The 55,897-nt window shown below is 71.5% G+C and carries 49 protein-coding genes and 1 pseudogene (2 of these 50 running past the window's edge); 19 read left to right on the top strand and 31 right to left on the bottom strand.

Annotation, left to right across the window (positions count from 1 at the left end):
- Window positions 1-1,237: the 5' portion of a radical SAM protein gene (locus tag ABZ906_RS05035; RefSeq protein WP_361185714.1), read on the bottom strand. It extends 131 nt beyond the left edge of the window; the window shows 1,237 of its 1,368 coding nt (coding positions 1-1,237); the start codon lies at window positions 1,235-1,237; its stop codon lies off the left edge, out of view.
- Between the two features lie 192 nt (window positions 1,238-1,429).
- Between ABZ906_RS05035 and ABZ906_RS05030 the strand changes: the two genes are divergently transcribed.
- Window positions 1,430-2,980 (top strand): CAP domain-containing protein, encoded by a 1,551-nt coding sequence (locus ABZ906_RS05030; protein WP_361377450.1) that lies wholly within the window; start codon window positions 1,430-1,432, stop codon window positions 2,978-2,980.
- Between the two features lie 86 nt (window positions 2,981-3,066).
- Here ABZ906_RS05030 and ABZ906_RS05025 read toward each other — a convergent pair whose 3' ends face one another.
- Genes ABZ906_RS05025 through ABZ906_RS05000 form a run of 6 tightly spaced genes read right to left on the bottom strand, consistent with a single transcriptional unit; the run spans window position 3,067 to window position 9,372 of the window.
- Entirely contained in the window at window positions 3,067-4,077 is a 1,011-nt protein-coding gene (locus tag ABZ906_RS05025) for a Gfo/Idh/MocA family oxidoreductase (protein ID WP_361377447.1), read from the bottom strand.
- Window positions 4,074-5,129 (bottom strand): Gfo/Idh/MocA family oxidoreductase, encoded by a 1,056-nt coding sequence (locus ABZ906_RS05020; protein ID WP_361377444.1) that lies wholly within the window; start codon window positions 5,127-5,129, stop codon window positions 4,074-4,076. The genes ABZ906_RS05025 and ABZ906_RS05020 overlap by 4 nt, the downstream gene beginning before the upstream one ends.
- 35 nt (window positions 5,130-5,164) lie before the next feature.
- Window positions 5,165-6,019, bottom strand: a complete 855-nt coding sequence (locus tag ABZ906_RS05015) for a carbohydrate ABC transporter permease (RefSeq protein WP_361185704.1) — start codon at window positions 6,017-6,019, stop codon at window positions 5,165-5,167.
- Window positions 6,012-6,968 (bottom strand): sugar ABC transporter permease, encoded by a 957-nt coding sequence (locus tag ABZ906_RS05010; RefSeq protein ID WP_361185702.1) that lies wholly within the window; start codon window positions 6,966-6,968, stop codon window positions 6,012-6,014. The genes ABZ906_RS05015 and ABZ906_RS05010 overlap by 8 nt, the downstream gene beginning before the upstream one ends.
- A complete protein-coding gene (locus ABZ906_RS05005) occupies window positions 6,965-8,221 on the bottom strand; it encodes a sugar ABC transporter substrate-binding protein (RefSeq protein ID WP_361377441.1) in 1,257 nt (418 codons plus the stop codon). Before ABZ906_RS05005 ends, ABZ906_RS05010 begins: the two co-directional genes overlap by 4 nt.
- A 14-nt stretch (window positions 8,222-8,235) precedes the next feature.
- On the bottom strand, window positions 8,236-9,372 hold the full coding sequence (locus tag ABZ906_RS05000) for an ROK family protein (RefSeq protein ID WP_361377438.1): 1,137 nt from the start codon (window positions 9,370-9,372) through the stop codon (window positions 8,236-8,238).
- A 237-nt stretch (window positions 9,373-9,609) separates the two neighbouring features.
- On the opposite strand from ABZ906_RS05000, the gene ABZ906_RS04995 reads away from it, so the two are divergent.
- Window positions 9,610-10,422: an SAM-dependent methyltransferase gene (locus tag ABZ906_RS04995; protein ID WP_361377435.1), complete on the top strand. Its 813-nt coding sequence runs from the start codon at window positions 9,610-9,612 to the stop codon at window positions 10,420-10,422.
- A gap of 161 nt (window positions 10,423-10,583) precedes the next feature.
- A complete protein-coding gene (locus ABZ906_RS04990) occupies window positions 10,584-11,678 on the top strand; it encodes a mechanosensitive ion channel family protein (protein ID WP_361377432.1) in 1,095 nt (364 codons plus the stop codon).
- Between the two features lie 30 nt (window positions 11,679-11,708).
- Here the strand turns inward: ABZ906_RS04990 and ABZ906_RS04985 are convergent, their stop codons facing one another.
- From ABZ906_RS04985 to ABZ906_RS04960, 6 genes are read right to left on the bottom strand one after another with little or no spacing between them, the layout of a single operon-like run.
- Entirely contained in the window at window positions 11,709-12,584 is an 876-nt protein-coding gene (locus ABZ906_RS04985) for a phosphogluconate dehydrogenase C-terminal domain-containing protein (protein WP_361377429.1), read from the bottom strand.
- Window positions 12,584-13,396 carry a TIM barrel protein gene (locus ABZ906_RS04980; protein ID WP_361377426.1) on the bottom strand — a complete coding sequence of 271 codons (813 nt, stop codon included), beginning with the start codon at window positions 13,394-13,396 and terminating at the stop codon, window positions 12,584-12,586. The genes ABZ906_RS04985 and ABZ906_RS04980 overlap by 1 nt, the downstream gene beginning before the upstream one ends.
- A complete protein-coding gene (locus ABZ906_RS04975) occupies window positions 13,396-14,166 on the bottom strand; it encodes a triose-phosphate isomerase family protein (protein ID WP_361185682.1) in 771 nt (256 codons plus the stop codon). Before ABZ906_RS04975 ends, ABZ906_RS04980 begins: the two co-directional genes overlap by 1 nt.
- Window positions 14,166-14,627 carry a ribose-5-phosphate isomerase gene (locus ABZ906_RS04970; RefSeq protein ID WP_361377423.1) on the bottom strand — a complete coding sequence of 154 codons (462 nt, stop codon included), beginning with the start codon at window positions 14,625-14,627 and terminating at the stop codon, window positions 14,166-14,168. Before ABZ906_RS04970 ends, ABZ906_RS04975 begins: the two co-directional genes overlap by 1 nt.
- A gap of 33 nt (window positions 14,628-14,660) precedes the next feature.
- Window positions 14,661-16,412, bottom strand: a complete 1,752-nt coding sequence (locus tag ABZ906_RS04965) for a dihydroxyacetone kinase family protein (RefSeq protein WP_361377420.1) — start codon at window positions 16,410-16,412, stop codon at window positions 14,661-14,663.
- Window positions 16,409-17,818 (bottom strand): MFS transporter, encoded by a 1,410-nt coding sequence (locus tag ABZ906_RS04960; protein WP_361377417.1) that lies wholly within the window; start codon window positions 17,816-17,818, stop codon window positions 16,409-16,411. The genes ABZ906_RS04965 and ABZ906_RS04960 overlap by 4 nt, the downstream gene beginning before the upstream one ends.
- Before the next feature lie 262 nt (window positions 17,819-18,080).
- On the opposite strand from ABZ906_RS04960, the gene ABZ906_RS04955 reads away from it, so the two are divergent.
- The 5 genes from ABZ906_RS04955 to ABZ906_RS04935 all read left to right on the top strand — a co-directional run bounded on the left by ABZ906_RS04955 (window position 18,081) and on the right by ABZ906_RS04935 (window position 23,283).
- Entirely contained in the window at window positions 18,081-18,848 is a 768-nt protein-coding gene (locus ABZ906_RS04955) for a FadR/GntR family transcriptional regulator (RefSeq protein ID WP_361377414.1), read from the top strand.
- A 139-nt stretch (window positions 18,849-18,987) separates the two neighbouring features.
- Window positions 18,988-19,938 carry an ABC transporter ATP-binding protein gene (locus ABZ906_RS04950; RefSeq protein ID WP_361378096.1) on the top strand — a complete coding sequence of 317 codons (951 nt, stop codon included), beginning with the start codon at window positions 18,988-18,990 and terminating at the stop codon, window positions 19,936-19,938.
- On the top strand, window positions 19,935-20,915 hold the full coding sequence (locus tag ABZ906_RS04945; protein WP_361377411.1) for an ABC transporter permease: 981 nt from the start codon (window positions 19,935-19,937) through the stop codon (window positions 20,913-20,915). Before ABZ906_RS04950 ends, ABZ906_RS04945 begins: the two co-directional genes overlap by 4 nt.
- Window positions 20,916-20,962: 47 nt before the next feature.
- Window positions 20,963-21,367, top strand: a complete 405-nt coding sequence (locus tag ABZ906_RS04940; RefSeq protein WP_361185669.1) for a GntR family transcriptional regulator — start codon at window positions 20,963-20,965, stop codon at window positions 21,365-21,367.
- 119 nt (window positions 21,368-21,486) lie between these two features.
- The gene (locus ABZ906_RS04935; RefSeq protein ID WP_361377408.1) at window positions 21,487-23,283 is read left to right on the top strand and encodes an acyl-CoA dehydrogenase; all 1,797 of its coding nucleotides are present in this window, start codon (window positions 21,487-21,489) and stop codon (window positions 23,281-23,283) included.
- Here the strand turns inward: ABZ906_RS04935 and ABZ906_RS04930 are convergent.
- From ABZ906_RS04930 to ABZ906_RS04920, 3 genes are all read right to left on the bottom strand, one after another.
- Window positions 23,225-23,884, bottom strand: a complete 660-nt coding sequence (locus ABZ906_RS04930; protein WP_361377405.1) for a DUF6629 family protein — start codon at window positions 23,882-23,884, stop codon at window positions 23,225-23,227. The two genes, ABZ906_RS04935 and ABZ906_RS04930, sit on opposite strands and share 59 nt — an antisense overlap.
- Window positions 23,885-23,939: 55 nt before the next feature.
- Window positions 23,940-25,343 carry an FAD-binding oxidoreductase gene (locus tag ABZ906_RS04925; protein WP_361377402.1) on the bottom strand — a complete coding sequence of 468 codons (1,404 nt, stop codon included), beginning with the start codon at window positions 25,341-25,343 and terminating at the stop codon, window positions 23,940-23,942.
- A 100-nt stretch (window positions 25,344-25,443) separates the two neighbouring features.
- On the bottom strand, window positions 25,444-28,047 hold the full coding sequence (locus tag ABZ906_RS04920; protein ID WP_361377399.1) for an AAA family ATPase: 2,604 nt from the start codon (window positions 28,045-28,047) through the stop codon (window positions 25,444-25,446).
- Between the two features lie 248 nt (window positions 28,048-28,295).
- Between ABZ906_RS04920 and ABZ906_RS04915 the strand changes: the two genes are divergently transcribed.
- The 3 genes from ABZ906_RS04915 (at window position 28,296) to ABZ906_RS04905 (ending at window position 31,003) form a co-directional block, all read left to right on the top strand.
- Window positions 28,296-29,420, top strand: a complete 1,125-nt coding sequence (locus ABZ906_RS04915; protein WP_361185658.1) for an NADH:flavin oxidoreductase — start codon at window positions 28,296-28,298, stop codon at window positions 29,418-29,420.
- Window positions 29,421-29,570: 150 nt separating this feature from the next.
- Window positions 29,571-30,209 carry a CGNR zinc finger domain-containing protein gene (locus ABZ906_RS04910; RefSeq protein ID WP_361377396.1) on the top strand — a complete coding sequence of 213 codons (639 nt, stop codon included), beginning with the start codon at window positions 29,571-29,573 and terminating at the stop codon, window positions 30,207-30,209.
- Window positions 30,206-31,003 carry a transglutaminase domain-containing protein gene (locus ABZ906_RS04905; protein WP_361377393.1) on the top strand — a complete coding sequence of 266 codons (798 nt, stop codon included), beginning with the start codon at window positions 30,206-30,208 and terminating at the stop codon, window positions 31,001-31,003. The genes ABZ906_RS04910 and ABZ906_RS04905 overlap by 4 nt, the downstream gene beginning before the upstream one ends.
- An 18-nt stretch (window positions 31,004-31,021) precedes the next feature.
- On the opposite strand, the gene ABZ906_RS04900 is transcribed toward ABZ906_RS04905, so the two are convergent.
- The 9 genes from ABZ906_RS04900 to ABZ906_RS04860 all read right to left on the bottom strand — a co-directional run bounded on the left by ABZ906_RS04900 (window position 31,022) and on the right by ABZ906_RS04860 (window position 43,188).
- The gene (locus ABZ906_RS04900) at window positions 31,022-32,056 is read right to left on the bottom strand and encodes a LacI family DNA-binding transcriptional regulator (RefSeq protein ID WP_361378093.1); all 1,035 of its coding nucleotides are present in this window, start codon (window positions 32,054-32,056) and stop codon (window positions 31,022-31,024) included.
- 76 nt (window positions 32,057-32,132) lie between these two features.
- Window positions 32,133-33,038, bottom strand: coding sequence for an ROK family protein (locus tag ABZ906_RS04895; protein ID WP_361377390.1), 906 nt, complete (start codon window positions 33,036-33,038; stop codon window positions 32,133-32,135).
- On the bottom strand, window positions 33,035-34,753 hold the full coding sequence (locus ABZ906_RS04890) for a hypothetical protein (protein WP_361377387.1): 1,719 nt from the start codon (window positions 34,751-34,753) through the stop codon (window positions 33,035-33,037). Before ABZ906_RS04890 ends, ABZ906_RS04895 begins: the two co-directional genes overlap by 4 nt.
- Window positions 34,754-34,788: 35 nt before the next feature.
- On the bottom strand, window positions 34,789-37,965 hold the full coding sequence (locus ABZ906_RS04885) for a glycoside hydrolase family 38 C-terminal domain-containing protein (protein WP_361377384.1): 3,177 nt from the start codon (window positions 37,963-37,965) through the stop codon (window positions 34,789-34,791).
- A 20-nt stretch (window positions 37,966-37,985) separates the two neighbouring features.
- Window positions 37,986-38,798 (bottom strand): carbohydrate ABC transporter permease, encoded by an 813-nt coding sequence (locus ABZ906_RS04880; protein WP_361377381.1) that lies wholly within the window; start codon window positions 38,796-38,798, stop codon window positions 37,986-37,988.
- A gap of 10 nt (window positions 38,799-38,808) precedes the next feature.
- Window positions 38,809-39,792: a sugar ABC transporter permease gene (locus ABZ906_RS04875; protein WP_361377378.1), complete on the bottom strand. Its 984-nt coding sequence runs from the start codon at window positions 39,790-39,792 to the stop codon at window positions 38,809-38,811.
- Window positions 39,789-41,093, bottom strand: coding sequence for an extracellular solute-binding protein (locus ABZ906_RS04870; protein ID WP_361377375.1), 1,305 nt, complete (start codon window positions 41,091-41,093; stop codon window positions 39,789-39,791). The genes ABZ906_RS04875 and ABZ906_RS04870 overlap by 4 nt, the downstream gene beginning before the upstream one ends.
- A gap of 128 nt (window positions 41,094-41,221) precedes the next feature.
- A complete protein-coding gene (locus ABZ906_RS04865; RefSeq protein ID WP_361377372.1) occupies window positions 41,222-42,484 on the bottom strand; it encodes an MFS transporter in 1,263 nt (420 codons plus the stop codon).
- Window positions 42,481-43,188: a helix-turn-helix domain-containing protein gene (locus tag ABZ906_RS04860; protein ID WP_361377369.1), complete on the bottom strand. Its 708-nt coding sequence runs from the start codon at window positions 43,186-43,188 to the stop codon at window positions 42,481-42,483. Before ABZ906_RS04860 ends, ABZ906_RS04865 begins: the two co-directional genes overlap by 4 nt.
- A 171-nt stretch (window positions 43,189-43,359) precedes the next feature.
- Between ABZ906_RS04860 and ABZ906_RS04855 the strand changes: the two genes are divergently transcribed.
- Window positions 43,360-45,009 carry a GMC oxidoreductase gene (locus tag ABZ906_RS04855; RefSeq protein ID WP_361377366.1) on the top strand — a complete coding sequence of 550 codons (1,650 nt, stop codon included), beginning with the start codon at window positions 43,360-43,362 and terminating at the stop codon, window positions 45,007-45,009.
- A gap of 28 nt (window positions 45,010-45,037) precedes the next feature.
- On the opposite strand, the gene ABZ906_RS04850 is transcribed toward ABZ906_RS04855, so the two are convergent.
- From ABZ906_RS04850 to ABZ906_RS04835, 4 genes are all read right to left on the bottom strand, one after another.
- Window positions 45,038-45,517 carry a carboxymuconolactone decarboxylase family protein gene (locus ABZ906_RS04850; protein ID WP_361378090.1) on the bottom strand — a complete coding sequence of 160 codons (480 nt, stop codon included), beginning with the start codon at window positions 45,515-45,517 and terminating at the stop codon, window positions 45,038-45,040.
- Between the two features lie 5 nt (window positions 45,518-45,522).
- The gene (locus ABZ906_RS04845; protein ID WP_361377363.1) at window positions 45,523-46,602 is read right to left on the bottom strand and encodes a dihydrodipicolinate reductase; all 1,080 of its coding nucleotides are present in this window, start codon (window positions 46,600-46,602) and stop codon (window positions 45,523-45,525) included.
- Between the two features lie 90 nt (window positions 46,603-46,692).
- Entirely contained in the window at window positions 46,693-47,208 is a 516-nt protein-coding gene (locus ABZ906_RS04840; RefSeq protein ID WP_361377360.1) for a lytic polysaccharide monooxygenase auxiliary activity family 9 protein, read from the bottom strand.
- Between the two features lie 158 nt (window positions 47,209-47,366).
- Window positions 47,367-47,909: an FABP family protein gene (locus tag ABZ906_RS04835; protein WP_361185621.1), complete on the bottom strand. Its 543-nt coding sequence runs from the start codon at window positions 47,907-47,909 to the stop codon at window positions 47,367-47,369.
- A gap of 158 nt (window positions 47,910-48,067) precedes the next feature.
- Here ABZ906_RS04835 and ABZ906_RS04830 point away from each other — a divergent pair.
- The 6 genes and pseudogenes from ABZ906_RS04830 to ABZ906_RS04805 all read left to right on the top strand — a co-directional run.
- Window positions 48,068-48,166: pseudogene (locus ABZ906_RS04830) on the top strand (iron chelate uptake ABC transporter family permease subunit); the annotation flags it as partial.
- A gap of 230 nt (window positions 48,167-48,396) precedes the next feature.
- Window positions 48,397-50,091, top strand: a complete 1,695-nt coding sequence (locus tag ABZ906_RS04825) for an ABC transporter ATP-binding protein (protein ID WP_361377357.1) — start codon at window positions 48,397-48,399, stop codon at window positions 50,089-50,091.
- The gene (locus ABZ906_RS04820) at window positions 50,088-51,944 is read left to right on the top strand and encodes an ABC transporter ATP-binding protein (RefSeq protein ID WP_361377354.1); all 1,857 of its coding nucleotides are present in this window, start codon (window positions 50,088-50,090) and stop codon (window positions 51,942-51,944) included. The genes ABZ906_RS04825 and ABZ906_RS04820 overlap by 4 nt, the downstream gene beginning before the upstream one ends.
- On the top strand, window positions 51,944-52,084 hold the full coding sequence (locus tag ABZ906_RS04815) for a hypothetical protein (protein WP_361377351.1): 141 nt from the start codon (window positions 51,944-51,946) through the stop codon (window positions 52,082-52,084). The genes ABZ906_RS04820 and ABZ906_RS04815 overlap by 1 nt, the downstream gene beginning before the upstream one ends.
- 15 nt (window positions 52,085-52,099) lie before the next feature.
- A complete protein-coding gene (locus ABZ906_RS04810; protein ID WP_361185611.1) occupies window positions 52,100-52,636 on the top strand; it encodes an NUDIX hydrolase family protein in 537 nt (178 codons plus the stop codon).
- A gap of 144 nt (window positions 52,637-52,780) precedes the next feature.
- Window positions 52,781-53,839 carry a YncE family protein gene (locus tag ABZ906_RS04805; RefSeq protein ID WP_361377348.1) on the top strand — a complete coding sequence of 353 codons (1,059 nt, stop codon included), beginning with the start codon at window positions 52,781-52,783 and terminating at the stop codon, window positions 53,837-53,839.
- A gap of 22 nt (window positions 53,840-53,861) precedes the next feature.
- Here ABZ906_RS04805 and ABZ906_RS04800 read toward each other — a convergent pair whose 3' ends face one another.
- Window positions 53,862-54,554, bottom strand: coding sequence for a triacylglycerol lipase (locus tag ABZ906_RS04800; RefSeq protein WP_361377345.1), 693 nt, complete (start codon window positions 54,552-54,554; stop codon window positions 53,862-53,864).
- A gap of 93 nt (window positions 54,555-54,647) precedes the next feature.
- Window positions 54,648-55,379 (bottom strand): FadR/GntR family transcriptional regulator, encoded by a 732-nt coding sequence (locus tag ABZ906_RS04795; protein WP_361377342.1) that lies wholly within the window; start codon window positions 55,377-55,379, stop codon window positions 54,648-54,650.
- Window positions 55,380-55,603: 224 nt separating this feature from the next.
- Between ABZ906_RS04795 and ABZ906_RS04790 the strand changes: the two genes are divergently transcribed.
- A protein-coding gene (locus tag ABZ906_RS04790) for an SLC13 family permease (RefSeq protein WP_361377339.1) crosses the window boundary here: on the top strand, window positions 55,604-55,897 show its beginning. The gene runs 960 nt beyond the window's last position; 294 of the gene's 1,254 nt are visible here — the first part of the coding sequence; the start codon lies at window positions 55,604-55,606; the stop codon falls past the right edge of the window.

The following is a 55,897-nucleotide window of genomic DNA, read 5'->3' as shown; positions in this document are numbered from 1 at the left end:
GCGACGACAGGCCGTTGTCCTCCATCGTGGCGCGGTACGCCTCCAGGAGACGTACGTGGTACTCCAGCGGGGCGCCCAGCGGGTTCGCCTTGCCCAGCGGTGTCGTGGGCTCCGGGCACCAGGTGGTGAAGCGGGGCGTGATGCCGCGCGACATGAAGTACTGCAGGCCCTCGACGGTGGAGTCGATCGCCTCGCCGACCGTCTTGAAGCCGAACGGCTCCGCCATCTCCACGCCCGCCACGAAGTTCGGGATGACGTTGCGCGGTCCGAAGACCTCGGCGGAGTCCAGGATGCGGCGGTGCCACTCGTCGCGGCCCACGTAGCGCTCCTTGCCGGGGCAGTAGCGCTCGAAGAGGTACGGGTCCCACACCTCGTAGTTGGGGTGGTAGATCCGCACGCCGTAGTCGTGGAAGCGCTGGACGTCCGCCTTGGGCAGGGCCTGCGCGACGACCTTGCCGATCCAGCGGCCGGGGAAGCGCTCCTCGATGGCCTTCGCGTACTGCCCGTAGAAGTCGGCCTCGTCCTTGCCCTGGAGCTGCGAGGTGATGGCGCCGCCGGTGAGCGTGTACGCGGTGGAGGACTTCGCGGTGTCGTACTTGTCGATGATGGCGAGGGCTTCGAGGACCTCGTCCATCGGCTTCACGCCCGTGTAGGGGCGGCCCGCCGCCTTCTGCTGGCGCCAGTTGTGGTTGATGTCGCAGTACCCGCACTCCTCCTTGGCGCCGAAGTACTGGCAGACCCGGAAGACCGTCAGGTAGATGAGGTAGCCCCACTGGATGGTGGGCGCCACCTCCATGACGGACTTGCCGTTCTCCAGCGTGTGCCGGTAGTAGTCCGGCATCGGCGGCAGGCCCACGTCGGAGATCCGGACGCCGTCCAGGTAGAGGCCCAGGACGCCGTCGTCGTCCGCGGCGACGCGGTAGGGCGACGAGGGGTTCACGCGGACCGAGACGACCGTGCGGCGCAGGTCGTAGGGGCCGCCGGTGAGGACGATCTCCTCGGGCGGGCGGCGCAGGGCGGCGGCGCCGAGCTCGGGCAGGGTGCTGTGGTCGAAGGAGAAGATGAAGTACGACTTCGGCTTGACGTCGCCTCCCTCGTTGTCGCTGAGGGCGGACTCGTCGAAGGCCATTCCGCCCCTGAGCAGGTCCTCCTTGATCACCGCCTCTCGCGGCACCTGCGGGAACCGCTCCATGAGTCCTTCGACGAGCTGGGTACGGCTCTCGCTGCGGCTTGCCATCTGCCGGGCACCTCGGATCCTGTCGGTGAATTGTGCTTTCCCGTGGACCCCACGCTAATACCCGCCGATTTCGGCGCGGATCCGGCTCCGGTCTCAGCGGTCCTCCGCGCTGCGGTGCCGCTCTGTCCGGCGCCCTGTCCGGCGCCGTGTTCTGCCGGGAACCCCGTGGCGGCGCTCTCGCGTTGTCCTTGCATGAACGAGCTGGTTGCCGGGGGGAACGTGCCGCTGCCGGACGGTGCCGTCACGCTGCGGGTGCCCGGCCCCTTCGACCTGTCCGTGATCGTCACGGATGACAGCGGGAAGGTCGCCGGCGACGGCGACTTCGTCTTCTACAACCAGCCCGCCGCGCCCGGCGCCCGGCTCCGGGGCGACTCGGTCACGGTCGACGTGCGGCACCTGCGCGCCGGTGCCAGCCGCGTCACCGTGGCCGTCAGCCCCGCCGAGCCGGGCACTCCCCTGGGCCGCCTGCCCGCCGTCGCGCTCCAGGTGCACGGGCCCGGCGGTCAGCCCGTGGCCCGTTTCACACCGCCGCGCCCCGACCGCGAGACGGTGCTGCTGCTCGCGGAGATCTACCGCCGGGGGACGGGGTGGAAGCTGCGGGCGATCGGCCAGGGGTACGCGGACGGGCTCGCGGGGGTGGCGAGGGACTTCGGGGTGGATGTGGCGCAGGAGGAGGCGCCGCAGCCGCCGGTGGGTTCCGGTGCAGGGCCGGGCGCCTCTTCCGGTGCGCGGCCGGGCTCTCCGTCCGGTGCAGGGCCGGGCGCCTTTGCCGGTGCGGGGCCCGGCGCCCCCTCCGGTGGACGGCCCGGCACCCCGTCCGGTGCACGGCCTGGCACCTCCTCCGGTCCTCCTCGGTCGCCCGCGCCCTCCGGACCGCCGCCTTTCCGGCCCGCGTCTTCCGGACGGCCGCTCATCCCTTCCGACCGGTCCGCGCACGCCGGGCCGGCCGCCTCCCCGGGGCCGGCCGACCCCGACGGGTTCCTCCCGCTGGTGAACGCCTCGCGGGCGTCGGTGGGCGCGCCGCCGGTCACCCTCGATGCCCGGCTGACCGCCGCCGCGGGCGCGCATGCCGCCGGGATGGCGGCGCGGTCCGTGCTCAGCTCGGAGCACGCGGACGGCACGTCCCTCTACCAGCGCGTCGTCGCGGGCGGGTATGCGTATCTGGCCATCGGCGAGCATCTGGTCTCCGGGCCGCGGACGCCCGCCGACTTCGTGGAGTACTGCCTCTCGGGCGAGCAGTCACGGCGTACGGTGCACAGCCGCATCTACACGCAGGTCGGGGTGGCCCACACCGCCGACGCGCGCTCCGGCGACCTCTACTGGACGGCGCTATGGGCCGCCCCGTTCACCCCGCAGGGGCTCGCGGAGTGGGGGAACTCCGTGCTGCGGCTCACCAACGCCGAACGGACCGCGGCCGGACTCGGCCCCCTCTCCCCCGACCCGCTCCTGACCGTGGCGGCGCAGAACCACAGCGCGGACATGATCGCCCGCGCCTTCTACGCCCACACGTCGCCGGACGGCGGGCAACCCTGGGACCGCGCGTCAGCGGCGGGCAGTACGCACCGCTCGATCGGCGAGAACATCGCCTGCGGGCAGCGCACGCCCGCCGAGGTGGTGGACGGCTGGATGAACAGCCCCGGCCACCGGGCCAACATCCTCAAACCGTCCTTCACCCACCTCGGCGTCGGCTTCGCGGGCGGCGGCTCGGCGGGCACGTACTGGACCCAGCTCTTCGGCGGCTGAGGGCGACGGACCCCGGGCCTGGCGGTGCCCACGCTGGGAAGCGCAACGTCACCCGCCGGATGCCCCCGGCCGCCGCAGCGCCCCCCTCAGTTCACCGCCACCGGAACCCCGCTCCGGGCCGACTCATAGCCTGCCGTCACTATTTTCAGTGTTCGTAGGCCGCCCTCGCCGTCGGCCACGTTCATACCGCCCTCGTCGGGGCCGTACAGGAACGCCCGGAGCATCAGTTCGTCCAGGTCGGCGCCGAAGGGGAGTTCGAGGCCCTGGCCGCGGCGTTCGCTGAAGCCGTGGACCGTCTGGTCGAAGGCGTCCATCTCCAGGGTCGCCCGCTCACCGACCACGGTGAGTTCGAGCCCGCCCCAGGAGTGGTGCGAGCGGGGGTGCGACCAGCTGCAGTCGATGGTGGCCACCGAGCCGTTGTCGTAGGTCACGGTGACCAGCCCGCTGGTCTCGGCGTCGACCTCGCCCTCGTACATGCGGTTGTTCGTCTGGGCGTACACGTCGACCGGGCGGGCCTCCCCGAAGAGGTCGTCCAGGAGGTCGGCGATGTGGACGGTGTGGTCCATCAAGGCGCCCCCGCCCGCGAGTTCGGGGTCGGCGAACCAGCGCCGGACGCTCGGCATGGACCCGTTGTTCGCGCCGGACACCGTCAGGACCCGGCCCGCCTCACCCGAAGCGACGGCCGCCTTGACGGCCGCGTACGCGGGGCTGAAGCGGACGGGAAAGGCGACCGCGAGCCGTACACCTGCCGCGCGGCAGGCCGCCAGCATCGCCTCGCCGTCCTCGACGGTCGTGGCCAGCGGCTTCTCGCACAGGACGTCCACGCCGTGCGACGCGGCGAGCTCCACCAAAGGCCGGTGGCGGGCGTTCTCGGAGCAGACGATCACCGCGTCCGGGCCCCAGGCGAACACCTCCTCGTACGTCTGCGCATACGCCGCCCCCATCTCCTCGGCGAACGCGCGCCCCCGCACCTCGCCGGGCGCGGCCGACGCGGTGTCCGGGTCGCTGCCGATGACCTCGATGCCCGGCATACGGGACAGGAGCCGCAGATATCCGGCCGCGTGGACATGGGCGAACGACAGCACGGCGACCTTCATCGCGTGACCCCCTTCGTGTTCGTGATGCCGGTGCTCGTGATGGCCGTGCTCGTGATACCCGCGCGGATCTCGACCGCCCGGCCCGTACGGCTCGACTCCACCGCCGCCTCGGCGATCCGCACCGCTTCGATCCCGTCCCCGGCGCTCACCCGCGGTTCGCCGCCGCCCTCCTGCCACGAGGCCGCGAACTCCCGCAGCTCGGACAGGTAGGGGCTCTCCGTCATCGGGCTGGAGGGAATGCCCTCGTTGGCCGCGCGCACCCCCTGCGCGGTGATGCGGTAGCCGGGCACGGACGTGGAGTCGTGCCGCAGGAGTCCGTCGCTGCCCGCGACCCGGAACGTCGTACGGAACTGCTGGTCCGCGAGGCCCCACAGTCCGGTGATGTGGCTGATCACGCCGGAGGCGTGGGTGAGCACGGCGGTCGCCGACACGACCTCGGCCTGTTCGGCGCCGGTGGCGTGCTCGACGCCTCGCGTCTGCGCGTGCACGCGGATCACGTCGCCCGCGATCCAGCGGGCGATGTCGATGTCGTGCACCATCAGATCCATGATCACGCCACCGGACTGGGCGGGGTCGGCGAACCAGGGAGCCCACTGCGGGCGCGCCCCGCCCCGCGTGAACCGCAGCACGGCGAGATCGCCCAACTCGCCACTCGCCACTGCCTTTTGCATGGCCGCGTACGCCGGGAAGTACCGCACGACATGAGCCGGGTGGAGCCGCACGCCCGCCGCCTCGGCGGCTGCCGCGATCTCCTCGGCGTCGGCGGCATTGAGGGCGAGCGGCTTCTCGCAGATGACGTGCCGGCCCGCGGCGACGGCCGCGAGGGCGAGTTCCTTGTGGGTGGGCGTGGGCGTGCAGATGTCGACGGCCGTGCAGTCGGCGAGCAGTTCGCCGAGGCTGCCCGCCGCGACGACGTCACGCCCCGCGTACTCGGCGGCGAGCTTCTCCGCCGAGCCGTCGACGGTGTACACGCCGACGCGCGCACCCAGTTCCAGCCAGCCGGGGAGATGGGCGCGGGCGATGCCGCCCGCGCCGATCAGGCCTATTCGCATGAGCGGAGCAACCTTTCGTGGTCCTGAGGTGGGGGTCAGCTCTTGGAGCCGGAGAGCGCGACACTCTGCACGAAGTGCCGCTGGAGGAGGACGTAGACGAGGAGCATCGGCAGGCTCGCGATCAGCGAACCGGCCATCATCACGGGATAGTTGGTCTCGAACTGCCCCTCCAGGGAGGTCAGTCCGGCACTGATGGGCATCTTCTGCGGATCGGTGTTCACGATCAGCGGCCACAGGAGGTCGTTCCAGGACCACATCGCGGTGATGACGGCGAGCGCGGCGAGCGCGGGCCGCACCAGTGGCAGCATGATCGACCAGAAGATGCGGAACGCCCCCGCTCCGTCGATCCGCGCGGCCTCCTCGAGCTCCTTGGGCAGCGTGAGGAAGAACTGCCGCAGCATGAAGGTGCCGAACGCGCTGAACATGCCGGGCAGGAACAGCGCGGGCGCCGAGTTGAGCAGGCCGAGCCGCTGGATGATGTCGTACTGCGGCAGGACGAGCAGCGAGCTCGGCACCATGAGCACGGACAGGAAGAGCCCGAACAGGACGTTGCGGCCCCGGAACTGCATGCGCGCGAAGGCGTAGGCGGCCAGGGAGCAGAACACCAGCTGCCCGACCGTGCGCCCCACGGTGTTGAAGACGCTGTTGAAGAGCATCTCCCGGAACGGCAGCGCGGTGAAGACCTCTTCGAAGCTCGACCAGTTCCAGGTGTCGGGCAGGAAGGTCGGCGGCACCTTGGCCGTCTCGGCGAGGGACTTGGCCGCGGTGAGCAGCTGCCACAGGAAGGGGAAGACCATCACCAGGGCGCCCAGCGAGAGCACCGCGTGCGTGGCGACGGACCCGGCGTCGAAGCGCCGGCGGCCGGCCTGCCGTACGGAGGACTCAGGCATAGTGGACCCACCTCTTCTGCAGCCTGAACTGCACCAGCGTCAGCGCCGCGATGATCAGCATGAGCAGGAAGGCGAGCGCGGCGGCGGCGCCCTGGGCGTTCTCGACGAAGGCCCATTTGTAGAAGAGGCTCACCACGGACTGGGTGTCGCCGATCGCCGGGTTCTTCTCGGCCATCATGATGTAGATCAGGTCGAAGGTCTGCAGTGAGTTGATCATGCAGATGATGGACGCGAAGAAGATCGTCGGGCTGAGCAGCGGCAGGGTGATGGTGAAGAAGCGGCGCAGCGGCCCGGCGCCGTCCAGCTCGGCGGCTTCGTAGTAGTCCTGCGGGATGCCCTTGATGCCCGCCATGAAGATGATCAAGTAGTAGCCGGTGGTCGACCAGACCATGACGGTGCCGATCGCGTACACGGCGGTCGAGGGGTCGGAGACCCAGTAGCGGCGGTCCGCGCCGAAGAACTCGAAGACTTCGTTGATCAGGCCGTAGTCGCCGTTGTAGAGCCAGTTCCAGACGAGTCCGACGGCGACGGGCAGCGTCACGAACGGGATGAAGTAGAGCGCGCGGTAGACCGGGACGCCGCGCAGTCCGCGCCGGTTGAGCAGCGCCGCGACGCCGATCGCGAGCGGCAGGGCGAGCAGCCCGATGACGCAGTAGATCAGTGTGTTGCCGAGCGCCTGCCAGACGGTGACGTCCTTGAGGACGCGCACGTAGTTGTCCGTGCCGACCCAGGTGTTGCCGCCGAACGCCCCGAACTCGGTGAAGCTGTAGAAGAAGGTCTGGAGCAGCGGCCAGAAGTAGAAGACGGCGAAGCCGATGCCGAGCGGCGCGACGAAGAGGTAGGCGGCGCGCTGGCGGCGTGGCTTGGGCACGCCGGGTCTGGCTCCGGACGCCGGTTTGCCGCGCTCCGCCGCCTTCGCCGCCGCCGTGGAGGGAAAGACACTCATCATGCGCGCTCCTCCTTCAGGGCCCGGTCCATCTGTTCGCCCAGCGTGCGCGCGGCGCTCTCGATGCCGCCCTTGCCGCTGAACGCGGCGCCCAGGAGCGGGTACTGGAGGTTCTCCCAGACCGCGGTGTTCTTCGAGCTGGGGTAGGGCACGGCGTAGTCCAGCATGTCGACGAAGTGCTTCAGGTCGAACTCGGGCATCGACTTGATCCAGGCGTCCTGCGTCCCCTCGTACGAGGAGATGGTGACGCCCGTCGACGCCTGGATCTCGGCGGCCTTGCGGCCCGCCATGAAGTGGACGAACTTCCAGGCGGCCGCCTTCTTGCGGCTCTTGGCGGAGATGACGTTGGCGAGGCCGTGGATGATCGTGGCGCGCTCGCGGCCCTTGGGCAGCACGGCGACGCCTCCGTGGTCCTTGATCGCGGGGGTGGCGTGCATCTGGCCGGAGTACGCGGATATCTCGTAGACCATGGCGGCCTTCTCCGACCAGAAGCGGTTGCGTGCCTTGGACTCGACCATCGCGCTCTGCGGCGGTGACCAGCCGCGGTCGATCATGTCGGTCCAGTAGCGCAGGCCCTCGATGGACCGCTCGTCGCCGAAGCCGGACTTCCCGTCCTTGAGGACGTAGCCGCCCGCGCCGTGGATGGCGGGGTAGATCTGGGCCTGGCGGTCCATCTCGGCGGCCATGCCGTGCACACGCTCGCGCGGGTTGGTCAGTTCGGCGGCGGCGTCGCGTACGTCGTCCCAGGTCCAGGTCGCGTCCGGGTACTTGATGCCCGCCTTGTCGAAGAGCGCCTTGTTGTACCAGAGGCCGATGGTGTCGAAGTCCTTGGGAATGCCGTACTGCGTGCCCTGGTAGGCGTAGATCTTCACGAGCGCTTCGGGGTGGCGGTCCACGGGGGTCGCGTCACTCTTGATGTGTCCGCTGAGGGGTTCCAGGACGCCGCTGGACGCGTAGAGCTGGAGATTGACCGCGTTCATCCAGAAGACGTCGGGGGCCGTGCCGCCGCGCATGGAGGTCTTGAGGGTGGTCCAGTAGCTCGACCAGGGCGTGAGTTCTATGCGCACGGATATGTCGGGGTTCTCCTTCTCGAAGGCGTCGATCACCTTCTGCAGCCCCGGCACATGGGCCACGTCCCAGACCCCGTAGGAGAGGGTGGTCCGGCCGCCGCTCTCCTTGCCGTCGTCACTCTGTCGGGAGCAGGCGGCGAGCAGGGGCGCCGCCATCGCTCCGTACAGCAGTGTTCTCCTGCGCATGGGTGCCTCCTGTCCTAGAGCGCCGAATCCGTCAGGAGGTCGGATTCGACCTGGTCAAGTGCCTTGCGTACGGCGCCGATCGCGACGCCCCGTTCGCCGAGCGTGCTCAGTGCGATGCGGGGGACGTGCAGGGTCAGCGGGCGCAGCCTGTCCTCGATGAGCGGCACGAGATGGCCGCCGAGCGGGGTCGCGCCGCCGGTGAGCACCACGAGCTCGGGGTCGACGGCGAGGGCGAGGGCGGCGATGCCGGGCGTGATGCGGTCGGCGAAATCGGCGACGGCGGCGAGGGCGCGCGGGTCCGCGTCGTCCGCCGCGCGGGCGAGGGCGGCCACCTCGGACTCGCCGGGGTGCCGTGCGCCCTTCCAGCTGAGCGCCTCCTGCGCGGTGTTCATGCCGAGCAGCGGGAGCAGGCCCAGTTCGCCCGCGCCGCCGCGCCGCCCCCGGTGCAGCCGTCCGCCGATGGTGAGGCTGCAGGCCACGCGGTGGCCGGTCAGGACGCAGACGACGTCACCGGCGAGGGTGGCGGCGCCCTGCCAGCGCTCGGCGAGCACGGCGAGGTTCACGTCGTTCTCGACGAGGGTGTGGCCCGGTTCCTCGTCGGCGAGCAGCCGCCCGAGGTCGACGCCGGACCATTCGGGGATGACGTGCGAGGTGATGGTGCCGCCCGCGTCGACGACGCCCGGTACGCCCACGCAGCGGGCGAGGAGGTCGTCGCGCCGCACGGCGTGCGCGGCCAGGAAGGCTTCGAGTCCCCTGCACAGGAGGTCGAGCCGGCCGGCGCCGCCCAGCTCCGGGTCGATGTCCTCGCGGTGCACGGCGAGGACCGTGCCGCCGAGGTCGGCGAGGAGCAGCACCATCTTGTGCAGGCCGATGTCGGCGCCCAGGACCCTGCCCGCCTCCACGCGGAACCGGAAGCGCCGGGCGGGGCGGCCGGGCGCGCGCTCGCCTTCGTCGCGCTCGGCCTCCCCCGCCCAGCCGTGCGCGGTCAGCTCCTCCAGGGCGGCTTCCACGGTGGGCCGGGAGAGTCCGGTGCCGGCGGCGAGCTCCGCGAGTGTCTGCGGGCTGCGGCGGTGCAGGGCGCGCAGCACGACGGTGGTGTTCAGGCGGCGCAACGAGGCGAGGTCATGCCCCCGCGTTCCGTTCCGCAACACTTCTTCACCCCTGTCGAGGCCGGGACAGCACTGTTGACCTGTGGGTCAACCGCTTCTCCCGGAGATTAAGGAGGAGACTTGCATAATCATCACCGTCAGGGAACCCCCTGCGCGGGAGCAGAATTACGTGTGCTGTGCGATCCGGGTGGTTCTTGAGCGCGGTGGGCCGAGCGGGCACGATGGCCGGATGCACGCGAAGTCCGTCTGAACGCCCGCCGATCCCCTGGGAGTTGACGCATGACCGCGATCCCGCCGCCCGCCACGCATCCGATCGACACCAGCAAGGCGCACCCCGCCCGGGTCTACGACTGGTACCTGGGCGGCAAGGACAACTACCCGGTGGACGTGGAGCTCGGGCAGCAGATCGTGTCGCTCGAACCGCAGGCCAAGTACTACGCCCAGCACAACCGGTGGTTCATGCAGCGCGCCACGCGCCATCTGGCGGGTCAGGCCGGGATACGCCAGTTTCTGGACATCGGCGCCGGTATCCCCACCGAGCCGAACCTGCACCGCATCGCCCAGTTCGCCGCCGCCGAGGCCCGCGTGGTGTACGTGGACAACGATCCGACCGTGCTCGCGCACGCGGAGGCGCTGCTGCGGGGGACGCCCGAGGGGGCGACGGAGTTCCTCCAGGCGGACGCGCGCGAGCCGGACAAGATCCTCGAACAGGCCGAGGGCGTACTGGACTTCAGCGAGCCGGTGGCCGTTTCGCTCAACGCGCTGCTGCACTTCATCAGCGACGACGACGGTGCGTACGACGTCGTGGAGACGCTCGTGGCGGCGCTCGCGCCGGGCAGCCATCTGGTCCTTTCCCAGATTTCGAGCGACTTCGATCCGGTGCGGACACGGCAGGCGGTGGAGATGTACAGGGCGGGCGGCGTCACGCTCGTACCGCGTGCGCGGGGCGAGGTGGAGCGGTTCTTCGAGGGCCTGGAACTGCTCGACCCCGGCATCGGCTGGCTGCCGGACTGGCATCCGGAGCTCGGTGTCGACGAGGTCAGGAACGGGACGCCGGTGTCGATGTACGCGGGGGTGGCGCGCAAGCCGTAGGCCGGGCGCACGGGATGTCTGAAATCGCCCTGCGCCGGGCCGGTTGACGGCAGGCTTGGCGCGGGCCCCCGGCAACGGTGCCGCACCCATGGGGCAGGATGACGCTCGCGCCGGACCGCGAACATGTGTCCGGTGCGCCCGCACACCTGGAGAATGAACTGATGGAGCGAGCCCTCACATGGCACGACCTGATCACCGCCGGTATAGCGGTGGCCGTTGGCATCGCGGCGGGTCTGCTGCTGCGCATGGTCCTGCGGTGGCTCGGTGAACGGGCCAGCCGGACCCGGTGGAGCGGCGACGACGTCATCGTCGACGCCGTGCGCACGCTGGTCCCCTGCGCGGCGATAACCGCCGGCGCGGCCGTCGCGGCGGCGGCGCTTCCGCTCACGCCGAGGACCGGCCGCAACGTCTCGATGACGCTGACCGCCCTGCTCGTCCTCGCCGCGACCCTGACGGCGGCCCGCGTGGTCACCACCCTGGTCAAGTCGGTCGCGCAGTCCCGGTCGGGCGTCGCGGGCTCGGCGACGATCTTCGTCAACATCACCCGGGTCGTCGTGCTCGCGATGGGTTTCCTCGTCGTCCTGCAGACGCTCGGCGTCTCCATCGCCCCGCTGCTCACGGCCCTGGGCGTCGGCGGCCTCGCGGTGGCCCTGGCCCTTCAGGACACCCTGGCCAACCTCTTCGCGGGCGTGCACATCCTCGCCGCGAAGACGGTGCAGCCGGGCGACTACATCAAGCTCAGCAGCGGCGAGGAGGGCTACGTCGTCGACATCAACTGGCGCAACACGGTGGTGCGTCAGCTGTCGAACAACCTCGTCATCATCCCCAACGCCCAGCTCGCGGGCACGAACATGACCAACTTCAGCCGCCCCGAGCAGGACCTGTCCATCATGGTCCAGGTCGGTGTCAGCTACGACAGTGATCTGGAGCAGGTCGAGCGGATCACGACGGAGGTCGTGGAGAGCGTCATGAAGGACGTCGACGGCGCCCTTCCCGAGCACGAACCCGCCGTGCGTTTCCACACGTTCGGCGACTCAAGGATCAGCTTCACGGTGATCCTGGGCGTCGGCGAGTTCAGCGACCAGTACCGCATCAAGCACGAGTTCATCAAGCAGCTCCACCAGCGCTACCGCGCCGAGGGCATCCGGGTGCCCGCCCCGGTCAGGACGGTCAACGTCCAGCAGGGCGAGCTGCCGCCGGGTCTGATCCCGCATCAGCGTGAGGCCGCGGCACCGGTGGCCAAGCCGGTGCCGTAACCCGGTAACCCGCCGCGACCCGCGCACGGATCAGCGCTTGATCTCCTTGATCTTCAGCATGCGCGTGATGACCTTGTCGAGCTCCTCGTCGTCGAAGACCTTCTTCCAGTCCTCGCGCACGATCGACTCACGGCCGTAGTCCATCGCGATCAGGCACGCGTCGGAGAACGGGTTGGAGCCCTTGAGGGTGTTGGCGAGCGCCACCTGGGTGTGGCCGAGGAGCATCGCGCGGGCGGCCTTCTCGGGGACGCCGACGGTGTGCACGGTCTCGTGCAGCGCCTCGGTGAGCAGCGCGCCGACCATGCAGGCGATGGTCTCGACGAGGGTCGGCTCCAGGACGGCGAGCTGCTTGACACTCACCCAGTGCACGTCGACGACCGGCGCGTACATCACGCGGATCACGGAGTCGGCGAGTTCGCGCTTGTCCTCGTCGCCGCCTTCGTAGGCGGCGACGACCTCCTGGGGTGCGGCGATCCCGCCGAAGGTGTCCTGCCACTCCTCCTTGGTGGTGCGCTCCAGGAAGACGGACGGGTGGCAGGGGTGGGCGCACGCGTAGTGGATGTCGTCGCGCTCGAAGAGCAGGCCCGCGTAGGCGGCGGCCGGGTCGAGGGTCAGGACGACGGCGCCGGACCGCATCAGCGGGACGAGTTCGGCGGAGACCGTGCCGAGCACGACGTCGGGGACGGCGAGGATCACGACGTCCGCCTCCGCGACGGCGTCGGCGGATTCGGTCAGCTCGCGGCCGAGGCCGCGGATGAGCTCCTGGCCCTTGGCGGACGCCTCGGAGAAGAGGACCCGGAAGTCGCTCTTCACGAGGTTGTCGGAGACACGCTGGCCCATCTTGCCGGCGGCCCCGATGACGGCGACGGTCTTCACGTCGACCTCGGTGTTGATCTCGGTGGCCATTACTCGCTCCTCAGAAGTGTGCTGATGCTGTGTTGCGTCCACTGGTGTTCGAGGCGGGCCGTGGCGTCGAAGCCGCCGTCCTGCCACGGGAGCCAGTGCTCCACGATCTGGTTCACGCCGGGTGCGCCGGGTGTGCGGGCCGCGCCGACTGCGGCGATCATGCCGTCGTAGTCGAGGAGGCCGGTGCCGAGCGGGCAGCCCGCGTAGGTGAAGCCGACCCAGCCGTCACGGCGGGTGAAGGCGAAGTCCTTGACGTGGATGTTCACCACGTACGGCGCGGTCGCCGCTACCACGTCGGCGGGACGCTCCAGGCGGGCCACGCTGTTGCCGGGGTCGAGGACGACGCCGAGATGGCGGCTGTCGACGCCGCGGACGACGGTGACGAGGTCGTCCGTGGAGACCTGCTCGTACGTCTCCAGGCCGAGCGTCACTCCGGCGTCCGCGTACGCGGGCACGGACGCGCCGAGCAGCGCGATCGCCTCGGCGGGGGTCGGCCGGTGGGTGGCGGTGTTCATCATGGAGCGGACGAGCGTGACGCCCAACTGCCGTGCCATGTCCAGGTACTTGAGCAGGTGGTCGGGTCGCACGCCGCGGGTGCCGAGCTCCAGCGTCAGGCCGAGGTCGTCGGCGAGGGCACGGACATCGGCGAGCTGCGCCGCGTCGTACGTCTCGATCTCGGGGTAGTCGCAGATCTGGAAGACCTCGCCGCCCAGGGCGCGGGTGTCGCGCAGCATGCCGGGCAGCGTCATGGGCCGCGGGGCGCGCGCGGAGATGCGCCAGAAGTAGGCGTAGGTGCTGATGCCGTACGCCATCACGCCACCTCCGCGTGGGAGCTGTTGAGCACCTCGTCGAGGATGGACTCGACGGCGGCCGGGTCGTGGGCGAAGCGGCCCAGGAAGAGGCCGCCGACGTCCGGACCGAGCCGGGTGAGTAGGCCGGGGCCCGCGCTGCCGCCGTAGATGACGGTCGAGCCGGTGTGCGCGGGGTGCGCGTCGAGCCAGCGGGTCAGGGCGGCGCACACCGTGGTGATGTGGGCGGCGGACGCGGGTTCGGCGGCGCCGATCGCCCACTGCGGCTCGTAGGCGAGGACGACCTCGCCGGTGGTGCCGTGCAGCAGCCGTTCGGCTTCGGCGACGGTGCGGCGGGCCGCCTCGTCCGGGGTGACCGGGTCGAGTTCGCCGACGCAGAGGACGGGGGTGAGGCCGTTGCGCAGGGCGGCGGCCGTCTTGGCGGCGACGACGGTGTCTCCCTCGCCGTAGAGGCGGCGGCGCTCGGCGTGACCGACCTCGGCGTAACGGCAGCCGATCTCCTTGAGGGAGGGCCCCGAGACCTCGCCGGTGTAGGGGCCCGCGTCCTCGGTGGCGATGTCCTGGGCGCCGACCGCGACGCCGGAACCGGCCAGGATCCCGGCGACCGGGACGATCGCGGGGAACGCGGGCAGGACGAAGAGGCGGGCCGCGCCGCCGGTGACGGCCGGGTGCAGGTCGGCCGTACGGGCCAGGCGGCGGGCCCAGTTGAGGGTCTGGGTGTGCCCGAAGTACATCTTCAGGCTCACCCCGATGGTGACCGGGCGGGACGGCATCAGGCGGCCTCGTAGTCGCTCATCAGCTGCACCTTGGCGGCGGACGGCGAGGTCTCGTCGAAACGGTAGGTCAGCCACTCGGCGGCGAGGCGGCGGGCCAGTTCAATGCCGACGACGCGCTGCCCGAAGGTGAGCACCTGGGCGTTGTTGGAGAGGATCGCGCGCTCCACGGAGAACGAGTCGTGCGCGGTGACCGCCCGTACCCCCTTGACCTTGTTGGCGGCGATCGCGACGCCGAGCCCGGTGCCGCACACCAGGAGGGCGCGGTCGGCCTCGCCGCGCGCGATCATCTCGGCGGCGGCGATGGCGACCTTGGGGTAGGCGGTGTGCCCGTCGGCGTCCACGCCCACGTCGGTGACGGACGCGACCAGGTCGCTGTCCCTCAGGTCCTGCTTGAGGGCTTCCTTGTACTGGTAGCCGGCGTCGTCGCAGCCGACGACGACACGGAGCTTCTCGGTCATGACTTGCTTCCTTAACTGCGGTGGTGGTGACGCTCAGCCGCGGTGGGTGAGAACGCCGTGTACGGCGCGGGCGATCAGGGCGAGGGAGTGGGCGCCGGCGTCGACGGTGCCCAGGGACTTCTCGGCGTGCGGCCGGGCCCGGCCCATCCGGGGAAGCAGCCGCGCCGTGTCCCTGGCTGCCCCCTCGGCGGCGGTGGCGGCGGCGTCCCAGGCGGCGGCGAGGTCGGCACCGGCGGTGACCTGCGCGGAGAGGGTCTCTGCGAGCGGTACGAGGACGTCGACCATGGTCTTGTCGCCCACCTGTGCGCCGCCGAGCGCCGTCACGCCCTCGGACGCCTCGCGTACGCCCTGCGCGAGGGCGGCGGCATCGGGGCGCGCGGTGTCGCCGAGCGCGGCGCCGACGGAGCGCAGGATCACGCCCCACAGGGCGCCCGACGTGCCGCCCGCCTTGTCGGCCCAGGCGTGGCCCGCGAGGGTGAGCAGGGTCTGCGCTCCGGCGCCCGACTCCTGGGCCCGTACGGCGGCTTCGTGGGCGCCGAGCGAGCCGCGCCGCATGCCGATGCCGTGGTCCCCGTCGCCCGCGACGGCGTCGATGCGGCCGAGGTCGTCGGCGTGCTCCTCGACGGTGTCCTTGATGATCCGCAGGGCTTCGAGGGCGGTGGCGGCGGCCCGGCGGGAGGCGTCGGTGGCTGCGGGCAGGACGGCGTCGCTGACGTAGATGTCGTCGAGGCCGCTCTCGTCCTCGCTCTCGTACGAGGGGTCGGCGGCGGGGGCGGTGACCGTGCCCTTGCGGTAGGCGGGGGTGTCGGCCGGTGCCGTCCACAGGGCTTCGAGTTCGTCGTCGAGCCAGGTCAGGGTGAGCGAGACGCCCGCCATGTCGAAGCTGGTGACCAGCTCGCCGACCTCGGGGTCGACGGGTTCGACGCCCGCTTCGGCGAGGAGTGAGGCGACCCGGCGATAGACGACGAACAGTTCCTCGTACTTCACGGAGCCCAGGCCGTTGAGGATGACGGCGGCGCGCTGGCCCCTCAACTCCGTTATGCCCTCGGGAAGTTCCTTGAGGAGGGCGGAGACGAGCAGGTCGGCGGCCTCGTCCGCGCTCGGCACGGGCCGCTCGTCGATGCCGGGTTCGCCGTGGATGCCGAGGCCGAGCGCCATCCGTCCCTCGGGGACGGTGAACAGGGCTTCCTCGGCTCCGGGCAGGGTGCAGCCGGAGAAGGCGATGCCGAAGGAGCGGGTACGGGCGTTCGCATGCTCGGCGACGCGGGTCACGCCGGCCAGCGGGAGGCCCTGTTCCGCCGCCGCGGCGACCACCTTGAAGACGGGCAGGTCGCCCGCGATGCCGCGCCGTTTGGCCGACTCGGCGGGGGCGGCGCTTGCCACGTCGTCGGTGACGGCGACGGCGGAGGTGTCGATGCCCTCGCCCCGCAGCCGCTCGGCCGCCTGGCCGAAGTGCAGGACGTCGCCCGCGTAGTTGCCGTACATGAGAAGCACCCCGCCGCCGCAGTGGGCGGCCTTGGCGACGTTGCGTATCTGCTGGGCGGAGGGCGAGGCGAAGACGTTGCCGACGGCGGCTCCGTGGGCCAGGCCCTGGCCGACCAGGCCGGAGAAGGCGGGGTAGTGGCCGGAGCCGCCGCCGATGACGACGGCGACCTGGCCGGATGTCTTCGGCGTCGCGCGCACGACACCGCCGGGCACGGTCCGCACCCAGCGGCCGTGGGCCGCGGCGAACCCTTCGAGTGCCTCGTCGGCGAACGCGGCGGGGTCGTTGTGCAGGCGGGTCATCGCGTGGCCTCCGTCGGCTCGTGGGCTGCCTGTCGTGTGCCGGTCCCGCCGCGGGCGCCCAGGCGGATCATCAGGGCGGCGGAGAGCAGCATGAAGAAGCCGACCAGGTAGAGCGGCAGGTAGTAGGCGCCGCTCAAGTCCTTCAGCCAGCCGGTGATGTAGCTGGAGGCGAAGCCGGCGATGTTGCCCGCGGTGTTGATCAGGGCGATGCCCGCCGCCGCGGCCGCGCCGGTGAGGAACCGGGACGGCACGGACCAGAACACCGGCAGGGCGGCGAAGATCGCGCACGCGGTCACCGTGATGACGGCGACGGTGGCCGTCGGCGAGCCCATGTAGAGGGCGAGCGGGATACTGACGCCGCCGACGATCGCGGGGCCCGCGATGTGCCAGGTGCGGGTGCCCCTGCGGGTGGCGTGCCGCGTCCAGAAGTAGAGGACGATCGCGGCCGGGAGGTAGGGGATCGCGGTGATCCAGGCCTTGTCCATCACGCTGAACGTGGTGCCGTACTGGTCCTGGAAGCCGTTGATGATGGTCGGCAGGAAGAACGCGAGGGCGTAGAGGCCGTAGATGAAGCCGAAGTAGACGACGGCGAGGGTCCAGACGCGGCCGTTGGTGAACGCGGCCTTCAGATCACCCTTGGCGTGCTTGCCCTCGGAGCCCTCATGACCGGACTCGCTCTCGTGGCCGGTCTTTTGGGCGTTCTCCGCGGCCAGTTCCCCGGTGAGCCAGGTCTTCTCCTCGGGGGTGAGCCACTTGGCGTCGGCCGGGCGGTCGATCAGATAGAACCAGGCGACGACGCCGAGCAGGATCGCGGGGACCGACACGAAGAGGAACATCACCCGCCAGCCCTCCAGGCCGAACAGGCCGTGGTGGCCGATCAGCCAGCCCGCGAGCGGGGCGCCGAAGACCGTGGTCAGCGGCTGGGCCAGATAGAAGAGGCCGAGGATCTTGGTGCGGTGGCGGCTCGGCACCCACTGGCTGAGGAAGAGGATCGCCCCGGGGAAGAACCCGGCCTCCGCGACGCCGAGCAGGAAGCGCAGGGCGTAGAGCTCGGTGCTGCTGTTCACCCAGGTGAAGAGGAGGGAGACGACGCCCCAGGTCACCATGATGCGGGCCAGCCAGCGGCGGGCGCCGAAGCGGTGCAGGGCCATGTTGCTGGGGACTTCGAGCACGATGTACCCGAGGAAGAAGATCCCGGAGGCGAAGCCGAACTGCGCGGCGGTGAGCGCCAGGTCCTGGCCCATCCCGTTGGGTTCCGCGAAGGAGACGGCGGTGCGGTCCAGGTAGTTCACGAAGAACATCAGGGCCACGAAGGGAACGAGTCGGGTCGAGACCTTCCTGATCGCCGATTTCTCGACGCCTGATCTCGTCACCGGTGCTACGGGGGGCGCTGCGCTGGCAGGCATGTGGCGACTCCTCGGCTCGCCGGACGGCTTTGTCCGGTCTGGGTCACTCTCGGCAGGCGGCGGGGGCAGCGGGGGCGGCCACGCCGGGGCCGGTCTGGAGTTCACGCTAGGCCCGATTCTCAAATTGGTCACCAATTTACCAAAGTGGCGAATGTCGCAGAGGCCGGAGTCGTTGAACCCTTGACAAACACCAGGTGGCGGGAGGTATGCGGGCCCGGAGCCAGTCCTCCCCGACCACCGGATACGGCGGTCTGGTCTACTGGTGACCGTGACCAGTCAGCCCGATCAGCAGCAGCCGGATCTCGCCCAGCTCCTGCGCCCGGTGGTGCGCGAGTCCTCGGTCAGCGAGGTCGCCAAGCGCCTCCTCGACCACCTCTCCGCCGGCAACATCAAGCCGGGCACCCGGCTGCCCGCCGAGCGCCAGCTCGCCGAGGCCCTCGGCGTGGCCCGCTCCAGCGTGCGCGGGGCGCTGTCCGCGCTCGACGTCCTCGGCATCATCGAGATCAGGCCGGGCTCGGGCTCGTATGTCCGCGAGGGCACATCGGAGTTCCTGCCGCGCGCCATCAACTGGGGCCTGATGCTGGGTCAGCGGCGCACCCGGGACCTGGTCGAGGTGCGCACGTACATGGAAGGCGTCTCGGCACGGCTCGCCGCCGAGCGGGCCGGCGAAGAGGATGTGCGGCGCCTGGAAGGGCACTTGGAACGGATGCGGGAGGCGGGCTCGGACGTCAAGGCCTTCGTCGACGCCGACATCGCCTTCCACCTGGAGACGGCGCACATCGCACGCAACTCCGTGCTCAGCGACATCCTGCACAGCATCCGCGCGCTGCTCCAGGTCTGGATGGAGCGGGCCGGCGACATCGAGGGCACCGTCAGCGGCACCCTGTGCGAGCACGGCGCGGTCCTGGACGCGATCCGCGCGGGCGACCCCGAGGCCGCGGACCGGGCGATGGCGGAACACATGCGGATGGCGAACGTACGGCTCCAGTCCTCCCTGGACGGCGAGGGGCGGTTCCCCGCGGGCCAGTAGCGGTTCCGCGCAGTTCCCCGCACCCCTTACGGGGCACGCAGCCCCCTGGCGTTCGCCAGGGGGCTGTTTGACATGTTCGGTGCGGGCAGATCATGATTCCATTAATTGTTTAATGGAATCGAGAGAGGCGCGCGTGGACATGACCTTCGCCGACCCCGCCGGTGCCGCGGGAACCCCGGGAGAGATCGCGCTCGAGGCCCGCGGCCTGGGCAAGCGTTATCGCCGCGGCTGGGCGCTGCGTGACTGTTCCTTCCGGGTGCCCGCCGGGCGGATCTGTGGTCTCGTCGGCCCCAACGGCGCCGGAAAGAGCACCCTGTTGGGGATCGCGACCCGCCTGGTGAACCCGACCGAGGGCGAACTGCGCGTCTTCGGCGTGCCCGCGGACGATCCGGCCGCGATGCCCCGCTACGCCTTCCTCTCCCAGGACAAGTCGCTGTTCAGGCGGTTCACCGTGGCCGAGACGCTGCGCATGGGCAGCGAACTCAACCCCGGCTGGGACATGGCGGCCGCCGAGCGGATCGTGCGCTCCGGCAACGTGCCGATGGACGCCAGGGTCGGCACGCTCTCGGGAGGGCAGCGCACCCGCGTCGCGTTCGCACTGGCCTTCGGCAAGCGGCCCGATCTGCTGCTGCTCGACGAGCCGATGGCGGACCTCGACCCGCTGGCCCGGGACGAGATGGGCTCGCTGCTGATGTCCGAGGCCGTCGAGCGCGGCACCACGGTGGTGATGTCCTCCCACATGCTCTCCGAGCTGGAGGACATGTGCGACTACCTCCTGGTCGTCGCGGACGGCAGGATCCGGATGGCGGGCGACACCGAGGAGCTGGTCCCGGCCCACGCCCTGGTGACCGGACTCGCTCCCGACGGCACGCCGCCCGCCGATCTCACCCCGCACACCGTGGTCGAATTCCGGCTCCAGGGGCGGCAGTTCCGCGCCCTCCTGCGTCCGAACGGCCCGCTGGCCCCGGACTGGGAGGTCACCGAACCGAGCCTGGAGGAAGTCCTGCTCGCCCACCTCCGCGCACCGGACGCGGAGCCGCTGTTCACGCACTCCGCCCGCATCGAGGCCGAAGGGATCGCCGCCGCATGAGCACCACCCTCACCGAGCAGCCCCGCACGGGGCAGTCCGCCAAGAAGCCGGGGCTGCTGCACGGGCTCACCTGGCTCGTCCTGCGCCAGCACCGCGCCACCACGTGGATGGTCGTCGCCCTGGTCGTCCTCGGCGCGGCCGGGATCATCTACGAGCGCGGCGTGATGGCCGACATGCTCGCCGCGAAGGGCTGGCCGGACAAGGAGGTCCACCTGATCTCGGCCCCGCACAGTTTCGAGTACATCACCTCGGCGCTGGGCGCCCTGCCCGTCTTCTTCGGTGTCTTCCTCGGCGCCCCGCTGATCGCGAGCGACCAGGAACACGGCACCGCGCAGCTGGTCACCACGCAGTCGGTGCCGCGCCGCCGCTGGCTCGCGGCCAAGCTGGCCTGGTGCCTCTCGCTCGTTCTGATGTCCGCCGTCGTCCTCTCCACGCTGCTCTTCTGGTGGTGGGAGCCCTACCGCGATCTCATGCTCACGGAGTGGCTGTCGGGCGAGGTGTTCGACAACACCGGCCCCATGCTCGCCGCGCTCTCCCTCTTCCTCACCGTCAGCGGCATCGCGATCGGCATGCTGCTGCGCAGGGTGCTGCCCGCCATGCTGGTCTCCTTCTTCTTCTCCCTGTTCGTCGTGGTGGCCTGGGGCGAGTTCCGTGGTCGTCTCGCCACCCCGCGCCTGCTCACGTATCCGCTGAACGGCGACACGCCCCCCATCCTCGACAGCGGCGGCGCGGTGGAGACGGACCGCTGGGTCGGCAGCGCGGACGGGCAGCTCTACGGGTGGGGCACGTGCGCCGAGCAGACCGAGAAGGCCACGAACGCCTGCATCAAGGAGCACGGCATCGTCAACAGCGTGGTCGAGTACTTCGGCTACGACCAGATGCCGGGCATGCAGTGGACCGGTGCCGCCCTGCTGCTCGGCGCGACCGCCGCCGTGGCCGTCTTCGTCCTGTGGTGGGCGTCGCGGCGGCCCCTCTAGGACGATCGTGAGGGCAAGTACGTAAAGTGTCCGCAAACGAGCAGAGAGTGGGGACAGTGGTCGAATTCCGCATCGACCGGCGCAGCGGTGTGGCCACGTATCTGCAGATCGTGCGCCAGGTCGAACAGGCCCTGCGTATGGGCGCGTTGGTGGAAGGCGACCGGCTGCCCACGGCCGCGCAGGTCGCCGCGGCCACGAAGGTGAACCCGAACACGACGCTCAAGGCCTACCGCGAGCTGGAGCGTGCGGGGCTCGCAGAGGTCCGCCAGGGGGCGGGCACGTTCATCACCCGCTCCCTGGCCCGGCCGCAGGCGGGCCCGGACTCCCCCCTCCAGCAGGCCCTCGCGGAGTGGATGCGCCAGGCGCGGTCCGAAGGGCTCACGGGTCAGGACGTCACGGCGCTGTTCGAGGCCGTGCACGCGGCCACGTTCCGGGCCGAACCGGCCGGCTGAGGCCGGTTACCGCGGGCTACCCTCGACAAACCCCATAAGCAACCGCTTAGTATCGGGTGCGCGGGGCTCCCTGCCCCGGGATCGGTACCGCCGTAACCGTCACCGCATGGAGAATCCGCATGGCATCCCTGCTCCTGTCCCGTCGCGATCTCGAGTTCCTGCTGTACGAATGGCTGGACGTGCCCGCGCTCACCGGCCGGGAGCGGTACGCGGACCACTCGCGCGAGACCTTCGACGCCGCCCTGGAGCTGAGCGAGCAGATCGCCACGCGGCACTTCGCCCCGCACAACAAGAAGGCCGACGCGCAGGAGCCCACCTTCGACGGGGAGCGGGTGCACATCATCCCCGAGGTCAAGGAGGCGCTGCGGGTCTTCGGGGACTCGGGGCTCCTGGCGAGCGCCATGGACCACGAGATCGGCGGCGGGCAGCTGCCGGCCGTGGTGGCGCAGGCCTGCTTCGCCTGGTTCCAGGCGGCCAACGTCGGCACGGCCGCCTATCCCTTCCTGACCATGGGCAACGCCAATCTGCTCCTCGCGCACGCCTCCAAGGAGCAGATCGACACCTACGTACGCCCCATGGTGGAGGGCCGCTTCCTGGGCACGATGTGTCTGTCGGAGCCGCAGGCGGGGTCGTCGCTCGCCGATGTGGCGACGCGGGCCGAGGCGCGGGCTGACGGGACGTACCGCCTCTTCGGGAACAAGATGTGGATCTCCGGCGGCGAGCACGAGCTGTCGGAGAACATCGTGCACCTGGTGCTCGCGCGCATCCCCGGCGGCCCGCCCGGCGTGAAGGGGCTCTCGCTGTTCGTCGTGCCCAAGGTCCTGGTCGGCGAGGACGGGGCGCTCGGCGAGCGCAATGACGTCGTGCTCGCGGGCCTCAACCACAAGATGGGCTACCGCGGGACCACGAACACCCTCCTGAACTTCGGCGAGGGCGCCCACCGGCCCGGCGGCGAGCCCGGCGCGGTCGGCCATCTCATCGGGGAGGCCAACCACGGCCTCGCGTACATGTTCCACATGATGAACGAGGCCCGGATCGGCGTGGGCCTGGGCGCCACCGCGCTCGGCTACACCGGCTATCTGCACGCCCTGGACTACGCGCGCACCCGCCCGCAGGGCCGCCCCGTCACCGGCAAGGACCCGGCATCACCGCAGGTGCCGATCATCGAGCATGCCGACGTACGCAGGATGCTCCTGGCCCAGAAGGCGTACGTGGAGGGCGCGCTCGCCCTCAATCTGTACTGCGGGCGGCTTCTCGACGAGCAGAACACCGGCGCCGCGCAGCAGGACCGCGACGAGGCCAAGCTGCTGCTCGACGTGCTGACGCCCGTCGCCAAGAGCTGGCCCTCGCAGTGGTGCCTGGAAGCCAACAACCTGGCGATCCAGGTGCACGGCGGCTATGGCTACACGCGCGAGTACAACGTCGAGCAGTTCTACCGCGACAACCGCCTCAACCCCATCCACGAGGGCACGCACGGCATCCACGGCCTCGACCTGCTCGGCCGCAAGGTCGTCATGGGCGGCGGCGCGGGCCTGCGGCTGCTCGGCGAGCAGATCACGCGGACGACCGCCAGGGCCGCCGCGGCAGGCGGCTCCGCGGCCGGGTACGGGCGTGCGCTCGACGCGTCCGTGGCCCGTGCGGTGGACGTGACCCAGCGGCTCTGGTCGACGGGTGACCCGCAGACGGCGCTCGCCAACGCGAGCGTCTATCTCGAAGCGGTCGGGCACGTGGTCGTCGCCTGGATGTGGCTGGAGCAGATGCTGGCCGCCGAAGCGGGCACCGAGGACTTCCACGCGGGCAAGCTCGCGGCCTGCCGTTACTTCTTCCGCCATGAACTGCCCAAGACCGAGGCCCAGTTCACGCTGCTCGAAAGCCTGGACCGGACCGCGCTCGAACTGGACGAGAACGCCTTCTGAGCCAGAAGTACAGGACCACGGAGCACACCGCCGCGAACGCGCACCACGTGGAGATGTACTCCCGCCGCCACAGCAGCACGCACACCGCCGCCCCGACGGCGGCCAGGACGCCGAAGAGGACCAGGCCCCGGTCGCCGGAGAGGAGCAGGGAGCCGATGGTGGCCAGGAGGTATCCGGCGACGATGAGACCGGGGTGCGGAAGCCCGAGCACGTACCCGACGGTGTGGCCGCGGATCTCGGCCGTCACGGTGCGGGTCGCCAGGCAGTAGGACAGCGCCGCCGCCGTCGCGATCCCCGCCGCAAGAGGGATCACGAGGCGGCGGCGCGCTCCGGGCGGCGCCGCGCACAGCACCGCGAGGGGCAGCCACAGCGGGAGCAGCGGCAGGGCGATCACGGCCCAGGCGAGGGTGGCGGGGCCGCTCCCGCCGTCGTTGCTCCATACCCGCGACTCGATGATCTGGTGGGCGCCGAGGAGGAGCGGGAGCGCGGCGATCGGCAGGTCCCGCGGGCTCCCGCCGCGGACCGCGCGGGTCACACAGGCGACCCCCACGGCGGCGATGCCCGCGCCCGCCACGAGATCGGCGGTCTCGCTCCAGCACATGGGCCCACGCTACGGTCCCCGCCGCACGGCGGCGCGGCGGGGCGGGCCGCGTGAGCTACGCGGGACCGTGCGGGTCCGGCTCGATGTTCTGGTTGAGGCGGAAGACGTTGTCCGGGTCGTACGCGGCCTTGATGCGCGCCAGGCGGGGGTAATTGTCGCGGTAGCTCGCCCGGACGCGTTCCTGCCCCTCGTCCATCATCATGTTCACGTAGGCGCCGCCCGCCGAGTACGGGTGCAGCGCGTCGAAGTAGTCGACGGTCCAGCGTTTGATGAGGTCGGCCCTGGACGGGTCGGGGTCCACTCCCGCGTACACGCAGGCCCAGCGGGCGCCGCGGTAGCTCCAGGCGGTGTCCGCGGGGGCGTGGTCGTGGGCGGCGCCGTCGATGGGGTACAGGTGCATCGTCGACTTCATGGTCGGCACCTCGGCGCCGAACTTGGCGTGCAGGGTGACGGCGTCGTCCGGGATCTCGTCGACGAAGTCCGCCCGCCAGTACCACTGGTCGCCGGGCGGGTAGAGCCCGTCGAACATGGACTGGAGCACCGGGTGCGGCATCTCCCCCACGGCGTGCAGGAGCGGCTCGGGCAGCGCGTCGAGCAGCGGCGCCATGGCGCGGTCGGCGGTGTCGGTGTCCCCGGCGGTGTGGCACCACACGACGCCGCAGATCTTGCGCAGGTGCAGGCTCTCGGGGAAGGGCGGGGCCGGGGGCACGGTGCCGAACATGAAGAAGCCGGCCACATCGCGGGGCAGCCCGGGCTGGAAGTCACGGTAGGCGGCGAGGACTTCGCCGCCCCGCTCGGCGGGCCAGAAGGTCGGTCCGGCGATGACCGTGCTCAGTTCGTGCAGCCGGAAGAGGAAGGAGGTGACGACGCCGAAGTTGCCGCCCCCGCCGCGGATCGCCCAGTACAGGTCGCTGTTCGTCTCGGCGCTCGCCCGCACCTGACGGCCGTCGGCAAGGACGAGGTCGGCCTCCAGGACGTTGTCGATGCTCAGCCCGTACCGGCGCGTGAGGTGGCCGAGGCCGCCGCCCAGGGTGAGGCCGCCGACGCCCGTGGAGGAGATGATGCCGCTCGGGGTGGCCAGACCGTGCTCGTGCGTGGCGCGGTCCACCTCGCCCCAGACGCAGCCGCCGCCGACCCGTGCCGTACGGGTCACCGGATCGACCTCGATGGTCTTGAGCGGTGACAGGTCGGCGACCACACCGCCCTCGACCGTGCCCAGGCCCGCTCCGTGGTGGCCGCCGCCGCGGACCGCGAGCGGCAGGCCGTGCGCGCGGGCGAAGCCGATGACGCGGGCCACGTCGTCGGCGTCGGTGCAGCGGGCGACGAGCGCGGGGCGCTTGTCGGTCATCGCGTTGTAGACGGCGCGCACCTCGTCGTACCCGGCGTCGTCCGGCCCCTTCAACTCCCCTTTGAATCCGGCCAGTTCCCTGCGTGCTTCCTGATCGGGCGTCATCGACATGTTTCCCCCGTCGGTTCGGAGCATCCGATGAGCCCGTTCTAGTGCCGCCCCGCGCACGCGGATAGAGGTGCCCGCCACCCAGCTCACGCCCGGCCACTGCCTACTTTTCGCGGCCGATCTCGATGCCCAGCTGCACGGCGCGGGCGGCGACCTCGCGCCGGGTGCGGGCGCCGAGCTTCTCCAGGACCGCGCGGACGTGGTTGTCGACGGTGCGGACCGACAGGAAGAGCCGGGCGGCGATCTCGATGTTGGTCAGGCCCTCCGCCAGGAGCTGTCCGACCTGAAGCTGGCGGCCGGTGAGGCCCGCGGGGTTGCGGCGGGTCGCCGCGTGCGGGCCGCGCGGGATCCGGGCGACGCCGAGGGTGCGCAGGTCGGCGCGGACGATCCGGGCCAGGGGTTCGGCGCCCAGGGCGTCGAGTCCGGCGAGCGCGGTGAGTTTGTCCGCCGGGTCCGGGCTGTCCGCGAGGGCGGCGGCGTGTTCGTAGGGGCACCCGGCGGCCCGCCAGGCCTCGGCGGCAAGGCGCCACTGCCCGGCGGCCTGGAGGTCGTAGGGATGATCCGAGCCGTCCGCGTCGACGTGCTGCCCCGCCTTGGCCAGCCAGTGGCCGAGCTCCGCGCGGTACGGCGTCGCCGCCAGGGAGCGCGCCTGTGCGTACAGGGGGCCGACGGTGTCCAGCACGGCGGCGAGGTCACCGCGCAGCCAGGCCGCCTCCGCACGGGCCGCCGCGACCGGGGCCGTGCGCTGGAGCTCCCTCGTGCGCGCGGCGACCTCCCAGGCCCGGCCCAGAAGTTCGTCGCCGCCCTTCGCGCCGCGTCTGATCCGCACGCGCGCGAGGACGGTCAGGGCGGGGCAGCGCGCGGGCGGGAACTCCTGCGCGTCACCGGACTCAGCCTGCTTCTCCGCCTCGTCCCACTTGCCCGCCGCGAACTGCCGCAGCGCGAGCTCCACTTGGAGGTAGCGCAGGAACCCCAGATGCTCCGTGCGGTCGGCGAACTCCATGGCGGGCGCCAGGAAGTGGTCGGCCTCCGCGAACCGGAGGTTCTCCAGGAGCGTCCAGATGACGTTGGCGTAGGCGCGGCAGGCGTGCTCGGCCTCGTCCGCCTTCAGGGCGACTGCCAGGCTCTCCTCCAGCTGCGGGCGGCCCAGCGGGTCGCCGCCGCGCCAGCGGGCGGTGCCGACGTTGTTCAGGGCGTGGGAGAGGATCGCCGCGTCGCCCGTGCGCCGGGCCAGGGTGATGGCGCGCTCGCCGAAACCGACGGCCTCGGCATAGCGGTCGGAGAGCATGCGCAGCTGGGAGGTGTTGCTGAGCGCGAGCGCGAGGAGCTTCTCGTCACCGGCCTGTTCGAGTACGCCGATGGCTTCCCTGGCGGCCTCCTGTGCCGCGTCCGCGTCGCCCGCCCACCAGTGGATCCGCGAGAGCCAGCGCAGATCGGCGCCCAGTGCCCGCAGGTCGCCCAGGGAGCGGCGCAGGGCGACGGCTTCCCGCTGGGCGCCGACGGCGGCCGGGGAGTCGGCGATGGTGTAGCTCTCCACCGCGAACCGCTCCAGGAGGTCGGCGAGTTCGGCCGGGCCGTAGCGTGCGCGCTGGCGCAGGACCAGGCGCAGCTGGGCGGCGGCCTCCCGGTGCGCGCCGGTGCGTGCGGCGTCCCTGGCCGCGTCGGGGCCGTAGCGTGCGATGGCGTCCTGGTCGCCCGCCTGGGCGGCGTGGTGGACGATGCGCGAGGAGTCGGCGCCGGGCTGCTCGACCAGGACCGTGAGCACCCTGCGGTTGAGTTCGATGCGCCGTGCCGCGGGCAGCGAGTCGGCGATGGCCCGCCGGATGATCTCGTGCCGGAACATCACCCGCTCGGGGGCCACGACGAGCAGGCCGCGCCGCTCGGCCGACGCCAACTGGCCCACTCCGCAGGGCAGCAGCGCGTCGGCCAGGGGGCGCTCGGCCGCCGACGGCACCACGGCGAGCTGTTCGAGCGCGTCGCGTGCCGCGTCGTCGAGGCCGCGCAGCCGGGCCAGGACGGCGTCGACCACGGTGGGCGGCACGTCTCCGGTGCCGCCCGCCGCGACGACCTCGGCGACGTAGAAGGGGTTGCCCGACGTCACGGCGTACACCTGCGCGGGGTCGAGGCGGCTGGCCGCGCTCAGGGTGCGCACCGCATCGCGGGACAGCCGGGACAGCGGGACCCGGTGCACGCGGGCGGCCCGGGACACCTGGCCCAGGAGGTGGCGCAGGGGGTGTTCGCGGCTCAGTTCGTCGTCGCGGTAGGTCAGCACGAGGACGGCGGGCATGCGGTCCATGCGGCGTACGAGGAACCGCAGCGCGTCGAGAGAGGCCTCGTCCGCCCAGTGCACGTCCTCTACGACCAGGACCGTGGGATGCGGCGGATCGCCGAGTTCGGCCCGCAGCGCGTCGTACACCCGGTGCCGGTCGCCGCCCTCGGTCACCGCTTGCGCCAGCTCGGCCCGTACGCTGCCGACAAGATCGCGGAAGGGGCCGAGCGGGCGCCGCGTGGCGAGGTCGTCGCACTGCCCCACCAGCACCCTGGCCTGCGCGGACAGCACACCCGGCAGCGCGTTCACGAGGCTCGATTTGCCGATCCCGGCCTCACCGAAGACGAGCGCCACCGAACCCGCGCCGCCGGCCGCGTCCCGTGCGGCGGCGGTCAGCCGAACCAGTTCACGATCCCGCTCGAGGATCCCCCCGTCCACGCCGGAATTGTCCCACGCGGCGGCGTATTCCCGTGGCGGGTCGGAAGGTTCGGTCGACGCCGGAGTGCGCGGGCGACGCGGGGCCGGTACGAGGGCGGTGCGGCGCCTGCGTGGGGCGCGCGGCGAGGGTGGCGCCCTGTCTCCGCCGCACACCGCGGGGCCCGCCGACGAACGACATGAGTAAAGCGCGTACGCTTGCGTCATCGATCGCAGGATGATCGCACCTTCATCCCCTGCCAGGAGGACGCATGACCTCGCCGTCGCAGACCGCGCGCACCCCCCAGACCCTCGACCGCCCCTTCAGCGTCGGCAGCCTCACCCTGCCCAACCGCATCGTGATGGCACCCATGACCCGGGAGTTCTCGCCGGGCGGCGTACCGGGTGCGGACGTGGCGGAGTACTACGCCCGCCGGGCCGCCGCCGGTGTCGGCCTGATCATCACCGAGGGCACGTACGTCGGCCACGCCTCCGCCGGTACGAGCGACCGGGTGCCGCGCTTCCACGGGGACGACGCCCTCGAAGGCTGGCGCAAGGTGGTCGACGCCGTGCACGGAGCGGGCGGGAAGATCATTCCGCAGCTGTGGCACGTCGGCATCACCCGCGACGAGGGCAAGGGCCCGGTGCCCTCCGCCCCCGCGGCGGGCCCCTCCGCGATCGGCCTCGACGGACAGCCCAAGGGCAGCGCCCTGACGGCCGACGACCTCGACGACGTGATCCGGGCGTTCGCGGACGCCGCTGCCGCCGCCGAGCGCATCGGCTTCGACGGCGTCGAACTGCACGGCGCGCACGGCTACCTGATCGACCAGTTCCTCTGGGAGCGCACGAACCGGCGCACCGACGGCTACGGCGGCGACCTCGAGTCCCGTACCCGCTTCGCCGCGGAGATCGTCGCGGCCGTGCGGGCCGCCGTCTCGCCCGACTTCCCCGTCTTCTTCCGGCTCTCGCAGTGGAAGGCCGGCACCTACGACGCGCAGCTCGCAAAGACTCCCGAGGAGCTGGAGCGCCTGATCACGCCGCTGGTGAACGCGGGCGTCGACGTCCTGCACGCCTCCACCCGCCGCTACTGGGTGCCGGAGTTCGAGGGCAGCGACCTCAACCTCGCGGGCTGGGTCAAGAAGGTCTCCGGGGTGCCCGTGGTCACCGTGGGCTCGGTCGGCCTCGACCAGGTGTTCATCGGCTCGCAGGGCTGGGCGGCGCCGTCCGCCGCCACGGGCATCGATCCGCTCATCGACCGCCTGGAGCGGGACGAGTTCGACCTGGTGGCGGTGGGCCGCGCCCTCATCGCCGACCCGGAGTGGGCGGCCAAGGCCCTGGAGAGCAGGCTCGGCGACGCGCTGCCCTTCGACAAGTCGCAGCTGACGAGCCTGGTCTGAGCGACAGCCGCCCGGCGTGCGACCCCGGTGTGCGACCCCGGCGGGGTCAGGGGCCGCGCGCCGGGCGGCCGCGCGCCGGGCGGCCGCACGCCGGGCGACGGCAGCTAAGCCGCCACGCTACTGTCAACCGGGGTCGCGTAAGATATGCCCATGACCTGGCCTGCCACCGAGCGTTACTTCCCCACCGCCGTTCCCGGCGGCCTGGGGCTCGTGCAGGACATCCTGAACACCGCGCCCTCCGGCGGCGCACCCGACGCCGATCTGCTCGGGGACGTGGCCGCGGCGCAGGACTGGATCTCCGTGGCGCTGCCCACCTGGGCCGAGCGGACGGGGCGCACGGCGGTGCGGCTCACGCTCACCGAAGAGGACCTGCCCAAGCTGCGGCAGCTGCGCGAACAGCTGCGCAGGGCCCTGCACTCGCGGTGCGGCAGCACCGGCGGCGAGAGCGAGGGCGGCGAGGGCGACACCCCGCGCTTCACCTCCTGCGCCCTCCAGGTCAGTCTGCACGGCGACGCCGCCCTGACCACCGAACCCGAGGGCGAGGGCTGGCGCTGGCTGACCTCGGCCGTGCTGTGCGAGGCGCTGCTCGCCCAGACGACCGGAGAGTGGCGGCGCCTGAAGATCTGCCGCAACGAACGCTGCGCCACGGCGTTCTACGACCGCTCCCGCAACAACAGCGGCGTCTGGCACTCCACCCGCGACTGCGGGAACGCCGCGAACCTGCGTGCCTCGCGACAGCGCCGCCGGGCGGGCGCCGACGCGGAACCGGCGCCGGGCGGTCAGGCGTGAAGCCGCCGCGCCCGCGGGCGGAAGCGACGGGGAGCACGGAACCGACGCGGATACTGGACTGGCGACACCCCCGCGTCGCCGACCTCATCCGCAGCGTCGGGGCGGCCTGCCCCGACTCACCCGACTCCTCTTGTTCCTCCGGCCAGTTGGCCGCCCTGCGCCGCGCACACGGACGGATCGCCGCGACCGTACGGCCGGTGTATTCGGTGCAGGACGAACGGCCGGTGTCGGAAGTGCTGCGGCGCGGCCGGGGCTCGTGCAGCCAGCGACTCGCGATCCTGGAGGCCGTGGCGCGGGCCACCGGAGTGCCCACCCGGGTACGCGGGCTCCTCGTGGACGGAGCGTTCTGGCATCCGCGCTTTCCGGGCCTCCGTCGGCTGGTCCCGGACGAAGTCCTCCTCGCGTGGCCGGAGTTCCGCTTCGACGAGCGCACGCACGGCCTGGACCCGGGCACCCCGTGGCTGCCGGTGTCCGAACTCTTCGGCGGGCTCGACGAGTTGAGCGCACGCCGGGCCACCGGGTTCACCAACGCGGGCGCGGAGACGCTCTTCGAGGCGCTGTCCCGGACGGCGGTCGACTGGGACGGGGCGACGGCCTGCGCGGCCGACGCCGCCTCTTGCGACCTGTCGGCACATGTACGCACGGACCTCGGGCACTTCGACTCACGCGACGACCTCTTCGCACGGCACGGTCAGACGCTGTGCGGTCCCGCGCGCTGGGTCGCCGAGCCCGTACTCGGCCGCCGCTCGGCCGGTGCCAGGGCGTCGGCCGCACCCCTCACACCGACCGGCTGACAGCGCCCGCGGCGAACCTCAACTTCCGTACTCCACCAGGCTGGTCGGGGTGACGATGCGCTGCACGGAACCGAGTGCGGTCTTCTTGTCGGTGTCGGAGCCCTTCCCCCGCAGCCGGTCGGCGAGGAGCTGGCCCGCCGCCCGGCCCACTTCGTCGCTGTCGTACGCCACGAGCGTCAGCGGCAGGCCGAGCGAGTCAGCCAGCTCGAAGTCGTCGAAGCCCGCGAGCGCGGTGTCGGTACCGGACGCGCGGATGGCGCGGAACGCCCCGATCGTGTTGCGGTTGTTGGAGCAGAACAGCGCGGTCGGCGGCTCGGGAAGGGCGAGCAGTTCGGCCGCGGCGCGCCGGGCCTCCCGCGGCTCGGTCTGCCCCTGTCGTACGCAGCTGTCGTCGAAGGGGATGCCGTGGGCGGCGAGGGCGGCGGCGTATCCACGCAGGCGCTCGGTGCCGGTGTAGACGGCGGGCGGCGAGCCGAGGAAGCCGATCCTGCGGTGGCCGCGGGTGATCAGCCGGGCGGTGGCGGCGCGCGCACCGCCGAAATCGTCGACCAGGACGCAGTCGGCCTCGAACCCTTCGGGCGGCCTGCTGGCGAGCACCACGGGTACGCCGTCGGCCGCCGCAGCGGCGAGATGCCGCTGATCGGCCGACGCGGGGACGGCGATGATGCCGTCGACGCGGCGGGCCACCAGGTCGGCGACGAGTTCGCGTTCACTGTCCAGGTCCTGGCCGGTGTTCCCGATGACGGTCTTGAAGCCGTCGCCCGCGATGACGGAGTCCACTCCGAGGGCCAGGCGTGAGTAGAAGGGGTTGGCGAGGTTGGTGACGACGAGTCCGACCAGGCCCGTTCCCCGTCCCAGGCGCAGGCTGCGGGCCACCTCGTTGGGCCGGTAGCCGAGTTCGGCGGCGGCGGCACGGATGCGTTCGCGGGTGGCCGGGAGCACGCTCGGGTCGTCGCGCAGGGCCCTGGAGGCGGTCATCGCACTGACGCCCACCCGCTGGGCGACGTCCCGCAGGGTGGCCGGGCCGTCCGCGGGGTGCCGCGGTTCAGGCATCGTCACGTGTCGTCCTCTCTCCTCGGGGGCTCCTCAGGGGGCTCCCCCGGTCTCACCGATTCCCCCCGGCCCGCCCTCACCGCCCGGCGGCTCCGGCGTACTCGGCCGCCCCGATCAGCGCCGCGTCGACCCCCAGCGTGCCCCGGCGCGGTCTCACCGGAGTATCCCCGAAGCCGGTGCTCAGGGCGGGGCCGACCAGGTCCCAGGACAGTGCCACGGCGCCGCCGACCACGACCGCCGACGCGCCGAAGTCACGTACGCACGGGGCCAGGACAGTACCGAGCGCGGCCAGGGCCTCGTCAAGCACCTGCGCGGCCCATCGCTCGCCGTTGCGGGCACGCGCGGCGATGTCCCGCACGTCCACGCCGCGGTCGCCGTCACGCGAACCGTCACGGGAGCCGCCGCGCAAGCCGTCACGCGCTCCGTAGCGGGCGAGGATCGCCCGCCGTGACACGAAGTGCTCCAGGGGCGCGCCGGCCCAGCGCAGCAGGTCGACGCGGCCCCCGGGCGGCACGCCGGGCCCTTCCCTGCGTACGGCCCCGTCCGCGAGGAACGCCGACCCCACCCCCGTCCCCAGGGTGACCCCCACGCAGCGGCGGTGGCCGACCGCCGCTCCCCTGCTCCACTCCCCCAGCGCGAACGCGTGCGCGTCGTTGACGAACACGACGTCCGCCGGTCTCGGCCACACGCCGTCGATGAGCACCGAGCGGACGTCGATGCCGTACAGGTCGTCGAACTTGCCCACACCCCGGAAGCGGGCGATGCCGTTCTCGTGGTCGAAGGGTCCCGGCACGGCGACCGCCCACACCTGGCCCGCGGGCGCCTTGAGCTCCCCGGCGCAGCGCACGATCGCGCCGAGTACGCGCTCGGCATCGCCTCGCCCGTCCAGTGGCCGCCGGATCCGCCGGCTCACCCGGCCGCGCGGCGGGTCGACGAGAGCGGCGGTGACATGGGTGCCGCCGATCTCCAGGACGGCTCTCACGGGGGACTCGCACCCGCGCCGCGACGGTCCCGCACGAGCGCCTTGACCACTTTGGCCGGGCCTCCCCGTGCCTTCAGGCGGTAGCCGCCGACCGCCGCGGGCACCGTCAGGGTCTCCGCGTAGGCCAGCGTGTGCCGGTCGCCCGCCGAGGTCAGCACGGTGATCCCCTCCCCCTCCACCACGTTCAGGACGTGGAACCGGCCCGCTGTGTCGTCGGCGGCTTCGGCCTCCGCGTCGAGTGCGTAGCGCCGTACCTCGTAGAACATCTCGTCGAGCGAGCCGAGCAGTTCCTCGTGCCAGCCGTGCCCGCGCCGCAGGACGCAGGGTTCTTGGACCAGATCGCGCGTCACGGCATCGCCGCGCCGCTCCGTCTCCAGGTTGGCGAGGCCGTGTTCGTAGGGCAGCGGGCGCGGGTTGCCGTCGGCGTCCGGTCGCAGCCAGTCGTAGAAGCGCAGGCTGTAGAGGTACGGGGTCGCGCTGATCTCCAGTACGAGGTTGCCTTCGCCGCTGGCGTGCGGGGTGCCCGCCGGGATCATGAAGAGCCTGCCCTGGTCGGCGGGGAAGGTCATGACGTGGTCGGCGGGGTCCATCGCCACCCCGTCGTGCGCCGCTTCCTCGATCTCCTTGCGGAAGAGCGTGGGGTCGGCGTCCTCGCGCAGCCCAAGGTAGACGCGGGTGTCGGCGCTGCCGAGCGTCATGTAGTACGTCTCGTGCTGGGTGTAGTGCCAGCCGAACCGCTCCCGCATGTACGGCTCCTTGGGGTGGCAGTGCACCGAGAGACTGCCGCCGCCCATGGTGTCCAGATAGTCGAAGCGGATCGGGAAGGACGTGCCGAAGCGGGCGTGCGACTCCGGTCCGAGCACCTCGTCGGGGTGCAGGACGCACAGGAGCTGGAAGGGAACCTCGGCCTGGGCCTCGGGGCCGTGCCCGATGAGGATGCCCGCTTCGGGGGCGATGAGTTCGTAGCCCAGTGCGGTGTTGCGTGCGCCGGGGTTGAAGCCGAGCGCGTGCTGGGCCCAATGCCCGCCCCAGGGCGTGGTGTTGAAGAAGGGCCTGGTGCGTACGGGGCGTCGCGCGAGGTCGGCGTAGCTCGCCCGCAGGCCGTCCCCGTCGACGAAGACGGGCCGCCCGGGGTCCTGTACGTCGAGCCATCCGTCGAGCTGCCCCGCGATCGCGTCACGGTGGCGGTCGATCATCGGCCAGTCCACGTAGAAGAGCCGCTTCAACTCGGCCCGCTGAGCGGGCAGTCCGAGGTTGCTTCCCTCTCCGGCCGCCACAGCGGACTCCGCGTACCGCTTGGGCAGATCGGCGTACCAGAGCACGTCGTGCAGGACCAGGGAGGCGCCGGGGCCGTAGACGAGCAGCAGGTCCTCCAGGTCGCCCTCGCCCTCGTCGCCCCGCGGGAGTTCGCGGAAGAGGTCCGACAGGGGGTTCCGCGCGAGCTTGCAGTAGTAGGGGTCGTCGGCGTCCGGGGCGCTCATGGTGCGGCCGCGCACCACGGCGGGGGGTGCGTAGCGCGTGCGGATGTCGAGGGTGCGCACGGGGACGGGGCAGGCGGCGGTGAGCCGGGCCGCGATGGTCTCCCAGTCGGCGGTCGGTGGCCCCTCGACGGCCACGATCGCGGGTTCGGACGGCAGCCGTTCGGCGACGGCCTGCCAGCCGCTGGTCAGTACGGTCCCCGGTGCCGGGGGGTAACGCGGGTCGAGCCGGTACACGCGTGCTCCTTCGAGCGGGGGTTCTGCACGGGAAATCAGGGACGTACGAGCAGCACCGCGGTCGTGCCGAGTGCGGGTACGTCGACGGTCAACGTGCCGCCTGAGAGTGGGAGTTCACCGTTCTTAGTGCCCAGATAGTCCGCGCGGTGGGCGGCGGCGACCGGGAAGCGGATCCGCACCGGGCAGGCCACCGGCTCCCGCGCGAACGACTGGAGCCGGAGCAGGACCTGGCCGGGCCCCGGCGCCGTGACACCGACCAGGCGGATCCTGGTGTCCCCGAGGTCGGCGAAGGCGAGGGACGCCTGTCCGTCGTCCTCGGCGCCCTCGGCTCCCCTGGCCCGCACGACCCGCAGCGGGCGGCTGAAGGCCGCCGCCGTGCGGGGACCGAGCCCGTCGGCGGTGGGGGCGCAGGCCAGGCTGTAGCGGTAGGTGAACTCGAAGCCCTGCTCGCCGGGGAAGTTGGTGTCCCACAGGTTGTTGTGGATCCAGGAGAAGACGGTGGCGGGCTCGTCGTGCTCCATGGTCTTGGGGAAGGGCGCGTACGGCAGCGCGATGTTGCCGAACTGCACGAGCGGCGCGTCCTGCGTGGACCAGGCCACCGCGAGCCCGTCGTCGGCGAGCGTCACCCAGCGGCGCACGGCCCGCATGTGCAGGGCGGACCCCGGCACCACGGGGAGCCCGGTGCCCGTCAGGCCGCCGGAGGCCTCCATGCGCACGACCGGCGCCTCGAAGGCGAAGGGGAACGCGAAGTAGGCGCTCTCCTTGCGCGGCGTCGCGTCCTTGTCGAGGCGGTTCTCGATGTCGAGGCGGGGCACGCCCGCGGGCAGGGTGAGCGTGGTGCGCAGCCGGTTGGCTCCGGCCGGGCGGGTCTCGTACGTGATCGATTCGGCCGTCGGCGTGGAGCGGCGGGCGATGAGCGCGGCGGGCGGGGCGACGGCTCGGTTGCCGAGGTGTTCGAGGCGGTCGGACGCCGTCGTACGGCTGGAGTTGTGGTTGAAGGCTCCGGCGGTGGTGTAGCTGTCGTGGAGGTAGGCGTTGAAGCCGACGGTCGCGTCCCGGCGGACGAGTTCGCGGCCGGTGGCCTTGTCGACGACCGAGGCGATGCAGGCGTGTGCCAGGTCGACGCGTACGGCGAGGTGTTCGTTCTCCAGGAGGGTGGGTTCGGGCAGGGCGAGCGCGTCGGCGGCGGTGCGGGCCGGGTCGTCGCGCTCGGCGGCGCCGGTGGGGTTCCAACCGGTGGCGGCCTTCGCGGTGGTGCTCTGTGACCGCTCGCCGGCCCGCGCGGTGTCGGCGGTGATGTCCAGGCGCACCGATCCGGCGGGCGGCACCTCGTCCACGCGGACGAGGAGGAACCGTCCGGCGTCCCGGTGCTCGTCGTTGGTCTGCGGTTGTTCCTCGTGGTCGAGGCGGCGTCCGTCGCGGGCGTCCCGCACGGCCACCGGCTGTTCCGGCGGCACGCTGCTCTCCGGCAGGAAGATCCGTACGACGTCCGTGCGCGGCCAGGAGCAGGTGTTGACGACGTGGAAGGTGGCTTCGGCACCCGGGGCTACCGCGAGCCGCTGGCCGAGGCGGGCGCTCGCCCTGCCGAGGAGCGCGTTCCCGTCGTCGTACGCGCGCAGCGCCTGGCCGTACTTCCAGTGCCACTGCTGCTCGCCGCTGTGGCCGCCCTCGTCGCCGTGGGTCCACGGGTCGCCGGCGCCCCAGGTGTGCTCGTCGAAGAGCGACACCGCTTCGTAGACCCCGGCCGCGTCCCGCGTGTCGTCCTCGGCCCCCGTGGCGTCGAGGATGCCTGCGAACGTGCCGATGGTCTGGGCGTCGGCGACCACTGACTGGGCGGTGCGGGCCAGGGACAGCGGCCGCGCGCCTGAGCCGACTCCGTCGACCCACCAGTCGGTCCAGTCGCCATCGAAGGTCTGGATGGCGTCGCCGAGCCTGGCCTCGGCGTCGGTGAAGAAGTCCTCGTTGCGCGAGAGCCGCAGCCGGGGGAAGGCCCAGGTGTCGTTCCAGCGGCGGACGGTGTCGGCGATGATGCGGCGCGGGGGCGCGTTGTCGCCGAACTTGCCCTGGACGCGCAGGTGCAGCACGTCCCAGGGGTAGGGCTCGCGCTTGACCTCGGTCTGGTCCATGGCCCAGCCGAAGATGCCGCCGCGGTAGGGGTACGGGTGGGTGGCCAGGGAGGTCAGATAGGCGGGAAGCAGGTCGTCGACGTCCGCGTAGTCCGTGTCGAAGCCGAGCAGCGGGCCTTCCATGTAGGCGAGGCCGTGCGGGGTGTCGGTGACCCAGACGAGGACGCTGTTGCCGCTGGGGGCGCGCCAGCGGAAGAGGCGGGGCAGCTTCTCGCCGCCGACCAGATGGGGCACGGAGCGTCCGGCCCAGTTGTGCGCCACGGAGAGGTAGGTGACTCCGGCGGCGGTCAGCGCGTCGACCAGGCCGACGACCGCTCCGGGTACGTCGGTCTGCATGGCGGAGGTGAAGGTGACGCCGTGCCGGTCGCGCACGTCGTGGGCCAGGCGGAGCAGTTCGTGCAGTTCGTCGGTGGAGCAGGTCTCGGTGTGCAGGTTGAACGGCAGGGCGGTCAGCTCGATGCGTCCCTCGCGCACCCGGCGCACGAACTCCTCGACCTGTTCGGCGGGGCGGGCGTCGGCCCACTGCCGGAAGGACCACAACGACTCGACGCACCAGCGGAACTGCGACTCGGCGGGCCAGTCGTCGGTGGCTCTGGTGAGTTCCAGGCAGGAGTCGAGGAAGGAGAGGTGCTCGGCGAGGACATGGCCCTGGGGGTCGGTGTAGCCGATGTCGAGGTGGGAGTGGTGGACCAGGTGGAGGGTCCAGCGGCGCTGCGGGGTGAGCCGTACCTCGATGCCCTCGGTGGTGTCGGGCAGGCAGACGGTGAGGCGGGTCTCGGTGTCGACGGCGGGCACCATGAGGCGTACGCAGCCGCCGGGTCCTGCGAGCTTTTCTACGGGCAGCGCGGTCCCGGACTCGGTGCGGACGGTGAACTCCCCCGGCAGGATGGACCCGTTGACCGCTTCGACGCGCAGGGACTGCGTGAGGCCGTCGCCGTCCGGTGCCTGGCGCAGCAGCGGCTCCTCCGTCAGTTTCAGGGCGCTGTCGCCGAGGGTTCCCTCCGCGGTGACGACGGACGCGCGCAGGCTGTCGCGTATCCGGTCGTTGTCCCAGTCGGTGGCGCGGACGAGGGCCCGTGTCGTCATGCGGTTGCCTCCGGCGGCTCTCAGCGGGCGGATGCGGTGACGCCGCGCAGGAACAGGCCGCGGAACACCAGGAAGAGGAGGAGCGTGGGCGTGGAGACGATCAGCGCGCCCGCGAGGATGACGGGCGGGCCGGTGGAGGAGTAGGCGTTGTTGAGGGTGGTCAGGGCAGCCATCACCGGCTGCACGTCGGGGCTGCGGCTGAGCGTGATGCCAAGGAGCAGGTCGTTCCAGACGGCCGTGAACTGGAAGATGAAGGCCGCGCCGAGTCCTGCCTTCATCAGCGGTACGTGGATGCGCCAGAAGATCCGCCGGAAGGACGCCCCGTCGATGAGCGCGGCCTCCGTCAACTCCGGCGGCATGGTGGTCATCTGGTTGCGCATCAGGAAGAAGGCGAACGGCACGGCCCACGCGGCGTAGACCAGCATGAGCCCGATCCTGGTGTCGTAGAGGTCGGCGTCCGCGTACAGGCCGAAGAGCGGTGCGAGGAACATCTGCAGCGGGAAGAGCGTGCCGGAGTAGATCAGCCAGAACCAGAAGGCGGGCCGCGGAACGGGCAGGACGACGACGGCGAACGCCGCCATGGCCGCGATGAGCACTGCGGCGAGGCCGCACACCACGGCGTAGAGCAGCGAGGACTGGAAGCTGTCGCCGATGCCCGCGACGTTCCAGGCGGTTTCGAGGTTCTTCACGAGGTCGAAGCCCTGGACGGTCCAGTCGGGTTTGCCCGTGTACTGGGCGGCGGGCGTCAGGGCGTTGACCACGAGGAGGTAGAGCGGGATCAGCCAGAGCAGCACGCATCCGGCGACGAAGACATGGCGCGCGGCGCGACCCATGGGAGCCTCCTCAGACCCTGGCGTTGACGGCGCGGTGGTCGGTCTCGGGCATCTGGCGGCGCAGGTACATCCAGGAGGAGGCGACGACGATCACCGAGAGGACCAGCGCGATCGCCGATCCGTAGCCGATGTGGAAGAGCCGGAACGCCTCGCGGTACATGCTCAGGGCGAGGGTCTCGGAGGAGCGGGACGGGCCGCCCTTGGTGAGGATCCAGATCATGTCGAACGCCTTGAGGCTGTTCACGACGGCCATCCCGACCACGACGACGGTCACGGCCCGCAGCTGGGGCAGCGTGACGTAGCGGAACATCCGCCAGCCGCTCGCGCCGTCGAGCTGGGCGGCTTCGACGGTCTCCCGGGGGATGGCCCGCAGGCCGATGGCGAAGAGGACCACGTTGAGCCCGGTGGCCTGCCACGTACTCGCGACGATCATCGAGAGCGTGTTCTGCGGCCACTCCAGGAGCCAGGTCTGCGCCCATGAGTCCAGGCCGATCGTGCGCAGGGCCTGGTTGACGGCGCCGTCGGAGGTCAGCATGAAGTTCCACAGGACGGCGGTGGCCGCGGCCGAGATCGCGTACGGCAGCACGATGACGAGCTGCGCGATGCCGCCGAACCGCATGCGGTGCGTGGCGACGGCGATGAGCAGTCCGGCGAGGACGGGCAGGAGCAGCGTCCCGGCCACCCACATCAGGGTGTTGAGGAGCGAGCGGCCGAAGACCGGGTCGTCGGCGAGCCGCGCGTAGTTGTCGAATCCGGTGAAGCTGCTCGTGAAGCCGTTGTTCTCGAAGAAGCTGTCGTAGACGCTGCGGAAGAACGGATAGACGAGCAGTACGCCGACGAAGGCGAAGGCGGGCAGCGCCCAGGGCAGTGCGCCGAGCGGCCCGCCGAGTCTGCCGCCGCCGCGGGCGGCCTGGTGCGGGGTGCGGGTCGGGACGCGGCGGCGTACGCCCGCGGGCTTCGCCGTGTGCGGGGCGGGGGTGACGATCTCGGTCATGTCCGCTCCGCCTCCCGCCAGACCTGCCACGCCTCGTCCGCGCGCTCCTGCATGGTCCGCAGCACCGTGCGGTGCGAGGAGGGGTTCAGCAGGAAGCCGGCCAGGTCGTCGACGGTCGCCTCGACCAGTTCGGGCGGGCCCTGCTCCCAGAAGCGGTTGAGCAGCCGGAGCTTGTCGCCGCGTACCTTCCTCGCGAGGCCGGCGATCATCTGGTTCGCGGGCATGGTCGCCGGGTTGGGGCAGCCGTCCTGGAGGCTGTGCGAGAAGGCCTCCATGACGGGGGGACGCAGCCAGCTGTCCGCCGCCTTCACCGCCTCGGTCCGGTCGGGTCCCTTCACGGTGCAGACCAGGGCGCTGGACTCGAAGACGACGCAGGGGCGGGCCTTCGGGTCCGCCATGGGCAGGATGAAGGCGCCGAGGTTCTTGCCGGGCTTCGCGCCCGCGCCCACGAGGGTCGAGCCGAGCCAGGTGCCGCAGGGGACCATCCCGACCTTGCCGTGGACGAGGGCCGCGGCGGCGTCGGCGTGGCTCATGTCCATGGGGGTGAACCAGTCCTTGTCGAAGAAGGACTCGAGCGTGCGCAGGGCGCGTGCGGCGCGCGGGTCGGTGTAGCGCTCGCGGCCGTTCATCAAGTCCTCGTAGAACTGGGGGTCCTGGCGGCTGAGGATCTCCTGGAACCAGATGAAGGCGGGCCAGCGGTCGGCCGCCGAGCCGTGCAGCGGGGTGATCCCGCTCTTCTTGAGCCGCTCGCAGACGGCGAGGAATTCCTCCCAGGTCCGGGGAGCCTTGAGGCGGTGCTTCTCGAACACCTCGGTGTGGTGGAAGAACACCCAGTACGCGAGGTTCATCGGCAGGCCGTAGACCCGCCCCCGGTAGGTGAACGCGTCCCGTAACGAGGCATAGACCCAGCCTTTTCCGGCCGCGTTCTCCCACTGCCTGGTCAGGTCGACGATGCCGCCGGTGCGGGCGAGGTCCTGGAGCCGGTAGCCCGACCAGTATTTGAGCATGTCCGGCGTCTTGCTGGTGCGCAGCGAGGACTTGACGACCTGCTCGAACGATTCGAGGGACGGATTGACCTCCGGCACGAGCCGCACTCCCGCCACGCCGTCCATGGCCGCCCCCGCGGCGGCCATGGGCTTCTCCCAGGCGGCACTGTCGCCGAGCACGCCGACTCTGCCGGGCGGCTGTCCGCTCGCGGCCCCGCAGGCCGTGGCGAGGGCTCCGACGGCGGTCGCGGCGAGGAGGGTGCGGCGGTCCAGCGCGGCGCCCGGTAACGGATGGCGGTGACGACTACCTGACATGGGTGGCTCCCTCAGGTGTGTGTCAGCCCGGTGTTAGCGTTAACACAGGCGTGATGGAGCTTCTCCGCGCCGGGGTGGGATGTCAATGGTTCGCGCAACAGGTCTGCCGTGTAAGCCAGTTGGGGTCTTCACGTGCGCACGGTGTCCCGCGCGGCGGATTGGGGCAGCTCCCGGATGCCCGGCACCGGTGACGGCAGGAGCCACAGCACCGCGAGGACCGCGCCCGCCGTACCGATCCAGAGCGTCGGGCGCAGCCCCATCGCCGTGCCGAGTGCGCCGCCCGCCAGCGCGCCGAGCGGCCGGAAGCCGTAGTTGAGGGTGCGGTAGGCGCCCATGACCCGCGACCGGATGGCGCGCGGGATCAGGGCCGCCTGGAGCGACGCGGCAGGGATGTCGACGATCATCACGCCGACGCAGGAGAGGAATTCGGCGAGGAAGAGCGTGCCGACGACCAGCGGCAGCGGCCCGTCCGCGAGCGGTACGAGCAGCAGCGGCACCGTGAATCCGAGGGAGCCTCCGACGACGCACGCCCCGATGCCGAAGCGGCGCACGAGCCATCCGCTGGAGGCGGCGCCGATCAGCCCGCCGACGGCTCCCGCGCCGAGCACCGCGCCCAGGACACCGGCGCTCAGGCCGAGTTCGACCGTCGCATAGAGCACGAAGAGCGTGTGGAACATGAAGTTGAAGAACTGGATGGTGCCGGACCACGCGAACAGCGCACGCATCGTCGGCTCCTTGACGACCCAGCGCAGCCCGGCCGTGAAGTGCCCCTTGGTGACCGGTGCGGGTTCGGGCTCGACGGGCTTGATGGACGACAGCTGGCGGGCCGAGACCAGATAGGTGAGGGCGTCGGCGACCAGGGCGAAGGGGGCGGTGAGCAACTGCACCAGTAAGCCGCCGGCCCCCGGACCGGCCAGCCAGGACATCGAACGGCTGCCGCTGAGAAGGGAGTTGGCCGGCACATAGCGGTCCGCCTCGACGAGGGACACGAACAGGGTGGCGTTGCAGACGTCGAAGAGCACGGTCAGCGCGCCGACCCCGAAGGCAATCACGTAGAGCTGCCCGAGCGTGAGGGCGTCGAGCAGATAGGCGAGCGGCAGGGTGAGGACCAGTGCCGCGCGGGCCAGGTCGGCGGCGATCATGGCGCGCCTGCGCCGGGCCTGCCGGTCGGCCCACGCGCCGAGCGGCAGGCTCAGGAGCAGCGTGGGCAGCAGCCCCGCGGCCTTGAGCCAGCCCATCTCGGCGGCGTCGGCGCCGAGTACGAGCACGGCGGCGAGCGGGATGGCGATCAGCGAGATCTCGTCGCCGATGAGCGAGACGGTCTGCCCGGTCCAGTAGCGCCGGAAGCTCCGCTCGCGCAGGAGGCCGGGCATTCGCTCCCGGAGTCTCATCCGCCGGTCCCGGTGCCGTCGCCGTCCGGGGCCGCCCCGTCCGGGCCTCCCTCGTCCGGGGTCTCCCCCTCCGGGGCTCCCCCGTCCGGGACCTCCTCGGGGATCTCCCGGTCGACGAAGGCGAGCCGCAGCACGCTGACAGGGCGCGCGCCCTCGGGACGTTCGTCCGCCGCGCGGTCCTCGTAGGGCTGGAGCAGCGCGTCGATGCGTTCGCTGATGCCGGTCAGCTCCTCGGGGGTGAGGTGGAGGAGCGAGTCGCTGAACTGCTCGGCCTCGCGCCAGGCACGCGGCAGCAGGCGCCGCTGCTCCATGGCCCGGACGGCACGGTCGAAGTACCGCTGGGCGACTGCCGCGCTCAGCGCGTCCGAAGCCTCGGCCACGGACGCGTCCTCGCTGTAACCGGGCCAGTCGGTGAACCGGGCCGTCGCTCGCCACGGCTTCTCGCGCCCGCGACCGCCGGGCGCCACTTCGACGAGCCCGTACTTCGCGAGTATCCGCAGGTGGTACGAGCAGCTGGCCACGGACTCGCCGGTCAGCTCGGCGGCCCGGGTGGCCGTGAAGGGCCCGCTGCGCCGCAGCAGTCCGACCAGGGACATGCGGGTGGGGTGGGCGTACGCGCGCAGGGCGCGGGGGTCGGTGAGGCGGATGCTGCGGGGCGGGGAAGCGCTCCCGGCCGCATCGGCGGGATCAGGGGTCTCCGGCATGATGTAAAGGTATCTTTAGAAAGACTCCTTTACAAGGGTCGCCCCACCGGCGCGAGAGGGATCTCCGCACCCGTACAAGATCGGACAGAAGTTACCTCTAGGTATGCAGTGACTTAATAAGCCAGTAGCAGTAGAACTCGTTCCCATTCCTACGAGAGTGAGGAACATCACATGAGTGGCACTACCATGCGTATTACTGGCTCAGAGGGTGTGACGCGTCGAAGATTCATTGCTGGAACTGGTTCTATTCTTGGCGCCGTCACGCTCTCCGCTCAGGCCCTTCCCGCCGCCGCCCAGGCGGAGCCCGCAGCCGCGGCCGGACCCATCGGCGACGGGGCCCGCGTCCCCGTACTGATCATCGGCACCGGGTACGGCGGCTCCGTCGCCGCCCTGCGCCTGGCCCAGGCAGGCGTCGACGTGCACATGGTCGAGATGGGCATGGCCTGGGACACCCCCGGCTCCGACGGCAAGATCTTCGCCCACACGACCTCACCCGACGGCCGTTCCTACTGGCTGCGCACCAAGACCAAACAGCCCCTGAGCAACTTCCTCGGCTTCCCCATCGACAGGGACATCCCGCGCTACACCGGCATCCTCGACGCCGAGGAGATGGGCGGCATCATCGTCTACCAGGGCCGCGGCGTCGGCGGCGGCTCGCTGGTCAACGGCGGCATGGCGGTCACGCCCAAGCGCGAGAACTTCGGCGCCATCCTCCCGTCGGTCAACGCCGACGAGATGTACTCCACCTACTACCCCCGCGCCAACGCCGGTCTCGGCGTCAGCACCATCGACCCCGCCTGGTTCGACAGCGTCGACTGCTACCAGTACTCGCGGGTCGGCCGAAAGCACGCCCAGCGCTCCGGCTTCCCGTACGTCTTCGTGCCCGGCGTCTACGACTGGGACTACATGAAGCAGGAGGCGGCGGGCACGGTCCCCAAGTCGGCGGTCACCGGCGAGATCCTCTACGGCAACAACTACGGCAAGAAGTCACTCCAGAAGACCTACATCGCCAAGGCCACCGCGACCGGCAAGGTCACCATCTCCCCCCTGCACAGGGTGACTTCGGTCGCCCCCGCGTCCGGCGGCGGCTACACCGTCGTCATCGAACAGCTCAACACCACCGGCGCCACCACCGCCACCAAGTCCGTGACCGCGGCCAAGGTGTTCTTCGCGGCCGGCAGCGTCGGCACCAGCAAACTGCTCGTCAAACTGAAAGCCACCGGCGCGCTGCCGAACCTCAACGGCGAGATCGGCAAGGGCTGGGGCGACAACGGCAACGTCATGTGCGGCCGCGCCAACCACATGTGGGACGCGACCGGCAAGGTCCAGTCGGCCATCCCCACGGGCGGCATCGACAACTGGGCGGCCGGCGGCGCCTTCGCCGAGGTCGCACCGCTGCCCACCGGGATCGAGACGTACGCCTCGTTCTACCTCTCGATCACCAAGAACCCCAACCGCGCCTCGTTCTCCTGGAACGCGGCGGCGGGCAAGGCGGAACTGAACTGGCAGACGGCCTGGAAGCAGCCGTCCATCGACGCCGCCAAGACCATCTTCGACAAGATCAACTCAAAGGAGGGAACGATCTACCGCACCGATCTGTTCGGCACGTACAAGATCTGGGGCGACCATCTCACGTACCACCCGCTGGGCGGCGCGGTCCTGAACAAGGCGACCGACAACTACGGCCGCCTGCACGGCTATTCGGGGCTCTACGTCATCGACGGCTCGCTGATCCCCGGCAACACGAGCGTCAACCCGTTCGTCACCATCACGGCACTCGCCGAGCGGAACATCGAGAAGATCATCGCGACTGACGTGTAGCGCGCCATCACCGTGAACGGCCGGGGAGTCAGTGCCCGGGAAGCACACACACCGCATCGAGGCCGAGCACGTGGTTGAGCCGGCCGAACGCCAGCCAGGAACCGATGCTCATGCTCAGTTCCACGATCTCGCGCTGGCTGTAGTGCGCGGTCATCCGCGTCCAGAACTCCTCGTCGAGGCCGTGGTGATCCAGGGTGTACCGCTCGGCGTACTCGGCGGCAAGGCGTGTCCTGTCGTCGAACGCGTCGGTGGTGCGCCACTGGGTCACCGCCTCGGCGAACTCCTCCTCGACCTTCTGCCCCTCGCGTTCGGTCCGCCAGTCGAGGCAGAACAAGCACCCGTTGATCTGCGCGACGCGCAGCCGGGCGGCCTCGAACTCCCGCAGTCCCAGGGTCGTGTGCTCGTACACCGACAGCGAGAAGTTCGCCGCGGCCATGCCGATGCCGGGGACCATGTCGCCCCACACGTACCCGATCGGCTCCTGCCCCCCGGGGATGTCGATGTGCATGGCGCTCATTGCTTGCTCCTTCCGAGCTTGCCGGTGGCCGGGCGCAGGGGGACGTCGAGCGCGTCGTAGAGACCGGGTTCCGCCTCCACGAGCCAGTCGATGGCGCCGACCAGGCGGCCGACCGCGGTGGCGTTGCCGCCCGCCGACCGGTTGTCGCCCTCGTCGGTGGCCTCGACCGTGACCTGGATGCGCGGACGCCCCTCGATGATCACCCGGTGCGCGCCCGCGTCGTCGGGCGGCGCGGGCCAGTCCGGTGCGCAGGAGGGGTGGATGCGGGTGATGTGCTCGATGACGATGCGGGGTACGCCCCCGACGATGCCCTGCACCTCGAACCGCACCGCGCCCTGGGTGCCCGCTTCGAAGTCGCCCATCGTCCGTGTGCTGACCGAGGTGTCGAGCGCGCGCCGCTCCAACGTCTCGCGTATGTCGTCGAGTTCGACGCCGAGCGCCCTGGCCATCAGCCGGATCTGGCCGCCCCACACCATGGTCGGAATGGTCTCGGCGAGCATCAGGGGCTCGTAGTCCATCGGATGCCCCATGCCGATCAGGTGGCGTACGGCATCCTCCTGGTCGTACGTGGAGTAGTCGAAGATCTCCTGGCAGCGGACCTCGTCGATGGTGCTGCCGAGGCCGCTGACGAGCAGCGGCAGGACGTCGTTGCCCCAGCCGGGGTCGACGCCGGACACGAAGAGGGAGCCGCCGCCCTCCGCGACCGCGGCGACGAGCGGGTCGCGCAGTTCGGGCGGGGCGTTGCGCTGGTCGTAGAGCGCGTAGAGCGCGGGCGTGACGACGACGGCTCCGGCCCGGATCGCCCTGCCGATGTCGGCGAGGGCCTCGTCGGGACGCAGATCGCCGGAGGCCGCGTAGACCACGGCGCCGGGCGTCGCGGCCAGGACCGCGTCGACGTCGTCGGTGGCGGTGACGCCCAACTGCCCCTCCAGACCGGCAAGGTCGGCCGCGTCGCGGCCGACCTTGCCGGGGTTGTGGACGAGCACCGCCGTGAGTTTCAGCGCCGGGTGGGCCTCGACGGCGCGGATGGCCGCTCGGCCGACATTTCCGGTACCCCAGACAACCGTGGAAATCATGCGGCGGAGGGTAGCCAGAGGGCGTATCACTTCATAGGGCCATGACCGGAGAGATTTCCGTCAGGGGTTTCGAGGGCAAGAGCGCCTGTCCTAGCGGATGTTCACGTCGATGCACGCGTAGAAGGCGTTCGACGTGTCGCCTATGTTCCAGACGGCGAGCACCTTGTGCCTGCCGGTGGCGCTGCCGAGGTTGACCTGGTGCGAGACGGTGGCCGGCGGCTGCTGGTTGCCGCCGTCGATCGTCGCCACCTTCGTGCCGTCGACGAAGTACTCGTAGTTCGCGGTGCGGTGCCGTGCGGTGAACGTCCAGGTGAAGGTCTGCGTCCTGCTGACGTTGCTGGCCTTCCAGCCCTTGTTGTCGTCGTTGAGCTCGGCGAACCTGGCGTTGCCGCCGCTGCAGCTGCGCAGGCCCTTGGGGCCCTCGACGCTCTGCGGTTCCCATTTGATGTCGCCGCACGAGACCGCGCCCGAGGCGCACTGCGCCTGCCGGCTTGCCGGTGCGTTGACGTATCCGTGCGCGCTGGCCGACCCCGTCGGCAGGGTGAGGGCGAGGACCGGTGCCAGGCCCGCACCGATCATGGCGGCCAACTTCCGCTTCTTGTGCATGCGTACTCCTTCACGGCGCTTGAGTGGGGGTGTGCGTGAAGTGCTGGGGCCAGATGTTCGCGATGGCCGATTAGTCCAGACCATAGACTTTGGCGGGCCTCGGTCAAGGCTGCTTTCGGGCCACGTACGGACGCCCCCGGTACGCCTGCGCGGTACGCCTACGCCTTGCGCGTGAGCCGTGCCGCGAGATGGTGTTGCAGCGGCTGTCCGACCGCCGCGAGGTCGTGCACGAAGGTGAGGTTGTCCGCGTCCGTCAGTTCGTAGCGGCGGCGCGTGGCCTCCACTTCCTTGGCGGTGGGGGTGCGGGCCACCTCGTGGGTGGAGAGGTCGATCGCGCCGTCGGCCGCACGGCCCACCGCGATCTCCGCGATGCCGGTGGGCTGGGTGATCAGCGCCTCCACCCGGCCGTCGGGCTGCAGCCGCCACCAGCCGCTCTCGCGTGCGGACGGCCGCAGCGGTGCGCCGTCGGCGCCCAGGAGCCAGGCCCGCGCCTCGTAATGGAGGAAGGGGCGGCCGTCGTGGCTGAAGGTGACCTCCTGGGCGTAGCTGAAGTCGGCCTCGATGGTGGGGTATTCGCCCTGGCCACGGCCGTGCCAGCGACCCAGGAGACCGAGCACGGGCGCGAGCAGCGGATGCGGCGCCGGTGTCTCGTCCGGCCGGTGGCCGTCGGGGTACGGGTACTCCGGTGCGGGGTCGAACACGGTGTGCGCTCCAGGGGGTAGGTGCCGGTGCCGGGACGAAGCCTAGGGGCCCGCGCGGGCGGTTTCCGTCAGGCGGCGGCAGCGGCGGGAGCTCTCGCCGGCGATGGCCGAAAAATTGGGGTACCTAAGCGACCTGCCCGGCTTCGGCGGAACACGGCCCCCGCATCACGCTCGGCCTGGCGGCGGGCGCTGCCCCGGGTCTCGCGGGCGCGCTCATGCAGGCCCTGACCCGCAATCCGCTCGCCGATCCGGGCATCCCCGCCGGGCCGGTCCGCGAGGTCGGTCGTGCCGATCGCGGCCAGGGCCTCGTGGACGGCACGCCCGTCGGCCTGCGACCACGCTACGCCGGTCACGTCGTCGCCATGAAGGCCGGACGCATCGCCGCACAGGGCCCCCCGGCCGAGGGACACCACCACGGGGCAACAATTTCCGGAAGTTAGGTTACCCTCACTTAGATTTTCGTTGTCCGGCCTGGAGAGGGTGGCGGGTGAGTTCTTCAAGTCCGTCGGGGCGGGACGTCCTGAGAGAGTCGATACGGGGGCAGCGGCGCGATGTCGCCGTCGGCTCCGTGCTGGGTTCGGGCCACCAGATGGGCGAGGCGCTCGTCCCCGTCCTGATCGGCGTCGCGATCGACCAGGCCGTCACCGACTCCGACACCGGCGCCCTGCTGATCTGCCTCGGCGTACTCGCCGTGGGCTATGTGGCGCTCGCGCTGAGCTTCCGGTTCGGCGCCATGGCCGGTGAACGCGGCGCGGCCCGCGCCGAGCACACCTTGCGCATCCGTCTCGTACGCCGTGTGCTCGCCCCCGGCGGCGGCGCCGAGGAAGGCCGGCTGCCCGGAGCGCTCGCCAACATCGCGACCGAGGACGCCAAGCGCGTCGGCGCCGTCAACATGGCCGTGATGTCCGGCATCTCGGCACTGACCGGCATCCTCACCTGTGCCGTGATCCTGCTGCGCATGTCGCTGACGCTCGGCCTCGTCGTCCTGCTCGGCACACCGGTCCTGCTCTGGCTCGGGCACCTGCTGAGCAAGCCCCTCGAAAGCCGCAGCGAGGCCGAGCAGGAGCGTGCCGCCCACGCGTCGGCCGTCGCCGCCGACCTGGTGTCGGGGCTGCGGATACTGAAGGGAATCGGCGGCGAATCGGCGGCCATCGCCCGCTACCGCACCACCAGCCGCGACTCCCTGGGGGCCACCCTCAAGGCGGCGCGCGCACAGGCCTTCCAGAGCGGTGTCGTCCTCGCGCTCACCGGATGCCTGATCGCCGTCGTGGCCCTGGTGGGCGGCAGGCTCGCCGCCGGGGGCGACATCAGCCTCGGCGAGCTGGTGTCGGCGGTCGGGCTCGCGCTCTTCCTCGTCGGTCCCCTGGAGGTGCTCGCCTGGGTCAACGCCGAGCTCGCCCAGGGCCGGGCATCGGCAGGCCGCGTCGCGGAGGTCCTCGCCACCGCGCCCGCCGTCACCGCCGGAGACCGCAGCCTGCCCCAGCCGGTGCGCGGCGCCGTCCGCCTCGAGGGGGTACGGCACGGCGGGCTGCGCGGCGTGGACCTGGACGTCACGCCCGGCGAGCTGCTCGGCGTGGTGGCCACCGACCCCGCGCACGCGGCGGACCTCATGCGCTGCCTGGCCCGGCACACCGATCCCGACGCCGGGGCCGTGCGTCTTGACGGCATCGCCCTGCGGGACCTGGACCCGGCCGAGCTGCGCACGGCGATGCTGGTCGCCGCGCACGACGCGGACCTCTTCGAAGGCACCGTCCGCGAGAACGTCACGGCCGCCGCCCCCGACGGCAGCGACCCGGAGCAGGCGATGGCGGCCGCCGGAGTCACCCAGGTCGCGCAGACGCTGCCGGACGGCGAGCACACGCCGGTCGGCGACCGCGGCCACTCGCTCTCGGGCGGCCAGCGCCAGCGGGTCGCCCTGGCCCGCGCGCTGGCCGCCGAGCGGCCGGTCCTGGTGGTGCACGACCCGACCACCGCGGTCGACGCCGTGACCGAGGCCCGTATCGCCGCCGGACTCCGCGAGATCCGAAAGGGCCGCACCACGGTCCTGGTGACCACGAGCCCCGCACTGCTCTCGGTCACCGACCGGGTGGTGCTCCTGGACGAGGGCCGGGTCACCGACACGGCCCCGCACGCAGACCTGATCCAGCGTCATGAGGCCTATCGCACGGCGGTGTTGGCATGAACGAGCCCATGGAAGGGCAGCAGGCGGACACCCGCGAGCTGCTGCCCACCGCCACCGCGCCCCGCACCCGCGCCGCGGTCCGCGAGCTGGTGCGCCCGCACCGCGGCCTGGCCGCAGGCGGCTTCGCGGTGATGATCGCGGCGACCGGCGTGGGGCTCCTCGTCCAGCCGATCCTCGGCCGCATCGTGGACCTGGTGGCCGACCGGCGCCCGCCGGGAGACCTGACGCTGCCGGTCGTCCTGCTCGTCCTGGTGGCCCTCGTGCACGGCGCGACCACCTCGCTCGGCCTCTCCCTCGTCTCCCGGCTCGGCGAGACCGTCCTCGCGCAGCTGCGCGAGCGGTTCGTGGAGAAGGCCCTGCGCCTGCCGCTCGAACAGGTGGAGAAGGCCGGGGCCGGGGACCTCACCGCGCGCGTGACCAGAGACGTCTCGGTGGTCGGCGAGGCGGTGCGCAGCGCCCTGCCCGAGCTGGCCCGTTCCCTCCTCGCCATCGTCCTGACGCTGGCCGCGATGGCGGCGCTCGACTGGCGCTTCCTGGTCGCGGCCCTCCTGGCGGTGCCCGTGCAGGCGTCCACCGCCCGCTGGTACGTACGCCATGCCGTGCCGCTCTACGCCCAGCAGCGCATCGCCACCGGTGCTCAGCAGCAGCAGCTCCTCGACACCATCTCCGGCGCGGGCACGGTGCGCGGGTTCCGTATCGAGGAGGAGCACACCGAGCGGGTGACGCGGCGCTCGTCGACCGCGGTCGCGCTGAAGATGCGCGGCATCCGCCTGGTCCTCGACTTCTACAACCGCCTGCACGTGGCCGAGTACACCGGCCTTGCCGCGGTGCTCGTCGCCGGTTTCCTCCTCGTCCGCGCGGACTCCGTGTCCATCGGCACCGCGACCGCCGCCGCGCTGTACTTCCACAGCCTGTTCGCGCCGGTCAACAACGCGCTCGTCCTGCTCGACGACGCACAGTCGGCGACCGCCTCGCTGGCCCGGCTCGTCGGGGTCGCCGACGAGCCGGCCCCGGAACCCGCTTCCGCGCAGGCGGCCCCGGCGGCGCGTGCGCAGGAGCCCGGTGCGGCGCCCGACGGCACCGTCACCGTGACCGGCATCGATCACGCGTACGTCCCCGGCCGTCCCGTCCTGCGGAACGTGGACCTCACGCTGCGCCCCGGCGAGCGGGTGGCCCTGGTCGGCCCGAGCGGCGCGGGCAAGACCACTCTGGCCAAGCTCATCGCGGGCGTGCACGAGCCGACCTCCGGCTCCGTGGACCTGAGCGGGGCTCCGACGCGGGGCAACGGACTGCCGGTGGCCCTGGTCACCCAGGAGACGCATGTCTTCGCCGGATCGCTGGCGGACGATCTGCGCCTGGCCAGGCCCGAAGCCACCGACGACGAGCTGCGCACGGCCCTGACCGAGGTCGAGGCGCTCGACTGGGTCGAAGCGCTGCCCGACGGCCTGGACACCGTGGTGGGCGACGGCGGCCACCGCCTCACCTCCGCCCGGGTCCAGCAACTGGCCCTGGCCCGGCTCATGCTGGCCGACCCGCCGGTGGCCGTGCTGGACGAGGCGACGGCCGAGGCCGGGAGCACCGGCGCGCGTCTGCTGGAGAAGGCCGCGGGCCGGGCGATCGAGGGGCGCACCGCGCTGGTCGTCGCGCACCGCCTGACCCAGGCCGCGACCGCGGACCGGATCGTCGTCATGGAGGGCGGCCGGATCGTGGAGAGCGGCACGCACGACGAACTGCGCGAAGGCTCCGGCTCCTACGCCGCCCTCTGGCAGGCGTGGTCGGGCACCCGCACCGCGAGCGACAAGGCCCCCGCGCACCACGCCGGAACCGACACCACCACCGTGAAGGACGACTGATGCCCGACTCCTTTCGTGTCGGTTCCCTCGTGTCGGTCCTGAGCCTGCCCTGCATGCCGGAACGCCTGGTGCCGCAACTGGCGTCGGCCGTCGACGGCGACACCGCGACGAAGATGGAGCAGCACGCCGACAGCCAGTGAACGTATGATCAGCCGATGTCTGACACGACCGAAACCACGCCCGGCTGGCTGACCTCCGACGAGCTCGAGCAGGCCCGTGCACGCATGCCGATCCTGTACGTCGAGGCGGTGCCGGTGCGCGTCGACGACAGCGGCGAAGTCACCAGCATCGGACTGCTCCTGGGCATGGGGCGGGACGGAGCGGTCAGCCGCTCCCTCGTCTCCGGCCGGGTCCTGCACCACGAGCGGGTCCGGGACGCCCTGCTGCGCCACTTGGAGAAGGACCTCGGCCCCGCGGCGCTCCCCCGCGTCCCGGCCGCGCTGCAACCCTTCACCGTCGCCGAGTACTTCCCGACGCAGGGCATCACGCCGTTCCACGACCCCCGCCAGCACGCGGTGTCCCTCGCCTACATCGTCCCGGTGGCCGGCGACTGCCGCCCCCGCCAGGACGCTCTCGACCTGGCCTGGTTCAGTCCGCAGGAGGCCTCGTCCGAGCTGGTCCAGCACGAGATGCCGGGCGGTCACGGCGTACTCCTCAAGCAGGCCCTCGCGCACGCGGGTTGTCTGTCCTGAGCGGCTGCGCGCGGATCCGGAAGTGCCGCGGAGGCAGGCATGAACGAGTCACGACCGAGACATGACTAATGAGGTAAGGCTCAGCTAAGTTGATCGGCGAGTGCCTCCCTCCGGAGGCACCCCTGCCTAGGAGATCGACGCAGCATGAGTTCAACCATCCGCCGGGTCCGCCGTTCCGCCGCGATCACCGTGTCGCTCGCCGCGGGAAGCGCCCTGGTCCCGACCGGCACCGCGGCCGCCGACACCGCGAGGAACGGCTCGCCCGACGCCTCGGTGCCGATCAGGCAAGGCCTCTACCAGTCCGCGTACTCCCAGCGGAACGACGCGCTCTGGATGACCTCCTCGGTGGGCATGCCGCCCGCCACGGTCACCGACTCCAGACTCCTGAGAGTCGACCCGGACACCCTGAAGGTGGAGAAGGCCTACCGGACGCCGGTCACGGACACGGCCACCGGTGCGGTCGAGTCGGTCTACGGAGTCGCCGTCGACGACGAGCACAACACCGTCTGGACGACGAACACCCGTGACCACTCCGTCGCCGTCTACAGCCAGCGCACCGGCAAGCGCCTGGCCACGCTGCCGGGCGTGAACCACGCCAGGGAGATAGTCGTCGACGAGCGGCGCGACACGGTGTGGGCGAGCGCGTTCGGCGACGGCACCCTCGTCGCGTTCGACTCCGGCACCTTCAAGGAGAAGGAGCGCGTCACCGTCCCCGGCACCGGGCCGACGGGCCTGGCCCTGAACAAGCGGACCGGGTCGGTGTACGCGGCCGACTTCCACGGCGCCCGCATCATCGAGGTCTCCCCCGGCGCCGAGCGCCCGCGGCTCATCCCGGCCGGGCAGGGATCGCTCTCCGTCGCCCTCTCCAGGAACGGCCGCACCGCCTACACCGCCGACCAGACCACCGGCACGGTCACGGTCGTCGACCTGCGCAAGGGAGCGGTCACCCGGTCCGTGGCGACCGGCGGGGGCACCAAGTCCGTGGCCGTCGACCACCGCTCGGGCCACGTCCTCGCGGTCAACCGCACGAGTGCCACCGTCACGATCGTCGACCCGCACAAGGGCGCCGTCGTGAAGTCCGTGCCCACCGGCGCGAACCCCAACCACGTCCATGTGGCCGGCGGTCACGCGTACGTGGTCGACAAGTCGGGCTCCGGCCCCGCGGGCGAGGACCTGCTGACCCGCGTCCGCCTGCGGCGCTGACCGCAGGCACCGGCCACGGGCACTAACCGCCGACGAAGTCCCGTACGCCCTGTGACACCCCGTCATCTCCCAGCAGGTCGTTGTGTTTCAGGCACCCCGCCGCGTGGTTCGCCGCGCCGTCGAGCGGCACGCTGTTGTCGGGGTTGATGACCTCGTCGCAGTTCGACCACCAGGTCGCGTAGGCGACGTCGCCCGGTGTCTCGTCGCCCTCGGCGAGCCCGTCCTGGACGTACGAACCCGGCGTCATGTCCCGGCAGGCCTGCGACCAGGCGGCGCAGGCCCAGGCCGTGGCGGTGCCGTGATTGGGTCCCGCGAGGGAGGCCCAGTGGGCGACCTTCCCGGTGCCGCCGCCGTACTTGACGTACCAGCGCGTGACGAGGCTGCCGAAGGAGTGGGCGACGATGTCCACCTTGGCGGCGCCCGTCTGCGCGCGCACCTGCTCGACGTACGCGGCGAACCGGCCCGACAGCACCTCGTTGACCGACTTGCCGGTGTCGTACCCCCAGGAGAACAGGTCGGCGTCGGTGTAGCCCGACGCCTTGAAGTCGTCGCGCAGGGAGCCCCACACACCCGGGTCGGCGTTGTAGCCGTGCACGAAGATCACCGGAGTGCGGGCGGCCGTCGGGGCCCGCTCCGCCGCCCGGGCCGTGGTCAGCGGCATCAGCAGGGCGGCGACGGCCGCGATGGTCAGCGGTACGGAGGATCGGCGCAGCACAGGTTCCCCTTCGGGCCGGCGGACGTGCCGAGAATGGTGAGGTCTGCGTCGACGAATGAACAGTCCTGTGCCGAAGGAAAGTTACCGCGGGTATTACCCCTCGGAGGGGTCCGCAGCGCTCGCCTCGTCCTCCGGGTTCCAGTCCAGGAGCCGTACCTTCGCGACCGTCCGCACGTGCCGGCGCATCGCGGCCGCCGCCGAGCGGCCGCGACCGGCCTCGATCGCGTCGAGGATCGCGTGATGCTGGGCGAGGGAGCGGGCGGGGCGCCGCACCTGGCGCAGTGATTCGTTGCGGCTCTCGGTGATCTGCTCGGCGATGGAGCGCATGAACTCGGCGAGCAGCACGCTGTGCGCGGCCGCGGTCACGGCGGCATGGAAGAGCCGGTCGCCCTCCGTGCCGTGCTCGCCCGCCTCGATCTCCCGGGCCATGGTGTCGAGGGCGCCCCGCATCGCCGTCAGGTCCTCCTCCGTGCGGCGTTCGGCGGCCAGTTCGGCGAGCTTGGTCTCCAGCGCCTCGCGTGCTTCCAGGACGTCGGGCAGCCGCCGCTTGCGCTCCACGAGCCGCTCCACGGGCTCGGCGTCCAGGCTGTCCTTGACCAGATAGGTGCCGCCGCCGTGGCGCACCTCCACCAGGCCCTGTACTTCGAGCACGACGATGGCCTGCTTGACGGAGGCGCGGGAGACGCCGAGGCGCTGGGCCAGTTCGCGCTCGGGGGGCAGCCGGTCGCCGGAGCGCAGGCCGCCTTCGCCGACGTAGGCACGCAGCCGGTCGAGCACCTGCTCGTACAGTCTGGTCCTGCCCATGGGGCGCAGCGCGTCAGACATCCCAACCCCCCATTTCGGCCCCCGTGCCGTATTTCGGTCCCCGTGCCGATGGCTTCGCAGCCTAACAGCGGCCGCCGCAGTGGACGAGTGGCCAAGTGGTCCAGCCAATTTCTGTGCGATCTCTTGACGGCCGAAACCGATACCCCGACGCTGAGTTCCGCCCACGGCCGAATTGGTTCAGCCACTTGGCCACTGAAGGACGGCCCCAGGGACGGGAGCCCACGATGTCCGCCGAACTCATCTCCATCCTCGTACTCGTGGTGGTCTTCGTGATCGCCACCACCCGCTCCATCAACATGGGCGCGCTCGCCTTCGCCGCCGCCTTCGCGGTCGGCGAGCTCGTCGCCGACCTCGACGCGGACGGCATCTTCGCCGGCTTCCCCGGCGACCTCTTCGTCGTCCTGGTCGGCGTCACCTATCTGTTCGCCATCGCCCGCGCCAACGGCACCACCGACTGGCTGGTGCACGCCTCCATCCGCCTGGTGCGCGGGCGGATCGCCCTGATCCCCTGGGTGATG

The organism is Streptomyces sp. NPDC046925, from assembly GCF_040644915.1.
GTDB lineage: Bacteria > Actinomycetota > Actinomycetes > Streptomycetales > Streptomycetaceae > Streptomyces.
The sequence above is the reverse complement of the archived record's forward strand: the minus strand, read 5'-3'. Positions and strand labels throughout refer to the sequence as shown.

Excerpts from the sequence above, each read along its gene's own strand:
- ABZ906_RS04845 (WP_361377363.1), bottom strand. The coding sequence starts at position 46,602 with ATGATTTCCACGGTTGTCTGGGGTACCGGAAATGTCGGCCGAGCGGCC.
- ABZ906_RS04985 (WP_361377429.1), bottom strand. The coding sequence starts at position 12,584 with ATGGCCACCGAGATCAACACCGAGGTCGACGTGAAGACCGTCGCCGTC.
- ABZ906_RS05005 (WP_361377441.1), bottom strand. The coding sequence starts at position 8,221 with ATGCGCAGGAGAACACTGCTGTACGGAGCGATGGCGGCGCCCCTGCTC.
- ABZ906_RS05020 (WP_361377444.1), bottom strand. The coding sequence starts at position 5,129 with ATGCGAATAGGCCTGATCGGCGCGGGCGGCATCGCCCGCGCCCATCTC.
- ABZ906_RS04900 (WP_361378093.1), bottom strand. The coding sequence starts at position 32,056 with ATGCCTGAACCGCGGCACCCCGCGGACGGCCCGGCCACCCTGCGGGAC.
- ABZ906_RS04950 (WP_361378096.1), top strand. The coding sequence starts at position 18,988 with ATGACCTTCGCCGACCCCGCCGGTGCCGCGGGAACCCCGGGAGAGATC.
- ABZ906_RS04855 (WP_361377366.1), top strand. The coding sequence starts at position 43,360 with ATGAGTGGCACTACCATGCGTATTACTGGCTCAGAGGGTGTGACGCGT.
- ABZ906_RS04810 (WP_361185611.1), top strand. The coding sequence starts at position 52,100 with ATGTCTGACACGACCGAAACCACGCCCGGCTGGCTGACCTCCGACGAG.
- ABZ906_RS04860 (WP_361377369.1), bottom strand. The coding sequence starts at position 43,188 with ATGCCGGAGACCCCTGATCCCGCCGATGCGGCCGGGAGCGCTTCCCCG.
- ABZ906_RS04805 (WP_361377348.1), top strand. The coding sequence starts at position 52,781 with ATGAGTTCAACCATCCGCCGGGTCCGCCGTTCCGCCGCGATCACCGTG.
- ABZ906_RS04880 (WP_361377381.1), bottom strand. The coding sequence starts at position 38,798 with ATGGGTCGCGCCGCGCGCCATGTCTTCGTCGCCGGATGCGTGCTGCTC.
- ABZ906_RS04915 (WP_361185658.1), top strand. The coding sequence starts at position 28,296 with ATGACCTCGCCGTCGCAGACCGCGCGCACCCCCCAGACCCTCGACCGC.
- ABZ906_RS04995 (WP_361377435.1), top strand. The coding sequence starts at position 9,610 with ATGACCGCGATCCCGCCGCCCGCCACGCATCCGATCGACACCAGCAAG.
- ABZ906_RS04815 (WP_361377351.1), top strand. The coding sequence starts at position 51,944 with ATGCCCGACTCCTTTCGTGTCGGTTCCCTCGTGTCGGTCCTGAGCCTG.
- ABZ906_RS04840 (WP_361377360.1), bottom strand. The coding sequence starts at position 47,208 with ATGCACAAGAAGCGGAAGTTGGCCGCCATGATCGGTGCGGGCCTGGCA.
- ABZ906_RS04965 (WP_361377420.1), bottom strand. The coding sequence starts at position 16,412 with ATGACCCGCCTGCACAACGACCCCGCCGCGTTCGCCGACGAGGCACTC.
- ABZ906_RS04885 (WP_361377384.1), bottom strand. The coding sequence starts at position 37,965 with ATGACGACACGGGCCCTCGTCCGCGCCACCGACTGGGACAACGACCGG.
- ABZ906_RS04910 (WP_361377396.1), top strand. The coding sequence starts at position 29,571 with ATGACCTGGCCTGCCACCGAGCGTTACTTCCCCACCGCCGTTCCCGGC.
- ABZ906_RS04795 (WP_361377342.1), bottom strand. The coding sequence starts at position 55,379 with ATGTCTGACGCGCTGCGCCCCATGGGCAGGACCAGACTGTACGAGCAG.
- ABZ906_RS04990 (WP_361377432.1), top strand. The coding sequence starts at position 10,584 with ATGGAGCGAGCCCTCACATGGCACGACCTGATCACCGCCGGTATAGCG.
- ABZ906_RS04980 (WP_361377426.1), bottom strand. The coding sequence starts at position 13,396 with ATGGCGTACGGCATCAGCACCTACGCCTACTTCTGGCGCATCTCCGCG.
- ABZ906_RS04945 (WP_361377411.1), top strand. The coding sequence starts at position 19,935 with ATGAGCACCACCCTCACCGAGCAGCCCCGCACGGGGCAGTCCGCCAAG.
- ABZ906_RS04975 (WP_361185682.1), bottom strand. The coding sequence starts at position 14,166 with ATGCCGTCCCGCCCGGTCACCATCGGGGTGAGCCTGAAGATGTACTTC.
- ABZ906_RS05025 (WP_361377447.1), bottom strand. The coding sequence starts at position 4,077 with ATGAAGGTCGCCGTGCTGTCGTTCGCCCATGTCCACGCGGCCGGATAT.
- ABZ906_RS05015 (WP_361185704.1), bottom strand. The coding sequence starts at position 6,019 with ATGCCTGAGTCCTCCGTACGGCAGGCCGGCCGCCGGCGCTTCGACGCC.
- ABZ906_RS04875 (WP_361377378.1), bottom strand. The coding sequence starts at position 39,792 with ATGACCGAGATCGTCACCCCCGCCCCGCACACGGCGAAGCCCGCGGGC.
- ABZ906_RS04970 (WP_361377423.1), bottom strand. The coding sequence starts at position 14,627 with ATGACCGAGAAGCTCCGTGTCGTCGTCGGCTGCGACGACGCCGGCTAC.
- ABZ906_RS04930 (WP_361377405.1), bottom strand. The coding sequence starts at position 23,884 with ATGTGCTGGAGCGAGACCGCCGATCTCGTGGCGGGCGCGGGCATCGCC.
- ABZ906_RS05010 (WP_361185702.1), bottom strand. The coding sequence starts at position 6,968 with ATGATGAGTGTCTTTCCCTCCACGGCGGCGGCGAAGGCGGCGGAGCGC.
- ABZ906_RS04935 (WP_361377408.1), top strand. The coding sequence starts at position 21,487 with ATGGCATCCCTGCTCCTGTCCCGTCGCGATCTCGAGTTCCTGCTGTAC.
- ABZ906_RS04820 (WP_361377354.1), top strand. The coding sequence starts at position 50,088 with ATGAACGAGCCCATGGAAGGGCAGCAGGCGGACACCCGCGAGCTGCTG.
- ABZ906_RS04870 (WP_361377375.1), bottom strand. The coding sequence starts at position 41,093 with ATGTCAGGTAGTCGTCACCGCCATCCGTTACCGGGCGCCGCGCTGGAC.
- ABZ906_RS04960 (WP_361377417.1), bottom strand. The coding sequence starts at position 17,818 with ATGCCTGCCAGCGCAGCGCCCCCCGTAGCACCGGTGACGAGATCAGGC.
- ABZ906_RS04925 (WP_361377402.1), bottom strand. The coding sequence starts at position 25,343 with ATGTCGATGACGCCCGATCAGGAAGCACGCAGGGAACTGGCCGGATTC.
- ABZ906_RS05030 (WP_361377450.1), top strand. The coding sequence starts at position 1,430 with ATGAACGAGCTGGTTGCCGGGGGGAACGTGCCGCTGCCGGACGGTGCC.
- ABZ906_RS04865 (WP_361377372.1), bottom strand. The coding sequence starts at position 42,484 with ATGAGACTCCGGGAGCGAATGCCCGGCCTCCTGCGCGAGCGGAGCTTC.
- ABZ906_RS04850 (WP_361378090.1), bottom strand. The coding sequence starts at position 45,517 with ATGCACATCGACATCCCCGGGGGGCAGGAGCCGATCGGGTACGTGTGG.